The sequence below is a fragment of the Lysinibacillus sp. A4 genome (assembly GCF_024919535.1).
Classification (GTDB): domain Bacteria; phylum Bacillota; class Bacilli; order Bacillales_A; family Planococcaceae; genus Lysinibacillus; species Lysinibacillus capsici.
This window is the reverse complement of the sequence record NZ_JANWTB010000008.1, coordinates 115,343-173,013: the sequence shown is the minus strand read 5'-3', so window position 1 is coordinate 173,013 and position 57,671 is coordinate 115,343. Positions and strand designations below refer to the sequence as shown.

Sequence of the window (57,671 nt, the reverse complement as noted above, 5' to 3'; positions counted from 1 at the left end):
TGTTCTTTCACTTCGTCTGTTTCTTTGTTGTAAAGACGTACTTTCACACGTAATGGAGCTGCGTAAGTAACATCTCGCTCTTTACACTCATCAACATCATATTTAGGCTCACCTAATGAATAATCGATGAATTCTAATGAAAGATTACCTGTAAAGTCCTCGATCGGCGAAATGTCACGGAACATTTCACGTAAACCTTCTTCAAGGAACCACTCGTAAGACGCCGTTTGAATCTCAATCAGATTTGGAAGCTCAAGCACCTCTTTAATACGCGCAAAGCTTCTACGCTGGCGGTGTTGTCCGTACTGAACTAGTTGACCTGTCAACTCATTCACCCCTCAATAAAGCGATATTAGGTCTTTGCAAAATCATACAAATAGTGTATGATTTCGAAAGACAAAAAGAAAACGAGTCTTCAAAAAGATCTCATTTTCGGTTAACTAAACTTATCTTGGCAAGTATACCCATATTAAAACAATTCTATACAAAAAGGGCATACGACCTCAAAATAATATTTTTGCATTGTATCATATTATCATAGCCGATTTGTCAAGTCAATAAATTATACATATTTCATTTATTTTTTTGCGCGTACTATCCAGTACCCTTTTTTCTTTTCTACTACATCGACTTCTGAAAACTTTTCTTCTAAGTAACTTACTGTCGATGGCGCTCCTTGTTTCTTCTGAATGACTACCCAGAGTTCACCCGAAGACACTAGCCGATCGTAAGCTCCATCGTAAAAGCGGAAAATCGTTTCCTTCCCCGCACGAATTGGTGGATTCGTTAAGATAGCTGCTGCATCTACATCTTTATCAACCATCGATAGGCCGTCACTCACAAATATTCGCACATTTTGAACACCGTTCACTTGCGCATTTTTTTGCGAAAGCGCAACTGCACGTTCATTAATATCCATCATAAAAACGGTACGGTCTGGATTAGTTTTGGCAATCGATAACCCTATCGGCCCGTATCCACAACCTACATCAAAAATCGCACCATCAATATCAGGCATTTGAAAAGCGTCTATTAAAACACGGGATCCAAAATCTACTTCGCTTTTACTAAATACACCTGCATCCGTTTCGAATGAAAACGTATGCCCTAGTAACTTGAATGTCCAGTGACGTGGTTTACTTTCAGTTTGAGGCTTACTTGTATAATAGTGATCTGACATTTTCACGCCTCCTCAGAATGAAGAAAAAAGCTCGCCAAAATGACGAGCTTTCCTTTTGTTAAAAAGTAACGCGAGATTACTTAACTTCTACAGATGCGCCAACTTCTTCAAGTTTAGCTTTGATTTCTTCAGCTTCATCTTTAGAAACGCCTTCTTTAAGAGCTTTAGGAGCGTTATCTACTACTTCTTTAGCTTCTTTAAGACCTAAACCAGTGATTTCACGAACCACTTTGATTACTTTGATTTTTTCTGCACCAGCAGATGCTAATACTACGTCAAATTCTGTTTTTTCTTCAGCTGCAGCAGCACCACCAGCAACTACTGCTACTGGAGCAGCAGCTGTTACACCGAATTCTTCTTCGATAGCTTTTACTAAATCGTTTAATTCAAGAACTGTCATAGCTTTGATAGCTTCTAAGATTTGCTCTTTATTCATTATAATTTCCTCCTAATTGGATAATGTTTTATTTTTTGCGATCAGGCCGCAGAAGTATTAGTGCGTACTAAATTACGCGCCTTGTTCTTCTTTTTGTTCTGCAACAGCTTTTGTTGCAAGTGCGAAGTTACGCACTGGAGCTTGAAGTACAGATAAAAGCATAGAAAGTAGACCTTCGCGTGATGGAAGTTCTGCAAGTGCTTTAACATCTTCAACAGAAGAAATAGTACCTTCAATAATACCAGCTTTAATTTCTAAAGCTTCGTTTTTCTTAGCGAACTCGTTGATGATTTTAGCAGGCGCTACAACATCTTCATTTGAGAACGCAATTGCGTTAGGACCAACTAATACGTCGTTGATTCCTTCAAGGCCAGCAGCTTCAGCAGCACGACGAGTTAAAGTGTTTTTGTAAACTTTGAACTCAACGCCAGCTTCACGAAGTTGTTTACGAAGCTCTGTTACTTGTGCAACATTAAGACCACGGTAATCCACAACTACTACAGAAGCAGCGCCTTGGAATTTTTCAGTAATCTCTTGAACTTGTACTTGTTTGTTTTCGATTGCTTTGCTCATGATGACACCTCCTATTAGAATGGGTCATTTATACCGACAAAAGAAAAGCCTCCGAGTCAAATAGACACAGAGGCTGAAAGTCATCATCTTTAAATAAGAATCTGAATTCCGATGTCCTCGGTAGGAACATTAAGTGACAAGTCACTCCTACTGTCTACGGTACAAATGGATAATTCACAACAGCAACTATAGTATCACGTATAGCCACTATCGTCAATACATATATATAAATTATTTTACTACTACGTTAGAAGCGTCAATTTTAACCGCTGGACCCATTGTAGTTGTAACATTTACAGATTTCATGTAAGTACCTTTAGCTGCAGCAGGTTTTGCTTTTTGAACTACATCAAAAACAGCTAAGAAGTTTTCTACTAATTTTTCTGCTGAGAAAGAAACTTTACCGATAGGAGCGTGGATAATACCAGCTTTATCAGCACGGTATTCTACTTTACCAGCTTTGATTTCTTCGATAGCTTTTGTTACATCGAAAGTAACTGTACCAGTTTTAGGGTTTGGCATTAAACCTTTAGGCCCTAATACACGACCAAGTTTACCAACTTCACCCATCATGTCAGGAGTTGCTACGATTACATCGAAGTCAAACCAACCTTGTTGGATTTTTTGGATGTATTCTGCATCGCCTACATAGTCAGCACCAGCTGCTTCAGCTTCTTTAAGTTTTTCACCTTTTGCAAATACTAATACGCGTTGAGTTTTACCAGTACCGTTTGGTAGTACTACTGCACCACGGATTTGTTGGTCGTTCTTACGAGTATCAATACCTAAGCGGAAAGCAACTTCTACAGTAGCGTCGAAGTTTACTGTGCTAGTTTTTTGAGCAAGTTCGATTGCTTCTTGTGCAGTGTAAAGTGCGTTACGATCAATTAATTTTGCTGCATCTTGCAGTTTTTTACCTTTTTTAGCCATTATATATTTCCTCCTTGATTGTGGTTATAGCGGATTTTACCTCCCACGAATAAAGGTTGCGTGTTCACAAAGAAACTTCGCAACCTTCCAAAAAACAAAACATCAAGTAAATGGGATTAGTCTTCGATAACAATACCCATGCTTCGTGCAGTACCTTCAACCATTAACATAGCAGCTTCTACTGAAGCAGCGTTAAGGTCTGGCATTTTAGTTTCAGCGATTTCGCGAACTTTATCACGTTTAACCGTTGCCACTTTTTTACGGTTTGGTTCACCAGATCCAGATTGGATACCAGCTGCTACTTTAAGTAGAACTGCTGCAGGTGGAGTTTTTGTAATGAAAGTGAAAGAACGATCCTCGAATACTGAAATTTCAACTGGGATAATAAGACCAGCTTGATCAGCAGTACGCGCATTAAATTCTTTACAGAATCCCATGATGTTCACACCCGCTTGACCTAATGCAGGACCAACCGGTGGAGCTGGGTTAGCTTTACCAGCAGGGATTTGAAGTTTAACAACTTTAATAACTTTTTTAGCCACGAGACACACCTCCTTAAGTCCGTGATGTGGTAATTGGGTTGCCCCTCCCACTCAATATCTGTCTGTCAGCTAAGTGCCGATAACATTAAAATTATCATTACAGACGTCAAACAAAAGTATGACAGTCTGACCTATGAAATGATACCACTTTTAATTTTTTTAAGCAAGTAGTAATTAACAAAATCTGCGAAACATCTACCAATTAGCATGTAATGTTCTAATGTTAGAACTATAATTTTTGAACTTGTTCGAAATCTAGCTCCATAATCGTTTCGCGACCAAACATATCAACCGTCACTTTAATTTTACCTTTTTCTGTGTCAATTTCTTCAACACGTCCTTGGAAATGAGCAAACGGCCCTTCTAATACTTCTACTGCTTCACCAACAGAAATGTCCACTTCTACAACTTTATCAGTCATACCCATTTGTTGTAGTAAACGATCTGCTTCTTCAGGTAATAACGGTGTTGGTTTTGCTCCTCCACCAGATGAACCGATAAAGCCCGTAACACCAGGCGTATTTCGAACTACATACCAAGAATCATCTGTCATGATTAACTCTACTAACACATAACCAGGGAAAACTTTACGCATCATTGTACGTTTTTTTCCATCTTTCATTTCTGTTTCTTCATGCTCAGGAACAATCACACGGAAGATTTTATCTTGCATTCCCATTGTTTCTACACGTTTCTCTAGGTTTGCTTTTACACGGTTTTCATACCCTGAATACGTATGAACAACATACCAATTTTTCTCCATAACTACTAGGACTCCTCGTCCGTCCCTCCCTTACAAATAAAAGTGAAAATGAATCGCGATACGCTCAATGCATTTTTACTCTTTTCACAAACATCTCATTAGAAAAATATAGCTTTCGCTAATTACTTGCGAAAGCTCGATGATATATACCGAAACTAGCATAGTCATCTATCGCTACTATCATACTCTCCTAGTAGTATTTATCATAATGAGGAGATTTTACTGCTTTGCGCTTCACTTCACCCATCCCACCGATCCCATTAGATGGGGTTTTCTGCTGAATGAATGAAGATAAAACAAACGAAAAAACCCGTTATTGCAATGGACGGGCTATTTCAAAAATATGCTATTTACTAAATTATAAATCTAAGTACCAGCGGAATAATGATGAAATACCTAAGTCAACTAACACAAAAAATAAAGCCATAATGACAACAGTTGAAATTACAACGACTGTATATTTCGTCAGTTCTTTACTTTTCGGCCAGCTTGTTTTGCGCATTTCTGACATTACATCGCTGAAAAAGCTTTTGATCTTGCCCATTCTAGCTTAACCTCCGAATCAATCAAATCTGTCTATTTACATATCATTTTATAGCGTTTGTTTATGCATTGTATGTTCATTGCAATGCGAGCAAAATTTCTTTAATTCGAGACGTACAGTTGAACCTTCTTTAGCTGGGAACGTGTAATTTCTCGAACCACATTTCTCACAATTTAGCACGACTTTTTTTGCCATATAATCACCTTTTTCGGCACTTTGTCTTTTTAAGACTAACACCTATATTTGTCAATGTCAATAAAGGCCTAAATGGGCTAAGACATTTCCTCAAGGACTAAATGACGTTCTAATTTACGTTTTACCCGCTGCAATGCATTATCGATAGATTTCACATGACGATTTAATTTGGCGGAAATTTCATGATAAGACTGGCCGTCTAGATATAAGGCTAAAACTTGTAGCTCTAATTCACTTAAAATCTCACTCATCTTTTCTTCTAAATATCCAAACTCTTCTCTATGAATCATCAATTCTTCTGGATCATCCATAATAGCACCCGTTAGTACATCCATAAGCGTTCGGTCTGACTCTTCGTCGAATATAGGCTTGTCCAAAGAGATATAGGAATTTAGAGGTATATGCTTTTGCCTAGTTGCTGTTTTAATAGCTGTGATAATCTGTCTTGTAATACATAACTCTGCAAAAGCTCTGAATGATGCAAGCTTATCTCCTTTAAAATCACGAATCGCTTTATATAAGCCTATCATGCCCTCTTGTACAATGTCTTCCTTATCTGCTCCGATTAAAAAATAGGATCTTGCCTTCGCTCTTACTAACAAACGGTATTTTGTAATTAAATAATCCAACGCATCTGTATTACCTTGATGCACCATTTCAATAAGCTCTTCATCATTGAATCGTTCAAAATCTTGTGTCACTTGTACAATGCTATTTTTAAACATGGTATCACCTCAGCCACAACAGATAATTAGAAACAGTATAACGGAATTGGAAAATATGCGTCAATCAATCATTTCAAGCCTCGTCGCCATTTTTCAAAGGCGAGCGCAACATCTGGCTTTAATTCTATACGAGAAGGCGGCTTACTTTCTTGCTTCCGCTTCACATCATGAGTAATTTTATGTTGAATAATACTTGTATCAATTTCTAGCTCTCTAGCCGATTTCCTTAAGGCACCATTCCCAAATATAACACTTTGCTCTGCCATATCTGAAGTTGCTACATGAATTTGTACATTTCTAGCCTTTAATTCATGTGTCATTTTTTCAATACGTTCATCTGCTGTTTCATTTTTTCGTGTATAAATGACTTCTACATCATTTTCTATATAAGATTGCTCTACTCCTGGTACAAGATGGGCGTCAAAAACAATAATTACGCGCCAACCCATTGCTGCTTTATATTCAGCCATGAGTTCTATCAACCTTCTTCGCGCATCCTCAAAATTCGTATCACGCAATGGCCGCAGCTCTTTCCAAGATCCAATCATATTATAGCCATCAACAAGCAAAATGTTTTTCATTGTTATTCAATCGCTTCTTGACGTTTACGATACACTTCGTACATTAATAAAGCCGCTGCTACTGATGCGTTCAGTGATGTGACATGCCCAACCATCGGTAAGTGATATAAAAAATCGCATTTTTCTTTTAATAAACGCCCCATCCCTTTGCCTTCACTACCGATAATGATAGCTAATGGTAATGTTGCATCCATTTTTCGATAATCTGCAGATCCCTTTGCATCCGTCCCTGCAATCCATATACCGCGTTCTTTTAATTCATCTATTGTTTGAGCAAGATTGTTTACACGTACAACTGGAACATGTTCAATCGCTCCTGTAGATGCCTTAGCCACTACCGCTGTTAAACTCACTGATCGGCGCTTAGGAATAATAATACCATGTGCTCCTATAGCATCAGCCGTTCTCATAATAGACCCTAGATTATGAGGATCCTCTAACTCATCTAAGATTAAGAAAAAAGGATCTTCCTGTTTATTAGCTGCGGCTGCAAATAAATCCTCTAGTTCAGCATACTTATAAGCGGCAACAGAAGCAACGATACCTTGATGATTAGCACTTGATAATTGGTCAACTTTCTTTTTTGGGACAAATTGAACTATGACACCACGTTCACGGGCTAAATCTAGCAGTTCATTGACGCCAGATTTTTTTACTCCTTCTGCAATCCATACTTTATTCATATCGCGGCCTGAACGAAGTGCTTCTAACACTGGGTTTTTACCGGCAATAATTTCACCATTCTGTTCTGCCATTATTTAGACACTCCTTTTGATTCCTCGATTATTTGAATAGCATATGCAATGATTTCGTAGACGCGTTCTAGTTCATTCAATAAATATAAACTACCAAGCACCGCCTCAAAGCCTGAGCTATTACGATAGGTTTGGACATCCGTATTTTTTGGTACAGAGCCGGATTTGGCATTGCGTCCACGGCGGAACACAGCCAATTCCTCCTCTGTTAAATAATTTTCATCCATCATGCGATGAACGATCATCGATTGCGCTTTTGCTGAGACGTAGCGAGTTGCCTCTCGATGTAGTGTGTTTGGTTTAACACGACCAGAGCGTAGCAAATATTCTCGGACCTTTTGTTCCAATACGGCATCACCCATATAGGCTAACGCCAGCGCTTTTAATTGTTTAACATCTTCATTGCGAAGTTTATCCAACTTAATTACCCTCGTTTCCATCTAGTTCCTTGTCGTGTATCTTCTAAAATGATACCTTGGGCTTGCAAATGGTCACGGATCTCATCAGAGCGAGCAAAATCACGATTTTTACGTGCCTCGACGCGCTCTTGTAGTAATGCTTCAATTTCTTCGTCTAATAGTTCTTCTTCTTTTGCAAATTCAATACCTAAGACGTCACCTAGTACTTCAAAGGTTTCAATAAAGGTTTCTAATACCTTCTTGCAAGTATTGGCTTCATTTAAGTAAATATTAGCAATACGAGCTACTTCAAATAATACAGAAATAGCGTTGGCTGTATTAAAATCATCATCCATTGCCTCTTCAAAATGCGCTTTCTGTTCCGCAATTTTGTTCAGCCATTCTTCTGAATGATCACCTAAGCTTACAGTAGTCGTAAGGCGATGCTTCACATTGTTGTATGCTGTACGAATGCGCTCTAAACCTGACGCAGCAGCTTCTACTAGGTCCTTCGCAAAGTTAATTGGATGACGATAATGGACAGATAGCATGAAGAAACGCAATATCTGCGGGTCAATTTGTTTACGGATATCATTCACAAGAATAAAATTCCCAAGAGATTTGGACATCTTTTCATTATCAATATTAATATACCCGTTATGCATCCAATAACGCGCAAATGTTTTATCATTGTGTGCCTCTGATTGAGCAATTTCATTTTCGTGGTGAGGGAAAGTTAAATCCTGCCCACCAGCATGAATATCAATAGTATCTCCTAAATGTTCACGAGCCATTACAGAACACTCAATATGCCACCCTGGACGGCCATCTCCCCATGGGCTTTCCCAGAATATCTCACCTGGCTTAGCAGCTTTCCATAGAGCAAAATCTAGCGCATCATCTTTTTTCTCGCCCGCTTCAATACGAGCACCGATTTTTAAATCGTCAACTGATTGGTGTGATAATTTACCGTAGCCATCAAATTTACGAGTACGGTAATACACATCTCCAGCAGACTCATAAGCGTAGCCCTTTTCAATTAGCACTTGAATAAATTGAATGATATCGTCCATATGCTCTGTCACACGTGGATGAACATCTGCCTTTTTGCATCCCAGTGCTGTAACATCTTCAAAATAGGCTGCAATAAAACGCTCTGTTAATTCATGTACTTCTTCACCAAGCTCATTTGCTGCTTTAATAATTTTATCGTCTACATCCGTAAAATTGGAAACAAACTTTACATCATAGCCTTTATACTGAAAATAACGACGTACTGTATCATAAACAATTACAGGACGTGAATTCCCAATATGGATATAGTTATAAACCGTAGGACCGCAGACATACATTTTTACCTTGCCCTCTTCTAGCGGTACAAAGGTTTCCTTTTGTCGTGTTAATGAGTTAAAAATTTGAATACCCATTGTATTTCACTCTCCTTTTCTGTTGAATAAAAAAAGCGCCTCTATCACTCCTAAAAGGAATGACAGAGACGCTCGATTTGCGTGGTTCCACTCTGATTGAAGACAAAAAGCCTTCCACTTTGGACATCCATTAACGGGGATGACTCGATAAAGCCTACTCTCGTTCAGCTTTATGCTCAAAGGTGCATTTCAGTTTTGCCTAGGCTCAGACCACTTTCAGCCGATGATGGTCCTCTCTTAAGAGCATGCGCCACTTACTTCTCCTTATCAACGCTTTTTCAATGTAAATACATTTTACAACGAAAGAATGAATTGTCAATAAATTTATCTTTATTGTGCAAATTTTTCTACACGGTCAATTGCTTTCTCTTTACCAATTAAACAAATGGCGTTCGGCAACTCTGGTCCATGTGTTTCACCTGTTGTCACAACACGGATTGGCATGAACAGATTTTTACCTTTATGACCAGTTGTCTTTTGTACAGCTTTAATCGCAGCTTTTACCGCATCTGGTGTAAACTCTTCTAGCTCTTCCAATTGTGCTTTAAATGCCGCCATTACTTCAGGTACTTGCTCTCCTGCTAAAACCTCTTTTGCTTCTTCATCATATTCAATATGGTCGTTAAAGAATAGGCTAGATAATTCGACAATTTCTGCACCAAAGCTCATTTGGTCATGATAAAGTGCGATTAAATCCGTCGCCCAAGCATGTTGCTCTGCAGTAAGTTCTTCAGGTAATAAGCCTGCTTTTTGTAGATGTGGTAAAGATAAAGCTACAACTTCTTCCAAAGACAACTTTTTAATATATTGATTATTCATCCATGTTAGCTTTTGTTTATCGAACATAGATGGTGATTTTGAAAGACGTTTTTCATCAAAAATTTTGATAAATTCTTCTTTTGAGAAAATCTCTTCTTCTCCCTCTGGAGACCAACCAAGTAGCGCAAAGAAGTTAAACATCGCTTCAGGAAGATAACCTAAATCTTTATATTGCGTAACAAATTGAATAATCGATTCATCACGCTTAGATAGTTTTTTACGGTTTTCGTTAATAATTAATGTCATATGTCCAAAGCGTGGATATTCCCAACCAAATGCATCAAAAATCATCATTTGTTTTGGTGTATTCGATAAATGCTCCTCACCGCGGAAAACGTGAGAGATTTCCATAAAGTGATCATCTAAAACAACTGCATAGTTATATGTTGGAATACCATTAGCTTTTACAAGTACCCAATCACCAATATCTTTAGACTCAAAGGTAACTTGTCCACGAACTAAATCTTCAAATTCGTATGTTACATTTTCAGGTACACGCATACGGATTGTGTATGGCTCACCTGCCGCTTCTTTAGCAGCGATTTCATCTGCTGATAAGTGGCGACATGTACCATCATAAGTAGGAGCAGCTACACCTCTTGCTTTTTGTTCTTCACGAGATGCTTCAAGCTTTTCAGAAGAACAGAAACACTTGTAGGCTACACCTTGCTCTAATAGTTTTTCAGCGTGCTCTTTATAAATATCAAGACGTTCCATTTGACGATAAGGCGCATAAGGTCCACCAATATCAATGGACTCATCATATTCAATACCTAACCATTTTAGGTTATCTAGTTGAGATGCTTCTCCGCCCTCTACATTACGTTCAATATCCGTATCTTCAATACGTACAATGAATTTACCGTTATGATGTTTTGCATATAAATAATTGAATAATGCTGTACGCGCTCCACCGATATGTAAATAACCTGTTGGAGATGGCGCGTAACGAACGCGAACTTCTTTCGTCATAATTAAAAGCCTCCTAAATTTTCGATCAAAAATTGACTTTGTTCATTTTACCACTCTGTTACAGGAAATAAAAGCGGGGTTCATCCACATTTATTTCTTGATCAATAGAATTGTTGCCATTGCCGCAATACCTTCCTCGCGACCTGTAAAACCTAATCGTTCAGTTGTAGTTGCTTTAACATTTACCTGTGAAGGCTCTGCGTGTAATAATTCAGCGATACGTTGTTGCATCTGTCCAATATAGGGGGCCATTTTAGGACGCTGTGCCATAATGGTACAATCGACATTACCTAGAGAATAACCCTTATCCTCAACAATCTTCCAAATGTACTCTAATAATTTTGCTGAGTCCGCGTCCTTAAATGCAGGGTCTGTATCTGGAAAATGACGGCCAATATCCCCTTCTCCAATTGCTCCTAGAGCCGCATCTGTGACAGTGTGTAAGAGAACATCCGCATCTGAATGTCCTACTAGTCCTTTTTCATGCGGAATGGTAATGCCACCAATAATTAATGGACGACCTTCTTCAAATGCATGTACGTCAAAACCTTGTCCAATTCGAAACATATTCATCTTCCTTTAATTAATATTTATCATTATCATATCAAAATTTGCCCTAGGTTGTTTGAAAAGCACTTTAATAATTATCCTCCTATAGCAGTAATGGGCAGTTTAGAAAGCTACACTCTCTAGACTGCCCCACATTCTTTAAATATGATACTCTATATTTTTCATTTGACTGTTGCTAATATTCGGAGATGGCTGTGAATTATAAACACGTGAATAAGGGGGAACAGAGTGTGTTAGCCAAATATTACTTCCTAAAACGGAATCGTGCCCAATCGTCGTCTCGCCCCCTAAGATAGTAGCACCAGCATAAATGACAACATTGTCGGCAATATTCGGATGACGCTTAATGCCCTTAATTGGATTACCATTTTCATCTAATGGGAAGCTTAGTGCACCTAATGTTACACCTTGATAAATTTTTACATTCTTACCGATAGTACAAGTTTCACCGATAACTACACCTGTTCCATGGTCAATAAAGAATGATTCTCCTATTGTAGCCCCTGGATGAATATCGATACCCGTTAATCGGTGCGCATATTCTGACATAATTCGAGGCACAATTTGTACACCCATTTCGTATAACTCATGTGCGATGCGGTGAATATAAACAGCCACAATAGATGGATAGCTTAGCAAAATTTCCTCTGTGGAAAGAGCTGCTGGGTCACCATTATATGCCGCTTGAATATCTGTTTGTAGCACTTGGCGAATGGCAGGAAATCGATTAATCAAATTCATAACAATTTTGTCTGCTTGTTCACGGCAATACTTCTCGCAATTGGCAGGATCACTATCCTCCATATTATAAAATAATACTTTTTCGATAATATCCCGCAAATCTAATGCTGTTTCACGCAGCTTATTACTGCAAACTACGTTCACCCTTGTTTCATCAATAGGTCTTGTCATATAAATGCCAGGAAACAGCACCTCATGGAAATTATCTATTATTTTTATAACCCGATCTCGTCCATCAAAGCCTATTGAGTTGTCAACGTCGATGTACTGTTTATTTATACTAGTTAATGAACCTGTAATTTCTGGAACCTTTTGATTTAACCAATCATTTAATGACACAATAAACACCCCTCACATCTTTTCATCTATTCTATTACCTTATTAATCATATATCCACTATTTCATTTTACACGTAAAACGATCACACATGGATAAAATCCACTTTATTTGAGCATTCCAACTTTTTATTCTCTTCTACGCCTTCGTTTCTAATTCGACTAGCAGTTATGTCATTATTATCATACATATATGGATGAACAGATTACGAAGCAATAAGGCATTCTGACCATATAATTTTTCCCAAACAAAACAAATAAAAAAGACTATCCATCCTTAACAAACTACGAATGAATAGCCTCTATATATAATATTTCTTAATGATTGAATGATCCACGCTTACGCAAAATTGCCTCACCAAATACTAAGTCTTCTTGTGTTGTCATTTTTACATTTTCATAACTACTTTCTACGATGTGTACCTGATGTCCGAGACGCTCCATTAGCATTGCCTCATCTGTCCCAAGAAAACCTACTTTTTCAGCTACGTCCTCCGCTTCCATAATTAATTCAAAACGGAATGCTTGTGGAGTTTGCACCATCCAAAGGCTTTCTCGATCAACCGTTTCCTCTATAATGCCATTCATTGATACTTTTTTCATCGTATCTTTCGCACGAACCCCTGCAATTGCTGCACCATGATGATGCGCGTTCTGTACAAGCTTTGCAATGATATCATGCGTAATAAACGGGCGTGCTGCGTCATGGACAAGCACAATATCTACCTGTTGCATCTCTTTCATGCAAGAATGAACCGAATGCTGTCGCTCAGCACCCCCATCAGGTAAACCCTTCACTTTGGTAATCCTATAGTCCTCTAGCATTTTTTGAATAAATCCACGCTCTTCTGGTTTTACAGCGAGCCAAATACCTGTGCAAGCGGGATCTTGTTGAAACACTTCTAGCGTGTGTACCAGAATAGGTTTCTCTAAAAGCTTTAAAAATAATTTATTTTGCCCTGCACCCATACGCTTCCCACTTCCGGCAGCAGGTAGAACCACTTCATATTGCATTTCCCCACATCCTAATCGTCCTTCGGCTTAGCAAATATCATACGACCTGCTGATGTTTGCAGCACACTAGTAACTGTAACTGTAATTGCCTGTCCGATGTAACTACGACCACCTTCAACCACTATCATCGTACCATCATCTAAATAGGCAACTCCTTGGTTATGCTCTTTGCCATCCTTTATAACCACAACCTGCATATCTTCACCTGGTATAACTACAGGTTTCACTGCATTCGCTAAATCATTGATATTTAACACTTTTACATGATGGAGCTCACAGACTTTATTCAGGTTAAAATCATTGGTAACGATGCATGTATCATTGCCCATTTTTTTTGCAAGACGGACAAGCTTTAAATCTACCTCTTGTACATCTTCAAAATCCTCGTCTGTAATTTCAACTTTTGTCTTACGTTCATCTTGTAATTTTTTTAAAATATCTAAACCACGCCGACCTCTTGTGCGCTTTAAGGTATCAGAAGAATCAGCTATATGCTGAAGCTCTGTGAGCACAAATTGAGGTACAACTAATATACCCTCAATGAAGCCTGTTTCAGAAATATCAGCAATACGACCATCAATAATTACACTTGTATCTAGCAGTTTGTAGCTTCCACGAACCTCTTGAGCTTCAGCACCTTCAGCAGCTTTTTTCTTCGTATTGGTACTACGTAATGTAAAAAGCTGTATGAGCTCATCTCTTTTTCTAAAACCTAGACGGAACCCTAAATACCCTAATACAAATGACAGGATAATTGGAAATACTTCCGAAATAATAGGGAATGGTACACTATCAATGGCAAAGCCTAAAAAGTAAGCGACAATCAACCCAATTATTAAACCAAACGTACCAAATAATAAATCTCCGATAGGAACCTTAAACAGAACTTCTTCCATCCAGCTAATGAGCCTTACAAAGTAATCGGAAAATGCAAAAGATAGTGTAAACAGTAAAAGTGCGCCTAGAGCTACTGATACATAAGGATTATCTAGCCAAGGATTAGATGATAAATGAAGCAATTCGTATAATGGCGGTAAGAAAACAAGGCCCAATGCTCCTCCAATCAGTAAAAACGCAATTTGAACAAATTTTTTCACAAGCTGTCACCTCCTAATTGTTAGTTAAGATTATACATAGTTTACGGTAGAAAATCTTTCATGAGCTCAGTCAAAATCTCATTATTTTTGATGTTGTGAAACAAGGATAAGATAGTTAGACAAAATTTTACAAACTTCTATTTTGTTCGTACTAGATGAAATCCTTTATTCATTCATCAGCTATTATTTAGGACGTTTATTCTTTTATATGAGTTTCCGATATTAGCATTAAAAGTGAAGGAAAATGCATGTCAGAATAATATCCAACATGCACAACCTCCTTTATAACTCTCTAAAGCATGCATTTAGTGCATCTTTTATCGTTTCTACACCAACAATTTCAATTCCCTGCGGAAATTCCCAACCACCAATATTTGAAGAAGGAATGAAAGCTCTTTTAAATCCAAGCTTCGCCGCTTCAATGACTCGCTGTTCTATACGTGATACCCGACGGACCTCACCTGTCAGTCCGACCTCACCAATAAAGCAATCCGTTGCACGCACTGCCTGATCCTTAAAACTAGATACAATGCTTGTCAACACCGCTAAATCTATTGCTGGCTCATCCAGCTTGACACCACCAGCAACTTTAATATATGCATCCTGAGCTTGTAGCATGAGACCCATACGCTTTTCTAGTACAGCCATTAGCAATTGTACTCGATTTTGATCGACACCTGTGGCCATACGTTTAGGATAGTTAAAGCTTGTAGGCGTAACTAAGGATTGAATTTCAACAAGAATTGGCCTTGTCCCCTCCATTGAGGCTACAATAGTTGACCCTGCCGCACCTTGTGAACGCTCCTGTAAAAATAACTCAGAAGGGTTTAGAACTTCCTTTAACCCACCTTGAAGCATTTCAAATATAGCAATTTCATTTGTAGATCCGAAGCGGTTTTTTTGGCTTCGTAAAATACGATGATTATGATGTCTTTCCCCTTCAAAGTATAGTACAGTATCCACCATATGCTCTAAAATACGTGGCCCAGCAATTTGCCCCTCTTTTGTGACATGCCCTACTAGAAAAATAGCAATGCCTTTTGTTTTAGCGATTCGCATCAGCTCGGCTGTACATTCACGAACCTGTGAGACACTACCTGGGGCGCTTGTTACTTCTGGATGAAAAACCGTTTGTATGGAATCGACAATGACAAATTTAGGTTGTACTTCATCAATGGTTTGGTTTAAAAACTCTAGGTTTGTTTCGGAGTATATGTAGAGCTCTTGAGAAATCACTCCTAAACGCTCTGCTCGTAATTTCGTTTGACGAATAGATTCCTCTCCAGAAATATAAAGTACGCGATGCCCTTTATTCGAGAGTAATGCGGAAACCTGTAATAGTAATGTTGATTTCCCTATTCCAGGATCACCCCCAATTAATACTAGAGAACCAGGTACAATGCCACCGCCTAATACACGATTGAGTTCGCCCATTTCTGTTGCTACGCGCGATTCTTCAGTAGCTTCCACTTGGATAATCGGGATTGCCTTTTGAGTAACTGTAGCAGAATGTTGAAATGCTCCACGTGGGCCTTTTGCAACCATTTCTACTTCTTCCACCATTTTATTCCATTCACCACACCCAGGGCATCTTCCCATCCATTTAGCAGATTCATAGCCACAGCCTGAACATACAAATTTCGTTTTTTTCTTTGCCAAATTGCTTTCACCTCGAATATTTGTTCTTATCCTTAATTGTACAGAAAAAAAGACAGCTTGGCACTTAAAGCCTTACTGTCTTTCCTTGAAATTATTTAGAGATGGATACTCCCTCTTTTTTCTTTACAACAAACTCATCGTTTACGTAATCAATGACAACCTGATTACCCTTTTCTACATTACCCTTTAGTAATTCTTCTGATAATCGATCCTCTACTTGTTTTTGTAATGCACGACGTAGTGGACGAGCACCATATTGAGGGTCATAGCCTTCTTCAGCAATTTTTTCAAGTGCTGCATCAGTCAGCTCTAACGAAATGTCTTGCTCTTGCAAGCGTTTTGTTAAAGCATTGCCCATCATCGCAATGATTTCTTTTAAGTGCTCTTTTTCTAATGCGTGGAAGACAATCATTTCATCGATACGGTTTAAGAATTCTGGACGGAATGCTTTTTTCAATTCTTCTAACATCGTACCCTTCATGTCTTTATGCTTAGACTCTGCACCACCTACATTGAAACCAAGGTTCTTTTGGTATTTTAATGCATCCGCACCAACGTTTGAAGTCATAATGACCACTGTATTGCGGAAGTCTACTACACGTCCCTTAGAGTCTGTTAAACGACCATCTTCAAGCACTTGCAATAGAATATTGAATACATCAGGGTGTGCCTTTTCAATTTCATCTAATAAAACGACTGAATATGGCTTACGGCGAACTTTCTCTGTCAGTTGGCCACCATCATCGAAGCCTACATAGCCCGGAGGTGAACCTACTAAACGAGAAGTCGAATGTTTCTCCATGTACTCGGACATGTCAACACGAATCATCGCATCCTCATCGCCAAACATTACCTCAGCAAGTGCTCTTGCAAGCTCTGTTTTACCAACGCCTGTAGGTCCTAAGAAGATAAATGAGCCAATTGGTCGTTTTGGATCTTTTAAGCCTGCTCTTGCACGACGTATGGCACGAGAAATCGCTTCTACTGCTTCTCCTTGCCCTACTACACGTTTGTGTAACTCTTCTTCAAGCTGTAATAACTTCGAAGATTCTTCAGAAGCAATTTTAGCTACTGGGATTCCTGTCCACATTGATACAACTGCTGCTACATCATCCACAGTCACTTTAGATTCGGCTTTACCTTGCTCTTCTTTCCAATTTTTTCGAGTAGCTTCAATTTCATCCTTCAGCTTTTGCTCTGTATCTCTTAGCGCTGCTGCCTTTTCAAATTCTTGACCTGATACGGCTGCATTTTTTTCAGAACGAACATTTTCAAGCTTATCCTCAAGCGCCTTTAAGTTTGGTGGTACTGCGAATGAGCGTAAGCGTACTTTAGAACCTGCTTCATCGATTAAGTCAATCGCTTTATCTGGTAAGAATCGATCAGAAATATATCTATCACTCATTTTTGCCGCTGCTTCAATGGCTTCATCTGTAATTTTCACACGGTGATGCGCTTCATAACGATCGCGTAAGCCTTGAATAATTAGAATAGCCTCTTCCACTGTCGGCTCATCCACTTGGATTGGTTGGAAACGACGCTCTAAGGCCGCATCCTTTTCAATGTACTTGCGGTACTCATCAAGTGTTGTGGCACCAATACATTGAAGCTCCCCACGTGCTAAAGATGGTTTTAAGATATTTGATGCATCAATCGCACCTTCAGCACCACCCGCACCAATTAATGTATGCAATTCGTCAATAAATAAAATGATGTTGCCTGCTTGGCGAATTTCATCCATCACTTTTTTCAAACGATCTTCAAATTCTCCACGATATTTTGTACCTGCAACAACTGTCCCCATATCTAGTGTCATTACACGTTTGTCACGAAGGATTTCTGGCACTTCGTTATTAATAATTTGCTGTGCCAATCCTTCAGCAATCGCTGTTTTACCAACACCTGGCTCACCAATCAATACAGGGTTATTTTTCGTACGACGCGATAAAACTTCAATAACTCGTGTAATTTCCTTGCTTCGGCCAATAACAGGGTCTAAAGTACCTTCACGTGCAATTTGTGTTAAATCACGTGCTAGACTATCTAATGTTGGTGTATTGGCAGCTTGAGCTGCTTGTTGACCAGATTGTGCATTATCATTATTACCTAATAGCAATAATACTTGCTGGCGAGCTTTATTTAAACCGACTCCCGCATTGTTTAAAACGCGAGCTGCCACGCCCTCACCCTCACGTATAAGCGCCAATAATAGATGCTCTGTACCGATATAGGAGTGACCTAGTTTACGTGACTCATCAACAGATAATTCAATTACTTTTTTAGCTCTTGGTGTATAATGAACGATTGGACCGACATCTTCTTTGCCCTTACCAACTAATTCTTCAATGCCAGCTTCAATCATTTGAGGACTAATATCAATGGCTTCTAACGCTTTCGCAGCAATACCGCCGCCTTCACGTATAAGCCCTAATAGAATATGCTCTGTACCGATAGATTCGTGCTTCCAACGAATAGCCTCTTCCTGAGCAAGCTGTAATACTTTTTGCGCGCGTTGTGTAAAACGATTAAACATCATATAAATCCTCTCCTTTTTCCCCATTTATAGGCTTATTCGCATGTTCTTGAGATAATGTCTCACGAAGCATCTCCGCTCGTACACGATCCCGCTCAGCAGGTGGTAATGCCTCACCTGCATAGTGCTGTAAAAAACCTGGTTGCATACTAACAACACATTCATTTAAGGTCGTTGTTTGTATACCATCAATCAATTGTAAATCTACTCCTAAACGAACATTAGATAGGCAAGTAGCAGCTTCCTCACTTGTTAAAATTCTTGCATGTGTAAGGGTACCTAAAGCTCGATATACGCGATCTTCTAGCGCAAGCTCTGCCTTTTCCATTAATTTACCTCTTGCATGCCGCTCTTTTTGAATAATCTTTTCAGCGACGCTTTGTATATCTGCTAAAATATCTTCCTCTGTCTTCCCAAGTGTAATTTGGTTAGACACTTGATAAACATTCCCTAAATTTTCGCTTCCTTCACCATATATACCTCTTACAGTCATTCCTAAGCGTGTCATGGCATTTATAATTTGATTCATTTGCCCAGTTAATGTAAGAGCGGGTAAATGCATCATGACGGATGCTCGTAGACCCGTACCAATATTCGTTGGACAGCTTGTTAAATAACCAAAAGTATCTCGAAAAGCATACGGTAATACTTTCTCTAGGATACGATCAATCTTATTTGCTTGTTCATAAGCACTTTGAAGTTGAAAACTTGCTGTCATACATTGAATGCGTAAATGATCCTCTTCATTCACCATAATGCTAACGGATTCGTCTTCAGAGAGTAGTATAGAGCCCACTTGCTCTTTTTTAGCCAGTTGCGGGCTAATCAAATGCTTTTCTACAAGAATTTGACGCTGTAAAGGGGTTAAATCCTTTATAGCAAAATAAGCATAATCATTTTGAAGAGTTGGGCTATCGCTGACAGCATGTGTAACGGCCTGTTCCACTTGCAGTGCCTCATTTTCTGAAAACGCTAATGGAAAACGATAGCCATCTAAATTTCGTGCAAGGCGGATCCGTGTACTAATGACGATATCTGAGTAATCATCTTTGATATGCATCCAAGTTGGTGTCGCACGCTCTAAAAATGATTCAATCATCATGTCACATCACCACCTTCAAATTGTAGATGCTTCTCTAGCTCTTTAACTTCATCACGTAGCTTCGCCGCTTCTTCAAACTGTTCTTCATCTACGGCGGATTTCATACGCTTGCGGATATCTTCTATTTGCTTTTTAATAACATACACATTACTGCGAGCACCAGGCATTTTTCCAATGTGTTGTGGACCTGCCTGAATACGATTAAAAAGCTTTGGCAAATGATCTCCAAATGTGTCATAACAGCTTGGGCACCCGAATTTTCCTTCTTTTAAAAATTGCTTATACGAAAATCCACATTGTGGGCATGTTTGCTGTTGTGGTTGTACCTGTTGTTTTTCCCCCACCTTTTGCCATGTAGGAGAGCCAAACCAGTTAGACAATAACTGTTGAATAGATACTGGCTCTTGTTTAAACTCTGCATGAAATGGATGGAATTGTGAGGCGCAGACGTCACAATAATGATGCTCTACTTTTTGCCCACTTTGAACTTGTGTTACTGTAACTGTCGCATTACGTTGTTTACAATGTTCGCATATCATTTCCATCACCTCACTATTTTTGTTGTTCATATTTTATTGTTGTCAGCATTGCTCGCAATATTTTTGATCGAATGACATCTCTTAATGGGAGATGCAAGTCGATCGTGGAGCGATCAATTGCTGCTAACATTAATTTCGCTTCTCGCTTGGAAATTACCTGCTCATCAATGAGTCGATAAACCAAATCTTCTGCCATTGTTTGTGATGCCCCACCTTCAATTTGCCTGAGAACATCGTCGATTAGATCAATCTGTGAATTCGCACGGACACGTAAAATTCGAATGTATCCACCACCACCACGTTTGCTCTCAACAAGGTAACCCCGCTCGGCAGTAAATCTTGTATTAATAACATAATTTATTTGTGATGGTACACATTGAAATTTATCAGCGATTTCACTACGTTTAATTTCAATATGCCCTTCCCCACCTAATTCAAGCACTTGCTTTAAGTAACCCTCTATGATGTCTGATATATTACGCATTTTAGGAATACACCTCGCTTGCTTCACTGACTTTGACTATCTTTGACTTTCTTTGAGTATATTATACAAAACGCTTGAAAAAAATTGCAATGATTTCGCCCATAGAAAAGTGGAAAGTCTAGAAAAAGGCTTTTTAAGAGCCGAAAAGAGCCCTTTTTCGATTATTTGTTTACGGTTTAATAATTTCCTTATACACCTAATGTACCCTTATTCGTCATAGAAAAAACGCAAGCATATGCAACTAGCATATACTTGCGTCTATGAAAATTATACCCAGCGACCAACAATTGGATAACGCCAAGGTTCATCAGACAATGCTTTTACGATACCGATGATCGGTACCACAAATACCATAATGCCGAAAATGATTAAAAATGGTAAGCCAATAAGGACAAAGCTTAAACCAACAGAGATAGCAATTAAAACACCCATGACAATTTGGAATAGCAGTGCTTGAATAGAAATTGCCTTTACTTCCTCATCCGAACTAATTAAAAAGAAAATAATGGGCACTAACCATGGCGCAAAAAATGCACTTGCGTGTATGATTACTTTAGACCATTTAGTCTCCATATATATCAACCCTTTCTTTGAACTTTATTCTATGTTTTATGTACTACTATTTACGGAACTATACCCGCAATAGTTTCACATTAAGAAAGATTTTTTAAAATTTTTTTGAAAGGCTGTGAGGAGCGTTGGAATTTAACAACACATTAGCAAATGAATATGAAAAGGGTATTCGCCGTACATTGCCTAGTTATGATGCCATGCTACGTTTAATACAAACTTTTTATCATTCTAGGCTATCAGAAAATGCTAACATGCTAGTCGTGGGAGCAGGAAGTGGCAATGAAATTATACAGCTTGCAGAAGGAAGACCTCACTGGTCATTCACTGGCATTGATCCATCAGAATCCATGCTTACTATAGCTAAAGAGCGTTTACTCACTCTTCCTAATGATATGTCATTCCATCAGGCTACAATACTTGATGCTTCGCTGCCCTCTACTCAGTATGATGCGGCAAGTTGTGTTCTCGTCTTGCATTTTATTCATGATTATAAAGAAAAGCTCGAAACAATAACAGAAATAGCAAGACATTTGAAACCTGGAGCACCATTTGTCCTTGTTTCAAAATATGGTCAGCTAGGCTCTTTAGAAACAGAACTACAATTTGATTTATGGCGTTCTTATTGGCTACAGCATACTAGACTTTCTTTATCCGATGTAGCAGAGATGGAAAAATCCATTCGTTCCCTTTCTTTTATGAGTGAAGAAGAAATTTTAATACTTTTACAAAGTGCGGGTTTTACTAAACCTTCTAGATTTTTTGCCACTACTTTGTTCGGTGGTTGGGTATGCTTTAAAGAGGAGCGCTAACTATTTTGTAGTAAATAATTTGAGGTGAAAACCGTGATAAGCACCATTGGCATTACAAAGCAACAACAATTGTTAAAGGATTTTCCATTAGAAGAGATACATCAGCAAGAATTTGAATGGTATTGGGTTGATTTTAATTGTCCTACAGCCGAGGAGGAATCATTGTTGGATACATTTTTCCACTTTCACCCTCTCGCTATTGAAGATTGCTTAATGAGGTTGCAGCGTCCTAAGCTCGATTTTTATGATGATTTTCATTTCTTTGTCATTCATCGGGTAAACGAAGAGACGTTAGCTGCGGAGGAGGTTAATATTTTTGCCTCCAATAAATTCATCATAACCTTCCATAAAAATTCTGTCCCTGAGATAGAGAAGGTGCAAAAGATGCTGGAAAACCAACCGAAGAATTGGGAGCGAGGTACTGTATACCTAACGTATCAAACTATCGATAAAATTGTTGACAGTTATTTTCCACTCGTTTATAAAATTGAAGATCATCTAAATGCTTTAGAAGGTGAACTTACATACCAAAGTAATGTAAATGCCATGAAAATTGTCTTCGAGTTCCGTAGTGACTTGCTTGACTTAAGACGTACTATTTTACCAATGCGTGATCTCTTATATCGCATTCTCAATTCTTACCGTTTCTCACTAAAAAAATCGGAGAGAGCTTATTTTGGAGATATCTACGACCATCTACTTAAGCTAACAGAGATGGTTGAATCTAATCGAGAGCTTACAGCAGACATGCGGGATAGTTATATGGCTATGAGTTCTAGCAGAATGAATGGCATTATGATGACTTTAACAATTGTATCAACTATCTTTATACCACTTACCTTCATTGCTGGTGTGTATGGGATGAATTTCGATAACATGCCTGAGCTACATGGGCAATACAGCTATTTTATTGTACTTGGGATTATGATAATTATCGTTATCTTTATGTTGGCTGTCTTTAAACATAAAGGCTGGTTTAAACTGTTTAAACCATAAAAAGACTGCTCGTTTTAATGAAAACGAGCAGTTTTTTTAATCTATTAATACGGTCCTCTGTCATCAATCTTATTATCACCCTGCTGTGGAAATAAAAAGTAGGCTAATACCCCTGATCCCAAAGCTGCACATATGGTAATTAATAATTGCTCAATATCTGGTACCTCAGCATGATAGTTTCGTAGCATATAAACAGAACCAATGGCAACAATCACCATGACAGGAATAACAAATTTAAAACGTTTTTTCTCCATACCACCCCTCCTTCCATTTTTTATTTTCGTACGATTTTTAGATTGCTAAACAGTTCGTATTTTACAGGTTTCCTATTTTAAATTCAAATTTACATCGCTTCACCATTTGGACTAACAATAAAGTAAAAAAATAAAGAAATATCCAATTTTTTAACCAAATATTCAGCAAATAATAGTAAAATAGATTTAATCCCATTTATTTATTAAATATACAAACCTAACAAATTTCAAAAGTGCTTATTTACTTACAATTTATTATGGATATTAAGAATGGAGCAAATAATAATGAGTTGGTTTTCAAAAAATAGTAGTTCTAGCTACGCAATTACATTAACACCTGAAAATTTTAAGAGCGGTGTACAGTTAGATGTATTGAACCACCCCAATCTTCAAAAACAATTACAACTTTTAAATTTAACACTTGAGGATTTAGCTATCATTAAGCAGCTACAGCCTTTAGCTAAAGACTTAATTCCTGAAATGGTGGAGAAATTTTATGCAGCCATTAGTTTGAGCCAAGATTTACTTGATATTATTAATAGAACATCACATATTGATCGTTTGAAAATCACGTTACATAAACATTTAAGTGACATTTTTGAAAGTCATATTAATGATGCCTACATTGCTGAGCGAAAAGCCATTGCTGAGGCTCACGTTCGAATTGGCTTGCAGTCAAAGTGGTATATTGCCTCATTCCAGTCACTCACTACTACTTTTGCAAACTTTGTGAACGAGGTGGATATTTCTAAAACAGATGCTATTCGTGCTATAAACGCTTTTTGTAAAATCATTAATTTTGAGCAACAACTCGTGATTGAGGCATATGAAAAAGAGGAAGAACGTATTCGCTCAGCAGCAGATGCAACAAAAAATTCCCTTGTAACGACGATCCAAAGTACTGCAGAAGAGCTTAATGCCATTAGTGAAGAAACAGCCGCATCATTATTAGTGATTTCCTCACAAACAGATGATATTGCTGTAGCAACCAAGCAAGGATTGAACTTCGTAGCAGATACACAAGAAAAATCAAGACGAGGCCAACAGCAATTGAAAGAACAAAATGATTTAATCCAAGTTATTTTGCAAAGTGTCAATGGTCTTGAGGTAACGATGAACCAACTACGTACCTCTTCTCAAAAAATTTCTGAAATCGTTGGGCTAGTTACAGGCATTGCTGATCAAACCAATTTATTAGCATTAAATGCTTCTATTGAGGCTGCACGAGCTGGAGAACATGGGAAAGGTTTTGCAGTAGTGGCTGAGGAAGTTCGTAAACTTGCGGAGGAAACAAAAAATGCCGTCCAAAATGTTTCTCACCTTATTAAGGAAACAGAAAGTAATATTACGACTATGGCTAATTCAGTTACTAATGTTGATCAAAAAATTCAACATAGTGTCAATACACAAGAAAGTTTATCCAAGTCATTTAATGATATTGCTGATGCAGTTTCTGGCATTCAGCAGCAATACGTAAATACATCGAGAGATATTTCAGCTATATCTAATTTAATCACTGAATTATCGCAAGGTGCTACACTAGTCTCTTCTTCTTCCGACTCGCTCATTAATGTTGTCAATGAACTAAATATGTAAAATAAAAAAGGGAACTCATTTGGAGTTCCCTTTTTCCTTAATGCGGCAATGCACGTTTTTGTTTACGGTGCTCTCGTCTTGCTGGCCCAGTTTCAAATAAACGCTTCTCTTCATCTGTTTCAGGATAGATTGAGGGAACTGGTACGGGTTTCCCTTCCTCATTTACTGCAACCATCGTGACAAATGATTCTGTCGTTAATTTTTCCTCGCCAGTCTCAATATTGCGAGAAACAACGCGAACATAAACCTCCATTGAAGAACGTCCTGTAGACGAAACAATACTCTCGATTTCAAGAATATCTCCTACATGTGCAGCGGATAAAAAATCAACCGAGTCAATAGAAGCTGTCACTACAAGGCCTTTCGCATGTTTCATTGCTGTAATAGCAGCAATTTCATCAATATAAGCTAACACTCTTCCACCGAAAATAGAATTGTGATTATTTGTGTCTGGGGGTAATACGAGACGCGATTGAACCGTACGTGATTGGCTCATGGGTACAGCGTTGTTTGGCATAATTCTTGCAACTTCCCTTCTCATGTTGTTCTTTCGTCATCGTATCGCAGAAAAAGAGCTGATGCAAATTTAGAACGATTTTTTCATCGAAATAAATTTCATATCAGTCATTTCTTCTATAGCCCACTTAATTCCTTCACGTCCATAACCACTCATCTTTACTCCACCATATGGCATGTTATCTACTCGGAATGTCGGAATATCATTAATAATGACAGCACCAGCCTGTAATTCATCTGCTGCATATAAAGCATCTGACAATATATTCGTGTAAATACCTGCATTTAGGCCAAGGTCCGACTCATTTACAAGTCGAATTGCGTCGTCTAATGTTTCATATGAAACAATTGAGACGATTGGTGCGAATGTTTCCTGACAAACAATTTTCATATCAGCTGACACATTCTTCATAACTGTTGGCGTTAAAGTACGTTCAGTAAATACGCCTCCAGTTGCAATCATAGCCCCCTGTTCTTGTGCCTCCTCAATCCATTCCCTAATACGTTCCACTTCATTTGGATTTATCATGGCACTAACATCTGTTGTCTTCTCTAATGGATCTCCTACTATAAGCTTTTCTGTTTCTGCAACAAATGCTTTAGTAAATTCATCAATAATGGAGGAATGCACATATATACGTTGTAACGAAATGCATACTTGTCCAGCAAAGTTAAAAGCCCCGCTTACACAACGACTGATAATTTTATTTATTGGCGTAGATGGTTCGACAATTACTGCAGCATTAGAACCCAGCTCTAAAGTTACTTTACGTAAGCCTACTTTTTCTTTAATCTTCAAACCAACCTTACCACTACCAGTAAAGGTTACTTTTTTGACATATGGATGTGTGACAAGCGTATCACTAAGCTCACCCCCACTTCCTGTCACAATTTGTAATGCCCCATCGGGTAATCCTGCATCTCGGAAAATTTCTGCCATAACGATAGCACTTAGTGGCGTTTGTGTTGCTGGCTTTAATACAACTGTATTGCCCACTGCAAACGCTGGGCCTAACTTGTGTGCCACTAAATTGAACGGAAAATTAAATGGCGTAATGGCTGATATTACACCTAAAGGTTCTCTTTTTGTCCAGCCAATTCGATCTCCTGCTCCAGGGGCTGCATCCATTGGAACAGTCTCACCTTTTGCCTGTTTAGCTCCTTCAGCTGCAAATTGATAGGTTGCGATTGTACGGTCAATTTCAGCTAAACCTGCAACAATAGGTTTTCCAGCCTCTAAGGCTAAAATCTCTGCAAGTTCTTCTTTTCTTTGTCGCATTATATCAACAACTTTATATAATATTTCGGCACGTTCGTAGGCTGTTGTCTTTTTAAACGATTGGAATGCCTGCTGCGCACCTTCGATAGCTTTTTCTACATCTTGAATAGATGCTTTAGCTACATGAGCAATAACCTCACCGCTATATGGAGAAGCTAGCTCATAGCTTTCCTCTGCATCATGCCACTGACCATTAATCCAAAGTTTTGTATCCTTCATCCTTCAAATGCACCTCCAAATAATCATGTTCTTCTTTATTCTATCACGAAGAACTTGAACTAGACGCAATGGCAGCTGCACTAACCGCTGCAATCATTGCTGCTTGCTGTGCTTGGATTAATAGCTCAATAGAAGACATAATGGTCATGGACAAAGACTTTTGTACCTTTGCCATATCATAAATAGCAAATTGTACAGCCATAAAGAGCACAAATTCACGATGCCATTTTAATAACTTCATGTCTTTTAATTCATGGTATAAATCAATCAACCCTTGAAGTTGTGCTTTATCCAGGTTAAGTATGGCTAAAAAGCCAAGTAAAGGATAATGCATAGCCTTGACTTTAACGTTTTGCTTTTTGAGCCCATCACGAAGGGTTACAACATCGGGTACTAGCTGACCATCAAATTTGGGTGATAAAAATGTTAATACCTGTGAAAGCCATTGGAGTTCATTGCCAGCATTAAAATTAGATGTTCTTAGTTCTTTATAGTATCGATTCATGGTATCCGCGCGCAATTCAACATCATCAGATGGACTGCTTAATAATATGACATAAGGAATGTCCTCATATGAGGTTAAAAATGGATGATGTTTACGAATAGCATCAAATAAGACTCTTGCCGCCTGTGCATGCGTCTTTTTATCCTGTTCATCTTCCGTCAAGAATTGTGCTCCAATATAGCTAAAATTGCCGCTTCTGAATTTCGCTTCCTTTAAGATGCTCACATTTGTAAGTAAATTCTTCACTGCCTTTTCTGCATCATCTTGCTCCATGAGGTTGGCAGCAATACTATATCCAACGGTTGTCCGTAAAGGAGACAGCCATGAAGATTGCTTCTTCATCTCTTGTAAAACATTTTTATACTTCGTTGCATCAAAAGTTTTTCCTGAGGCTACAAATGTACTAGCAATAGCTAATACAATTTTACGGTCCACCGTCCAGCCTGCAGCCTTTGATACCTCCTCTACTGTATTGGCAAATTCATTTTCAATCATCACATAATCCATATTTATCACACTCCTTTACCCGTTTTACGTAACATAATGTGAGAAAGATTCACCCTCTTTGTAACAATTAACATAAAAAGTAAACATAATTTAATGTATGTTACTTACTTTATTTGATTTAATAGAAAATATTAACAACCTATAAAGGAGGTATGGCCGATGTTAGCAAAAACCACAAAGAAACTATTATTTACCATGACCTTAAAGGATCGATTAAATCTATTCCTTTTCCTAAAAAATTCATCCAATAATATCGCTTTACATACTCTTTTCCATAAAAATTAATATCAAAACACTTGAACGACCAAAATCAATATTCATCATTCCTATAAGAAAAGAGTCATGTGTCCTAAAGCCTCCCTTTCCATACAATAACTTTTCTACTTCCAGATAAAAAAACAGCGGCAGAAAAACTTTGCCGCTGTACAGATAACTTGTTAAATTAACCCTAGCTCTTGCAGTTCTTCAGAGTTGAAGGCTCTTGACCTTGTTAGGAAACGTTTTCCTTCTACGCCCTCGAGTGAAAACATGCCGCCTCTGCCGTCCACCACATCCAATATGATTTGTGTATGCTTCCAGTAATCATATTGATTTTTGTGCATATAGAAAGGGGCACCACCCACTACACCAAGGCACACATCCTGATCTCCTATTAGCAAATCCCCTTCTGGATAACACATTGGTGAGGAGCCATCACAGCATCCGCCTGATTGATGAAACATAACGGGCCCATGTTTCTCTTTTAATAGATCGATTAGTGCTAGCGCTTCTTCCGTAGCTAATACACGTTCAACCACGCTAATGCACCTCCCTACGAATTAGAAGAAACCAAGTTTGTTTTCGCTATAGCTAACTAATAAGTTTTTCGTTTGTTGGTAATGCGCTAACATCATTTTATGATTTTCACGACCAACACCCGACATTTTGTAGCCACCGAATGCAGCATGTGCAGGATATGCGTGGTAACAGTTTGTCCAAACACGACCAGCTTGAATTTCACGACCGAAGCGATATGCCGTATTTATATCTCTCGTCCAAACACCTGATCCTAAACCATATAATGTATCATTCGCAATTTCCAATGCTTCCTCTTTCGTTTTAAATGTCGTGACAGCAACTACTGGTCCAAAAATTTCTTCTTGGAATATACGCATTTTATTATGTCCTTTGAAAACAGTTGGTTTAATGTAGTAGCCATTTTCGAAGCCTTCACCTACATTATTTTTGTCTCCTCCAATTAGACATTCTGCACCTTCTTGCTTACCAATATCTAAATAAGAAAGAATTTTTTCCATTTGCTCACTAGATGCCTGTGCACCCATCATTGTGTTTGGATCAAGTGGGTTGCCAACTTTAATGGCTTCTACTCGCTGTAATACGCGCTCCATAAATTTATCGTAAATTGATTCCTGAATCAGTGCACGGGAAGGACAAGTACATACTTCCCCTTGATTTAGAGCGAATAGCACAAAGCCTTCAACAGCTTTATCTAAAAAGGCATCATCTTTATCCATAATATCTTCAAAGAAAATGTTTGGCGACTTACCACCCAGTTCTAATGTTACTGGAATAAGGTTTTGAGAAGCATATTGCATAATTAAACGCCCTGTTGTTGTCTCACCTGTAAAGGCAATCTTACCAATGCGTGGATTTGATGCAAGCGGTTTCCCTGCTTCTAAGCCAAATCCATTCACAACATTAATGACACCTGGTGGTAGTAAATCTTCTATTAATTCTAAAAGCACCATAATAGATGCTGGTGTTTGTTCTGCAGGTTTTAATACGACACAGTTTCCAGCTGCAAGTGCTGGCGCAAGCTTCCATACAGCCATTAATAACGGGAAGTTCCAAGGTATAATTTGGCCAACTACGCCAATTGGCTCGTGGAAATGATAAGCAACTGTATCGTTATCTATTTGGCTTACTGAGCCCTCTTGAGCACGTAATACCCCAGCAAAATAACGAAAATGATCAATTGCAAGAGGGATGTCTGCATTTAATGTTTCGCGTACCGCTTTACCGTTATCCCATGTTTCAGCAACGGCTAGCTTTTCTAAATTTTGCTCGATACGGTCCGCAATTTTAAGTAAAATGTTTGCGCGTTCTGTTGGTGATGTTTTACCCCATGCATCCTTAGCAGCATGTGCCGCATCTAATGCATGTTCAATATCCTCAGCTGTGGAACGTGCTATTTGTGTAAAAACTTGTCCAGTAACAGGAGTAACGTTATCAAAGTATTGACCCTTCACTGGGGGTGTCCATTCGCCACCGATATAATTATCATATTTCTCTTTGAATTGAACTACCGATCCTTCAGTGTTTGGAAATGCATAAACCATTTTACTTCTCCCCTTTACACAATTTAATGAGAACTATCTACAAAAAACGTTATTTTATATCGGAATAACAATATTTTCATAGAAACCCTCTCACCTAATATATTGTCAGAAACATAAAATAATTTCAACTTTTTCAAAAACTTTTCCAACTAATTTATTTTTGCTAGAAAAGCTTCTAGCATTCACTGTATGTGCGACGTTAAGGTATACTTAAAAATAATATAAAATATAGGAGAACAATATGCGTATTAATAAATATTTAAGTGAAACAGGCATCATATCTCGTCGTGGTGCTGATAAATGGATAGCAGAAGGAAAGGTAACAATTAACGGAGAACTGGCAACAGTTGGTAGTCAAGTTGAAACAGGAGACATTGTTTGCGTGAATGGAAAAGAGGTAAAGAAAGAACAACAGCTTGTTTACATTGCTCTAAATAAACCTGTCGGCATTACAAGTACGACAGAGCGTCATATAAAAGGCAATGTTGTTGATTTTGTCAATCATCCTCTACGTATTTTTCATATCGGGCGTCTTGATAAGGAATCAGAGGGGCTATTATTATTAACGAATGATGGTGATATCGTCAATAAAATTCTACGTGCTGAAAATCATCATGAAAAAGAATACATTGTTCAAGTTGATAAGCCTATAACTGCGCAATTCATCCAAAAAATGGGTGAAGGTGTCGATATTTTAGATACAACAACCTTACCATGCCATGTGGAAAAGATTTCAGATAAAGTATTTAAAATCATTTTAGAGCAAGGCTTAAACCGCCAAATTCGCCGAATGTGCTCAGCACTAGGGTATTCCGTTAAGCGTCTACAACGCATTCGTATTATGAATATTAAGCTTGGTAATTTAAAGGTAGGGCAATGGCGTGATTTAACGGAGAAGGAACGAACAGAACTATTCAAACTACTCAATTACACACCAAAATAGATACATCCAAAGGGAGGGACGAGGACTATGATATCCATTCAAAGCACAGAACAACTAACAGGGGTACGAATTAGCGCGGATTATTGGGATTTAGATGAACTAATTAATGCTATTTATAAAGTAACTGGTGACGAAAATAAATACTATGATTATCAGGGTCCTCGACTACGTATTTTAAGCGTTTGCTATAAACTAAGACATGCTATGCTTGGTGAGCATCACCTAGAGTTTGTTAGTAATGGACTTAATAAGAGTGTTCTAACACAACATGAACTCATCTTTCCAAATAAGAATGTCTATTTTTCAACAGAAATTCTTTGGCCAGAAATTATCTTTAGTGCAATCGCATTAAATGATTTTATTGAACTGCACCAAAAATTAAACAATGCTTCTATATGGAATCATGAGATAGCTATTATACGCAAATTTCAAGCGGCTATTGCTGAATGTTTAGAGCAGGAGATAAGTGACGAAGATTATGGTGTGTTTTTAAAAATGTTACATGCTAAAAATCCCTTAACTTTCCGTTTTGCAACTCAATACGTGGATATTCTAAATCTAGAATATATTGAATTAAGTAAAGAGGAACGTCAGGCACATTTAGCTGCATTTGCTGTGCGATTACTGGTAGAGGACCATGAATATGTAGCATTAAAATCCCATCTAATGGAAGCAGCTATTGCAACGAAACAAGCATTACATGATATTCAAATTCAACTTAATTATCCTGAAGAAATATTGTGGTGAACGAATCATGCCGTCTCAAAATAATCGAGACGGCTGTTATTCTATTCAATTGTTTTGTAGGCCATTTTATAAATAACTTCCTGGTGCTGAGGATAATCTGCTAAAAGCTCTTCCTGTGTGAACAATTCAAAGTCCTCAAAGTCAAAGCCTGGCGCCACCATACATCCGACTAAACTAAACGTTTCAGATTCCTCCACCGACGAGCCGAAAATTGTATGCTTTGGTACTGCAAGCTGAGGGACTTCACCCGCTTCTATATTCAAGCCAAGCTTCTTCGCTTCATATGTCCCATCTGGGAAAATCATATGAACGGTTAGAGGGCTTCCTGCGTGATAATACCATAGCTCGTCCGATTGTAGACGATGAAAATGTGAGATATCCTGTGAGCGCAGGAGGAAATATATACTAGTATAAATTGGTCTCTGTACATCTCTCACTGCTATATCGTCCGATGCACGAAACGATGAAATGTAATAGCCCCCTTCAGGATGTTCGGCTAACTTTAAATGTTCAATAAAATATTGTGCTGAATACTTCAAAAAGCATCACTCCTTTTTTCAACCTTACCAAAAAGTAAAGTGGAAATGCTACCTCTGATTTTCTTTCAACATACAAGCCAAAAAGGACATCTCAGCATGAGATGTCCTACCATTTTTATAATCCGCCTAAATAAGCTGCCTTTACTTGCTCGCTCTCTTGTAGCTCTTTTGCTGAACCAGATAAAACAATACGCCCTGTTTCCAGTACATATGCACGGTTAGCGACAGATAATGCCATATTAGCATTTTGCTCTACAAGTAATACGGTTGTTCCTTCTTTATTAACCTGCTCAATAATATTGAAGATATTTTTCACCATCAACGGTGCAAGACCCATCGAAGGTTCATCCATTAATAACAGTTTTGGTTTTGCCATTAAGGCGCGCCCCATCGCCAGCATCTGCTGTTCCCCACCAGACAATGTACCTGACTGCTGTTTTCGGCGCTCTAATAATCGTGGAAATAACTCGAAAACATGATCCATATCTTTCTTAATACCTGCTTTATCATTACGCAGATACGCACCAAGCTCTAAGTTTTCCTCAACTGACATATTGGCAAAAACACGGCGTCCTTCTGGAACGTGAGAAATCCCTGATTTAACAATAGTCTGTGCCGCTTTCCCAGCTATCGAAAAGCCTTCGTATTCAATAATGCCACCTTTTGGCTTTAATAAACCTGACAATGTCTTTAAGAGCGTGCTTTTTCCAGCACCGTTTGCACCGATTAACGTTACAATTTCACCCTCGTTTACTTCTAAAGAGAGGCCCTTTAATGCTTGGATGTTGCCATAAAAAACATCGATATTTTGTACTTTTAGCATTAGCCGATAACCTCCTCACCAAGGTACGCTTCTATTACCTTTGGATTGTTGCGAATTTCTTCTGGTGTTCCGTCAGCGATTAATTGTCCGTGATCAAGTACGTAAATGCGCTCACAAATACCCATAACTAAGCTCATATCATGCTCAATCAGCAATATTGTTAAGCCGAACTCTTTACGAATAAATGCAATTAGCTCCATTAAATCATGGGTTTCTTGTGGGTTCATCCCTGCTGCTGGTTCATCCAATAAAAGCAGTTTGGGATTTGCCGCTAACGCACGAGCAATCTCTAAACGACGTTGCATCCCGTATGGCAAATTCTTAGCTAGCTCGTCTTTATAGACATCTAAGCCAAAGATTTTTAAGAACTCAATGGACTGTTGCTCCATTTCGGCCTCACCTTTGAAATGCATAGGTAAACGAAAAATAGAAGCCCACATAGAATGCTTTGCAAGTGAATGATTGGCTACCTTTACATTGTCAAGAACAGATAGCTCTTTAAATAATCGAATATTTTGGAACGTACGGCTGATCCCTTTCTGTGTAACCTGATAGGGTGCAAGTCCATTCAATTTCAGACCATTAAAAGTAATTGTACCTTCCGTAGGTGTATATACCCCTGTTAACATATTAAAGCTAGTTGTTTTCCCAGCTCCGTTTGGCCCAATAAGTCCTACCAACTCGCCTTGGTTAAGGTACATATTAACACCCTGTACTGCCTTTAAACCACCAAATTGAATACCCATATTTTCAACATTGATAAGAAGGTTTCCAGTCATTATTTCGTACCTCCCTTTTTACCAAACTTAAATAATTGTGTTATCTCTTTCGTTCCCATTAAGCCTGTTGGACGATAAAGCATCACGATAATTAATACTAAACTGTAAATAATCATACGCGTTTCTGGGAAGTTTGCTAGATAAGTAGACACGACTGTTAGGAAAATCGCTGCAATCACTGAACCAGAAAGACTTCCTAAACCACCAAGTACAACGTAAATTAAAATATCAAATGATTTTAAGAAACCGAATGTTGTCGGTTGGATAATGTAAAAGTTATGTGCAAAAATGGCTCCCGCTAGACCTGCGAAGAAAGACCCAATAGCGAATGCAACAACTTTATAGTAAGTTGTGTTAATACCCATCGCATCTGCTGCTATTTCATCTTCTCGAATGGAAATACACGCACGCCCATGACGAGAATTTGTAAAGTTTGAGATCACTAGAATCGTTAACACTACGCCAAAGAATGCGTATGTCCAGTTCGATAAATATTTAACCTGCATCCCTGCGGCGCCACCAACATAATCCGTATTTAAAAAGATAATACGAATAATCTCTGCAAATCCAAGTGTAGCAATCGCTAAGTAATCCCCTTTTAAACGAAGCGTTGGAATCCCTACGATTAAACCAGCAACTGCTGCTGCTACAGCCCCTAATAGGATGGCCAATGGGAATGGTAACATTAACTTTGTTGTAATAATAGCTGATACATATGCTCCCACTGCAAGGAATCCAGCATGCCCAATTGAAAACTGTCCAGTAACACCAATAACAATATGCAAGCTGACAGCCAACATGATGTTAATACACATTGTGATCAACATATTTTTATAGTACAAATCAATTACTTCTGTTGTAATCAACAATTGTACAACTGCATAGATGACTAGCGCTATTACGGCATAGCCCCAGAAAACTTTAGACTTTTTCATAAAACCGCTCACCTACACTTTCTCACGGGCGTTTTTACCAAAGATACCCGATGGTCTGAAGATTAAGATTAAAATTAAAATAACGAATGCCGCTGCATCACGCCATAACGAGAAGCCAAGTGCACTTACTAAGGACTCTACAACACCTAGTAACATACCACCAACCATAGCGCCTGGGATGATACCAATACCACCAAGAACAGCTGCGATAAATGCTTTAACCCCAGGAATAACACCCATTAACGGGTCAATTTTTGTATAATAAACCCCAAAGATAACACCTGCTGCGCCAGCTAAAGCTGAACCAATCGCAAACGTTGCAGAGATTGTATTGTCAACGTTAATACCCATTAAGCGAGCTGCATCTGCATCGTGGGAAACAGCACGCATCGCTTTACCGATTTTCGTTTTATGTACGATGAATTGTAAAAGAATCATCAGTACAACTGCGACTGATAAAATTAAGATGGAAGTACTACTGATTTGAACGCCAAAAATATCGAATGATTTATTTTTGAAAACTTCAGGATATGCTGCTGGTTGAGCACCTCTGAAGAAAATCGTTGTATATTCAATTAATAGCGATACACCTATCGCTGTAATTAAAGCTGCAATACGTGTCGCATTTCGTAAACGTTTATAGGCAATACGTTCAATTAATACACCAAAAATTGCACAAACTAACATCGCCAATAATAATGCTGGGAAGAAACCAAGCTCCCATTTAGCAATAGCGTAAAAGCCAATAAATGACCCAATCATGAAGACATCACCATGAGCAAAGTTAATCAGCTTGATAATACCGTATACCATCGTATACCCTAACGCTATTAACGCGTAGATACTTCCAAGTGAAATACCGTTCACAAGTTGCTGTATCCATTCCATGCGCATTCACTCCTTTAAATTTTCTGAAAATTGAAAAATAAGTACATAGATCGATACTAAAAGTTATGTTTTGCTCTACGATTCTAGTTATCTAACACACAAAAAAGGAAGGCGTGTTTACCCGCCTCCCCCTTGCTTACAAAACATTAAGGATTAACTTTAGAGTTGAACACTTGTTTACCGTCTTTAAATTCAAGAACTGTTGCTGTTTTAATTGGGTTATGATTTTCGTCAACTGAGAAAGTACCTGTTACTAAAGAAAGATCTTTTGTTGCAGCTAATTCATTTTTAATTGCTTCCCCATCTGTAGAGCCTGCACGTTTAATTGCATCAGCAATGTAGTAAATTGTGTCATAACCAAGTGCGTTGAATGCATCAGGCGCTTTGTCACCATTTGCCGCTTTAAATGCCTTTACGAAATCTTGAATTTTTTGATCTGGATCTTCAGCAGAATAGTGGTTTGTGATGAATGTGTTATTCAATGCATCCGCGCCAGCTAATTCAATTAAAGTTGGAGAATCCCAACCATCAGCACCCATCAGAGGTACATCAATGCCCATTTCGCGTGCTTGTTTAACAATCAAACCTACTTCTTCATAATATCCAGGGATAAAGATAAAGTCTGGATTTGCCGCTTTAATATTTGTTAATTGTGTACGGAAATCTGTATCCTTCGCTACATAAGCTTCTTCTTTTACAACTTTTCCGCCACTCTTCGTAATCGTTTCTTTAAAGGATTTTGCTAAGCCTTTTGCATAGTCTGATGCATTGTCTGCAAAAATAGCTACATTTTTCGCATCTAGCTCACCTGAAGCAAAATTAGCTGCTACAATCCCCTGGAATGGGTCAATAAAGCATGTACGGAAAGCATATTCATTAACACTGCCATCCTCGTTTACCGTGATATTCGGTGCTGTACCAGAACCCGTAACAATAGGAATTTTATTATCATTTGCAATTTGAACAGTTGCTACTGTATTACCTGAAGTTGCAGGTGCTAGCATTGCTACTACTTTATCCTGCGTTGCTAGTTTAATAGCAGCTGAAGTTGCTTCAGAGTTCTCTGATTTATTATCTACTTTAATCAGTTCAATTTTCTTACCATCAATACCGCCAGCATCATTAATTTCTTTTACAGCCAGTTCTGCACCTAGCCCAATAGAGGAACCATAAGATGCTACATTCCCTGAAAGCTCTAAGTTGGCACCGATTTTAATTGTATCGCCATCAGATGAACCTCCGCCTGATGATGAGCCTCCGCCAGAACTTGAATCGTCTCCGTTACCGCAACCAGCAAGAACACCAGCAAGTAATGAAGATGCTACTAAAAGTGAACCGAACTTCTTAAGCTTTTTGCTCTCTCTCATAATTAAATTCCCCCTGAAAATTTCTCAAATATTAGATATTTCTGATAATTATAAACAATTAAATTCATTTACTCAATAGCCAAAATAATTATTTATAACTATCTAAAAACAAAAGAAAATATTATTCATATAAGCCTTTTTCATTGTAAAACATTCTTTATATTTAGTCTAGAGTGATTTTTCAGTATAATTAGTTATTTGTGAATTATCTTTTAATTCAAACTATAGACTAGTACAAAACTATCAGATGAAATTGTTTTTTCAACATAAAGTCTGCATAATTTATAGAACCTCTTCCTCTATTACAATTATTTCCCTGAAAATAATCAAAAGAATACGAATAACTAATTGCTTATATCTGTACTGCTAACAGGAAAAAGCTTAGAGTGGGTTTCCCCTTACTCTAAGCTTTTTTTAATTCAAAGACACAAAGGCGCTCATTAATATTTGTTTCATTTTCTAACTGCACTTCATGAAGCAACTCAAATGGTGTTCCATGATGTAAAAATTGTAAATAATCGTAAGGCGGATAATATAAAATTATATGAATATCTCTCATTCGTTGCTCATAGGATTTCCAAATATTATGAATGACTGCGCGAAAAATATGGATGGAAAAGGGATTAAAAAAGAAAAACACATTATCACGTGACTTTATTTCATATGATTCGGCTATTGTATGAATAAACTTAATAGGGGCATGTGCTCTCATTTTTTGAAGATAACTACGTTTATTTTCTTCAGCCTCCGTATAAAACCCTGCATCCATTTCTATCCCAATGGTTGGTATATGGAACTTATGATGCACATAAATAGGAACTCGCCCTTTTCCGCACCCCATATCAATAAATACTGGATTGTCAGGCATCTGATACGCAGCGAATAATTGCTCCAATCCACTGTAGGGTGTAGGCTCATAACGATGATAGTGTGCAAGCTTAGGAAAGCCATATTGCTCTCCCACTGTGTTTATATGCAAATGTTTATCAAATTGCTGTTCATTCATATGAAAGGACTCCTCAGAAAAGAATGATTTATTTTAACACGATAAAAAGCAAAAACCATACCCAAAGATATTGGATATGGTTATTTTCTAACGGCCTCTACGTTTAAATTTAACAACAAAGAGAAGTGCAAGAAGGAGTAGCACTAGGCATGTAATGGCTGTAAACATTGTATTTTTATCAATAACAGGCTCGTGATTCGCAGCTTCACTATTCGCACCAGGCATTCCCATTAGGGCTCCATTTCCATCAGGAGGTTGCATTTGTTCTCCATTTTGTCCATTTCTCGGACCCTCGCCCTCTCTATTAAAAGGTGGGCTCTTTGATGGATCAAAGTCCTCTGGTAGCTGACTTGGATCAAAATCATCTGGCATCCAATCCATTTCACCATTTTCACTTGGTATTGGCATACCCATATTGCCCTGAGAAGACGTAGATGCTTCCACAACAAGCTCCCCAGACAGTTGCTTTAATATAGATTCTGAGCGCTGATTGGCAAATTCCGGCAAGCTATTTTCACCTTCAACTGCTTCTAAAAACTGCTCCGTAGTAGAGAATTTGGTTGGATCCGCCTCCACATAAGTAGTTAATAAGACAGCTAACTTTTTAGTAATGGATTGCACATACTCTTCTGTTAAATAAGTTGTCGCTAGTTCTTCTAAATAACCTTCATATTTGTCACGATATTCATCATTCGAAAGCAATGCCTTCAAGAGTGGCCGCTCCTCTAATGTTGTGCCAGAAACAGGCGTTGTCACACTAAAATTAATAGCACTATCATTTAATAGATTGCCCGACATGCCCATTCCCATGTCAACGCCGCCACCTCGTTGTTGCTGCATACCCCTATCACCAGTTTGATCGGGTTGTTCATTGTTTTGTGCCACTGGTTTTTCCATATTAGTAGTAGCGTCAGCTTGATTGTCACCGTTTCCTCCTGCTATTCTACCGCCTCCAGCCCCAAAGCCACCAAAGGACATGTTGTAATCCCAAGGAATAATAGAAAACACACCGTTCTGTTCATATAAATAATAGTTATGTTTCATATTCCCTTGATAACTATCTAAATTCACAAGTGCTGTGTTGACGGCAAAATAACGTAACATTTCATCCACATCGATATACTTTTCTATGTCTCCACCATTATTAATTGCGTCTAGCATTTCAACTAATTTGGATTGATTAATAGTACCTTCATTTGTTTTTAATCCGATACCTGTATAGTCTTCGATATCGTCGCTTATATATTTTAAATCGCTGCCTGTCCCATCTGGCTTAAATAAAAAACCATCATTAGAGCCGTAATTATTAGCCAGGAATGTCTCATCCACAGCTTCTACCCCTAAGAACAAACCCCGCTCCTCACCATTCACTGTGACATACATATAGGAGTGTGCTGGTGTTGGTAAACCCATTTGCTCCATCAGTTCATAGGAGATATACTCTCTCATTAATGTAGCGTCACTATAATTATTATTTAAATTTAATTTTTTTAAGCCATACAAGCTTTGTGTATCATCATAATAATCAAAATCGATTTTTAAGCTATAGCGATCTGAGTCACTATTGACAACCGATCGTAATGATAGATTGCCCTTTGTACGAATAGCAACATTCTCAACTTTCTTGCCGTTTACTGTAATATCTGCTTGTTTTAATTCTTCAGCAGAAGCATTTTCGAGCATGTCAGCCCAATCTTCCTCAGCAATTTCAATATCAACTCTTGTTACTTTATTTTTATTAAATACTATATTCTCATAGGAGAACTCAGAATTTTTCGTTTCAATGCCTACATTCGGAAGTACAGCATATATCACGACAAAGAGAAGGAGTAAAATCACCATGCATAGATAGACAATTCGTGTTTTAATCATAGCCGTCACCTCTCATCGTAGTTCTATTTGTTAATGAGGTCATTACGCTGTGAAATTCCCATCATAGCTCAGCATAATAGCTGATTTTACACCAGCTACCTTTGTTAGTTCATCCATCAATTTTGCATCATTTTGTTTTACACGAATTTCATAAGTTGTTTCGATTTCATTCTGTTGCATAATGGATTTCGATTTGAGAGCGAATTTTTTCGTTTGCGCAGCAATAATTCGCTCAATTTCAGCATTAGCCAATTCCTCTTCAAACTTTACAATCAGTAAATACGGATTTTCTACCGTTATTTTATTAACGAATATTAGCAATACAAGTCCGATTAAAACAGCACCAATAATCACTAATGGAATAAAGCCAGCACCACATAAAATACCTGAAACAATTGCCCAGAAAATATAGACTAAATCCATGGGATCCTTAATAGGTGTACGGAAACGTACAATAGATAAGGCACCAACCATACCAAGTGACAGCAGAACATTTGAACTGATTCCCATAATCACTAGTGCTGTTGCCATTGTCATTATAAGCAGTGAGATATTGAAGGAATGTGAGTAAATGACTCCATTAAAGGTCTTCTTATAAACAGCATAAATGAAAAGCCCAATAAAAAACGCGACTACTAAACCAATAATTGAATCGATTAATGAAAACGAGGTTGTTTTTTCTAAAAAGTTAGATTTAAAAATATCACTAAATTTAATTGTATCCATTGTTCATTCTCCTTTATTATTAGCCATACATACGACTAAGTTGATATTTTGAATAGGCCTCCGCACGAGTATCCACTGACTGTAGTAAATATTTGATGATGTCTGGTAGATATTCATCGTACTTTACCTCTAAAATTACAAGATTAGGCTCCAGCACATCGACCATAGGCAAGTTTTGATTAAACATATCCGTGTTGCGTAGACTCGATTGCACCTTACTATCAAATGTCACACGCACATTGCCAAACGGATAGATATAGGCTTCTCGCTCGTAATCCACTACCGTAGTAGGTCGCAACTGGTTGTAATTCATCTCATGATATAAATCTCGAATTAGCGCTCGGTCATCATTCTCCATCCATGCTATCTCGCCAATACGTAGTTTTTCATACTCAGCTTGAGATATTGAACATTTTGTTTTAAAGGTCACATTGTTACGCTTACTCTTCCGCTCAAGATTTATAACATCACTAGACTTGCCGTATATGCGTACTCGATATTTATCTCGATTAATAAAGCCTTCTTTTTTCTCATTTAACACTTTATTAGCAAAATTATCGAAGTACGTACTACGAATCAAATATTTACCGTCTAACCCAGCATGATGATCTCGCTGCATAACATGCTGAAGCCTGACTTTTAATAATGCATAATCTGGATAGGAGATCGCTTGTTTTATTTCTTGGCGACCATTTGGATTAAATGAAGTAACTATTGGCATTTCATCACTCTCCCTACTTGTATTAGTGTCAGACTGACGAACCTTTAATGCTGCTCGTCCCTTTGTTCATTTCCCGTCTCCATCGTTTACTATAAAGGGCTTTTGTGTCAGGCAGATGTCAGCTTTACAAATTCTTCAACTCTCTTTTACAAAACAAAGCAGATTTCTGGGAGACGGATTAAACCAACACTAAGAAGGCTACTACGCTCTTATAGCGTAGTAGCCTTTTGCAACACTAATTCAAAATGTGTTCCAGAGGGATTGCTTTCAATTAATCGCAAATCGCCCTCAAGAGATTGGGCCATCATTTTACTAAGTGGTAATCCTAAACCCAAGCCGCGAACAGTATATTTTTTATTTTCCCCTCTATAAAAGCGCTCAAAAATAAATGACTGATCCTCTAGAGGGATTCCATGTCCTGTGTCCTTCACCATCACTGACAGAGCCTCGCCATGATCTATCAACCTCAAGGTTATTGTTCCTTTGTCCATCGCCTGTTTAGCATTGGTTAATAGGTTTGTAATGATCTGTTGGATACGAACAATATCTATCTGTACAAGCACAGGTTTTTCCAACAAATGTAAACTAACTTTTACATGTTCATCTTCCTGCATGACTTCCCACTGTGCCACCGCCTCTCGTAGTAGCTGATTAACATCTACTGACTCTATCTGCACAGGAATAGCATCGACAGCAAAATGGTTAAAGGCAAGTAAGTCACCAACCATTGTTTTCATTTTTGTCGTTTCGACCATAGCCATTTCAATGAATTCCATAGCATCCTGTCCCGTTACAACACCATCTCTTACAGCCTGTAATAAACCACTTATAGAGGTGACAGGTGTTTTCAATTCATGGGTGACACCTGCTAGTAATTCCGTTCGAGTTTTCTCCAGCTGTTCTAATTTATTTGCCATATTTTTGAAGGAGGAAACAAGCTCATAGATCTCCTTTTCCTTACTATATTGAGGCAAATCAATTGCATAATTGCCTTCCTGTACATGCTTGGCAGCCTCAGCTACTTGTTTAATGGGATGGGCCAAACGCTTTGACAGAAAGTAAATAGCGATCCAGCCTAATAATGCTAGTGCTCCAATTAATATGGCAAGCTGTCCATATGCTTGGTTAACTCTTGTTAAATTCTCCTTCTTCTCCATCACCAGGGCCCAGCCCAATAACTCATGATTATTTTCTATCTTTCTTTTCACTATATATTCAGGTTCAAGTCCATCCTTTATTTCCTTAGTACCTTCTTTTCCATCTAACATTTCAGCTACATTTTTAGCACTACCAGGGGGTACAGGACGGTTGCTAGTCAGTATATTTCCCTCTGTATCTACAACATACAAAATCGGATCGATCTCTTTCATATTAAAACGCTGACGATCCCCTATGAAACCTGGAATACCATTTATAGGTCCATTATTAGGATTTGTTGTATCCGTTAAACGATAGACCGTCTCGTCTGCTAAAAACTCCATTAATTCTAATCGATTTTCAAATGTTGTATGTCGAATCCACGCTGCTGAGATTAAAGATATAATAGCTAAGCCTATAAAAAGTGTCAGTAAATATCGGCTCGTCCAATATTGAAGTAAGGATATTCGCTTATTTTTTTTGAACACTTAGCTGATACCCCAATCCACGTAGTGTCTTTATTTCTCCTTCCGCTTCATCCCATTCTTTTAAAGCCTTCCTAAGCCTCTTTATAGCTAAATCTACAGCACGATCACTACCCTCATACTCCCATCCCCAAACTTGATCTATAAGCTGATCCCGGGTAAACGTTTGATTGGGGTGGTCAGCTAAAAACATGAGCACTGATAAATCTCTTGGCGTTAATACAATCTCTTCTCCACCCAAAAGCACTTTATGCGCTTTACAATCAATCACTAGAGACCCATACTGCTTACTAGTAGCTGAATCAGAACTACCTACAGCACGTCTTAAAACAGCCCTCACTCTTGCAACAACTTCATCTGCGATAAAAGGCTTGGCAATATAATCATCTGCCCCATGATCAAACCCCTCTAGACGGTAATTAACCTCGCCTAATGCTGTTAACATGATAACTGGGCAAGTACTTCGTTCTCTTATTTCTTTTAAAATGGACCAACCATTTTTTTCTGGTAACATAATATCTAGCAACACTAGATCTGGCTGTGTTTCACGAAACATGACCAAGGCTTGACCACCATTGAAACATTGTGTCACACTATAACCCACTTTTTGTAAATACACCTTTAAAACCTGGCTTATTGGATATTCGTCTTCTATTACTAGAATGTTTGCCAAAGTCAATCACCTCGCTACTAGTTCACTCTTATATTCATTATAGCACTGGATTATGTCAGTTAAATGTCAGCCTATCCATTACCCATAAACTACTAGCACAGATTATATAGAGGACATCTATTGACAATGTCTTCCTCAGCCACTTATCATTGAGTGCGAATGATAATCAATGATAATTCATTCAACAACCTAGTAAATGAAATTAAGGGGGGTAAAAGCATGATTATTGTAACGAATCGTATTCAAGTAAAACCCGGTTTTGCTGCGAGAATGGCACCAAATTTTACAAAGCCAGGTCCTCTGCAACAGTTTGAAGGCTTTCATAAAGTAGAGGTATTAATTTCAACTGATGATCCTACTTATGATGAAATGAGTGTTAATATGTATTGGGAATCTAAGGAGCATTTCCAAGCATGGCGTAATAGCGATGCATTCGCTGCAGCCCATCAACGCCCAAATTCGGGCTCTGAGGGAGAAAAGGCTGACAGTCCAATTATCGGCAGCAAAATAGTGGTGGCGGAATTAGCTTCTTCTATTGAAGCCTTAAATTAATAAACGACGATTAAATTACTTATACATTATCTTCTGATTCTATCTAAAAAGCCCTGCATGTTGAACGATCATGCAGGGTCTTTTTTTTGATATAAGAAACATTGATTAAATCAATATAAAAGAATGACTAGTATATAGCCCAACACGGATAGACAGACCGAGCCAATTAAACCTGCAATAAATGCCTTTACACCTAGCTCCTTAAATGTTTTCATCTCAACATTTAGCCCTAGACCAGCCATTGCCATCGCAATTAAGATATAAGCAATATTTACAAATGCTTGCGATACATTTGTCGGTATAATCCCTAAAGAGTTGATAGCACTCATCGCTAAAAATCCTAAAATAAACCACGGTATGATGGATAAAGAAAATGCCTTTTTCTCTTCACTTTTGTCCATTCTTCGATAGAAAATACCAATAACAATTGCTACAGGTACAAGTAGGGCCACTCGTGTTAATTTCACGATGACGGCTATATCAATTGCTTCATTTCCACCAGCAGATGCAGCTGCAATTACATGCGCAATTTCATGTAATGTCCCCCCTGCGAAAATACCATACGCAGTAGGTGTTAAATCGATGATGGAATAAAGTACCGTATAAATAAGTGTAAAAATAGTCCCCAATAACGCAACTATCGCTGCCCCTACCGCCGTTTCCTTTTCATTTGCTTTAATTTGAGGTGCAATTGCCACTACTGCAGCAGCTCCGCAAATGGCAGTCCCGCAAGCCGTTAATATCCCTAGCTTTTGATCGACTTTAAATATTTTTGTTAGGCCGTACACAACCATTAAGGCAAATAGCAAATTAATGACTGCAATTAAAAAAACGTTAGCACCCGCATGATAAATATCTGCCAAATTTAAGCGCATACCCAATAAAATAATACCAAAGCGTAATAGCTTCTTGCTGGAAAATGAAATACCTACTTGCCAAGAATCTTGTACTTTAAATGTTGCTCGCCAGGTCATCCCTAATATAATGGCAATAACCAACTGTCCCAATATTGAAAAGAAAGGAAATGTGGCAATATATTTCGCTACTAAAGCAATAAGAAGCGTTAACAATATCCCCTTCAAGAAATTTGGATTAAGAGTAGATTTTAATTTATGCTGTCTATTAACCATGATGTTCACTTCTTTCTCCCTTGTTGATTATTACTTTAATAAAGAGTGCACTATTAGTAAAATACATATATATAATTATTATTATTAATATTTCTAATAATAGGGGTGAAGATATGCAATTGGATGCTTTAAAAACGTTTATCACACTGGTTGAGGTCAATAATTTTACAAAGACCTCTGAAATACTTCATATTTCACAACCAAGTGTTAGCTTACACATTAAGAATCTAGAGCAAGAATTACAAACAACCTTATTTATTCGCTCCCCAAAATCGGTGCAAATTACACCAACTGGTGAAATTCTTTATAAACGAGCAAAGCAAATCATGGCGATAGCTGAAGCTGCAAAAGAAGATATCGCTGCCTATCATCAAGAGGTACAAGGTACGCTAGTCATTGGGGCAAGCTTTACAATTGGCGAATATATTTTACCTCCAATTATTGCAAGCTTACAGCAACAATTCCCACAACTTGAACTTCAAATTATTATTGGCAATACAAAAGAAATCATTCAATATACAAAATTACTGCAAGTCGATATAGGTCTAATTGAAGGACAGGCTCATGATAATGAACTAGTCATTAAGCCATTTATGCAAGATGAGTTATTTATTGTTAGCGACAGTAAACATCCTCTTACAAAGCAACAACCTCTGACTGCTGATAAACTCCAGCAGCAAAGCTGGGTTGCGCGTGAAGAAGGCTCTGGAACACGTTATTATCTGGATCATTTATTCAGAGCAAATGGTTTACAGATTCATTCGCTTTTGACTATTAGCAGTAATCAGGGCGTGAAGGAGAGTGTAATGCAGGGACTTGGTCTTTCTTTATTGTCTGCCTGTGTGATAGAACGTGAATTAAAAAATGGAGATATGACTATTCTGCGCCTTGAAGGACAGCACTTTATGCGAACATTTTCTTATCTTTGCTCACCTACCATGAAAAATAAGCGCAATGTCGACATACTGATTGATATCTTAATAAAAAAAGCATAGCGATTTTTTTCTCGTCGCTAAGCTCTTTTTATGGTTCTTCTCGTATTAAAATGTTTACTTTCAATGATTTCAACAAATTTCATTGCTGCTCTAGAAAGGGGTACTGACTTCAAATAACACATACCAATACTTCTCGTAGGAATACTTTCCCTTAAAGTTAATTCATAAAGAAGTCCACGTTGAAGATGGTCCTTTGAAAATTCCTTTGTTACACATGCAATGCCAAGGTTACTACGCGCAAATTCGAGTACCAAATCATGTGAGCCTAGCTCAAACTCTGGCTCTATGTGAACGCCTCTTGCAAAAAGATAATCTTCCACATACTTCCTTGAATTCGATTTTTTCTCTAGAAAGATAAGTGGAAATTTTAAAAGGTCCTCATAGCTTAAACTTTTAGATGAAAGTGTTTTATATTTTTCCCCACAGACAAAAATATCCTGAATATCTGTACATACCGTTAACTGTAATGTTGAATCTTCAATTGGAAAATTACAAAACCCTATATCTACTTCACCCGATTTAATAAAATTACAAATTTCAGAGGTTGTGCCATTTAGCATTTGCAATTTAATATTCGGATACATTGTATGGAATGCTTCTAAATAAGGCATTAAAAAGAAGCGTGAGATCGTATCACCTACACCTATTTTTAATTGCCCTGTTGTTAAATTTTTGAATTCAAGTAACTTTTCTTCACCAGCATCTAAAAGCCCTAAAGCAGAATTAGTATATTCAAAAAGTAAGCTACCCTCTGTTGTTAATGTCACACCTTTAGGAGTTCGATTAAAAAGACGTGTGCCAAGCTCATTTTCTAATTGCATCATCGCCTGACTTACAGCTGGCTGTGTCATATATAAATCTTTTGCCGCACTAGAAAAGCTATTATTTTTTGCTACAACACTAAAAACACGATATAAATCTAATTTCCCTATCATATAAGCACCTCTTATAGCTATTATATGAACTATTAATTTTACTTATATCATTAACGAGCCTTATAGTAAAATCATATGGTTTTTATATCACTTTACGCTAGATAGAATGAGGAGAGATTAAATTGGAACGTGTAATCGGTACAGTTGTAAGAGGTCTTCGTGGTCCTATTATTAATGAAGGCGATAATATTGAACAAATTGTTGTAGATACAGTGTTAAATGCTGCACATATTGAAGGATATACAATAGAGGATCGTGATATTGTGACAGTAACTGAATCTGTCGTGGCACGTGCACAAGGAAACTATGCTACGATTGATGATATTGCCATAGATGTAGCTGCTAAGTTTGGAGATGATACGGTAGGCGTTATTTTCCCCATCTTAAGTCGAAACCGCTTCGCCAATTGTTTACGAGGCATCGCTAAAGGTGTAAAAAAGGTAGTATTAATGCTAAGCTACCCATCTGATGAAGTGGGTAATCATCTTGTAGATATTGATGAGCTCGATGTAAAAGGCATTAACCCATGGACGGATACGCTCAATGAGGTTGAATTCCGCGAGCATTTTGGCTATAAAAAACACACATTTACTGGTGTAGATTATATTGAATACTATAAAGAGTTAATCGAAGCAGAAGGGGCTACGTGTGAGGTCATCTTCTCAAATAATCCAAAAACAATTTTAAATTACACAAAGAGTATCTTAACGTGTGATATTCATTCACGCTTCCGCACAAAACGTATTCTAACAGCGAACGGTGCAGAAAAAGTTTACAGCCTTGATAATATTTTAGCTGAATCAATTAATGGCTCTGGTTTCAATGCTGAGTATGGTCTACTTGGCTCGAACAAAGCAACAGAGGATAGTGTTAAATTATTCCCACATACTTGCCAACCCATTGTTGATGGAATCCAAGCAAAAATTAAAGAAGCAACAGGAAAAACAGTAGAAGTTATGATTTATGGTGACGGCGCATTCAAAGATCCTGTGGGTAAAATTTGGGAGCTTGCAGATCCTGTTGTATCCCCAGCATTCACCGCTGGATTACATGGAACACCGAACGAGGTTAAATTAAAATATTTAGCGGACAATGATTTTGCAGACCTTCGAGGCGAAGAACTAAAGGCTGCTATTTCTGAATACATCCAAAATAAAGATGAAGATTTAACAGGTCAAATGGCTGCACAAGGAACAACACCGCGTCGTTTAACAGACCTTATCGGTTCCCTATCTGACCTTACATCTGGTTCGGGTGACAAAGGAACACCAATGATTTACATTCAAGGCTACTTCGATAATTACACTAAATAAACAAACAAAAATGAACTCTCGTCCTAATAAAGAGAGTTCATTTTTTTATGGCGAGGATAACAGGAATCGAACCCGTACTCCCATTGGAAAGGGATATGCACTCCTTGCACCTACCTCGTAATAGATGATTATTGAATGCTTGCTATAGTATTACATTGTGCTCAGTCCCTTCTCTTCTTAATTGGTTAGGATTTTAATTTATTTGGAATAATTTCTTCTTGTAGCCAATGCTCACTTGTTTGAACATGTTGCGGTCTCACAAATTTCCCTAAATTATAGCGGAAATCTTCGTAATGGAATGAGCTAGTATTTCTAATGACATACCCCTCTTGTTCCCCTTCAAAGAATGATTTTCCAGTGAATGTACGTTTTATCTGTTCTTCGTCAAAAATCCCTCGGTATAAAACGGGCACTGTTTCTATACCTAACTCTGCTGCGAAGGCCACGGTTTCATCCCAGCTCAAACAAATATTTTCTTCATTCCAAATGCTAAACAAATAGAAATAGCTTGTTAATCCTTGATAATAAATAGAATGCTTGGCATAAACATTTTCACCACATAAGCGCCAGTCCTTTGGAATCCGATACGCAAAGTTCGCGTGAAATGTTTTTACCCAATGTCTAGAAGGATGGTTGGCTGAATGAATACTTCTAGCATGCATATAGTCTCTGTAAAGTGTTGTCCCTTCTCCATCTAACTTTTCAGTGACAACAACCTCCTTTCCAATAAAATGATTCACATTTCTAGCAACTTTATCATCATCGGTATAACCCCTGCTCCATGGTAAATGAAAACTTCTTGGGTATTTCATTAATTTCGTCATATTTTCACCTTCCTTTCCTAAAGTTTACTTGGCAAATTGATCTGCCTCACGGAAAAAATAAAGCCTTGTTAATAAATCACCATCTAATAAATGATAAATTTGGCTTCCACCTCTATCTCCCCCATACTGGATTAACATATGAAATTGCACTAAATGAACAACCTTTAATACAAATTCCTTTTCAAAGCCCAACTCTAATAGAAAATGGCAAACCAGTTGAGCCGAGACATTTTCATGCCCAAAATAACCATAACGCTGTTGCAAAGGTTTATATTTTTTACAAGCTGGTTTACCGACATCATGAAACAATGCAGCTATTTGTAGAGCTAGTTTATCGCTTTCTAAGTAGTACTCATTGATATACGCGTACACAAAATACGTATGCTGACATAGTAAAAATTGATGGAATGGGTTTTCTTGATCGAATTGATAAATTTCTTTGAAAAGTGGGACTGCTTGAAGTGTTTGAAAAAGCTCTTCATAGGTGGGGTGGCCTTGTATGAGTGAAACAAATTGTTGTCGAGAAAGATCATAGGGACTTGATTCATGAATAATATGCAATTCATTAAACCCTTCTCCTACTGTCGGGAACTCTAAATGCTTTCTCATTTTTTCCATCACGATTAATGGTACATGTCTTTTCCTTTGCTGGTTTCTAGCTACACAGATTGAATAAGGTGTATCAAAGTAATAACATACCTTCTGCACATTACTTGGTATTTTACGAAGTGCAAACATCCTGCGCTCTCGTTCAATATTGGTTGCATCCACAATGACAGAAAACCCTTTTGCCACTAAGTCATTAAGACGTTCATATAATGTACGAAAGACTATACGTGATTTTTGCCTTGTTGAATCCCCAAATAACTCCTGACGTATAGCGTCGCTTGATAGGACAATTGCATTTTCATTTTTAGCTAACTGTTTCACAAATGTACTTTTCCCACTACCAGGCAACCCCACTGTAAAGATTACCTTCATTCTTTTCACCTCCCTTCAAGTTTCTTTATCGTATGGCATGCCACATTCTTTAGTGTCTCAATAGCATTTCATCCATTATTTTTAATAACAATTTATGATAATCAGTCATAATATGAAGCAATATTACATATAAAAAAGACGGCTCCACCTTTTTGTAGAGCTGTCTCTGTTTATCAATATCTTATTACCTTACACATTTATTGTATCATAAATTTACAATAATTTCTAGACTATACTTCTTTCCGAAGTAGATGTATGATAAATTTCCTGCTTCAATCCCCCCATATCATGTGCATTTGGATACTTTCACTATATTCAAATTTGTGGTTGGACAAACAGTTAAAAAAGCAGCACAATTACCCTCTTCTCACCATCTATTGAGGTGAGGGTTACTGTCAAAGGAAGCAAATAACTATGGAGAGGAATGTGAGTAAACGTTGGAAAATCAAAAAGAATGGCTAGAAGAAAAGCATCACCTTGAGGATTCTTTAAACATTATTGTTCATAAAATAAAAGAGTTAGAGCATAAAGAAAAAGGTTTTAAAGAAAATGCTGTTGCCTTAAAGAAATCCTTTTGGAACGATGTGAGAGTCAATCTAGATACCGCTGAGGATGTAGACGAAACCTTTTTTGCAATTAAGCAGCAGGCAGAGCTTTTATCTGACTCAGAGCTAGCACAGGAACGTGCAATTCGTAATGTAAAGGTATATGAACGTTTACAACAGTCACCCTATTTTGCTCGTATTGACTTTGTACAAGATGGTCAACAAGACCCTTTAAAAATTTATATTGGTGTAGCCACATTATTGGATGAACAGGATGAAAATATCATCATTTTTGATTGGCGAGCGCCTATATCAAGTATGTATTATGATTACACACCTGGTGATGCATCCTACGAAACATTAGGTGAAGAAATTCATGGAGAAATGCTGTTAAAACGGCAATTTATTATTAAAAATGGTCAACTACAATCCATGTTTAATACGGGCCTTACAATTGGTGATGACCTACTGCTCGATATCCTTGCGCAAAATGCAAATGAGCATATTCGTAGTATTGTTGCGACAATCCAAGCAGAGCAAAATAAAATTATTCGCCATGTAAATTCACGCTATCTTATTGTTGAAGGTGTGGCAGGTAGTGGCAAAACAGCTGTAGCCTTACAGCGGGTAGCTTATCTACTTTATCGTTATCGTGATGAAATGACTGCCGATCAAATTCTGCTAATTACACCTAACCAACTTTTTAATCAATATGTTCATTCTGTCTTACCTGATTTAGGGGAAGACAATATGCAGCAGTTAACGTTTATAGAATATGCTGAAAAACGATTAGGTAAACAGTTTCAATTAGAGTATCCTTATGAGCAGCTTGAAGAACTGTTAACAGAAAAGGATGATGCTCAGTATCAAACAAAATTAAGCATCATTTCTTTTAAAGCGAGTCTCGCTTATAAACATTTAATCGATCAATATGCGAGTTATTTATCCGATAAAGGCTTGTTATTTAAAAATATCGTTTTTCGTGGAGAACGGATTATTACTGCACAGGAAATTACCGAATACTTCTATTCTTTCCCTTCTACTATGTCGATACCAGATCGCCTACAATTAGTAAAAGAATGGTTATTGCAGCAACTAACGAAATTGGAAAAGGCTGAGCGTACAAAGGAATGGGTAGAAGAAGCTACTGAGCTATTAGATAAAGAAGATTACTCCAAATCTTATAGTGAACTTTTATATGAGGGTCGCTATACTGAAAACTCATTTGACGATTTTGATCAAGAACGCTATAAATTAGCGAGACAAATTGTCAAAAAACACTTTAAACCATTACGTAACTCTGTGAACAAGTTAAAGTTTGTCCATATGTTGGGTACATATCGACAGCTCTTTGATTTGAATAGTTCTATTAACAGGGATTTACAACACCTTATGCCAGACAATTGGGAGGACATTTGTCTACAAACACTCCCTAATTTAGCAAAGCGTTTGATTGCCTATGAGGATACTGCACCATTTTTATATTTACAGGACAAAATTGAAGGACAACAGACCAATAGGATGATCCGTCATGTGTTAATAGATGAAGCACAGGATTATTCGCCATTTCAACTTACTGTATTACAGCAGTTATTTCCAAAAGCACGTATGACCATTTTAGGTGATGGCCACCAAACGATTCATCCACATACCTTTAATAATCCTTCTCTACTCGACACTCAATTATATGGTGAGCAGGCAGAAAAAATGATATTAACCAAAAGCTATCGTTCGACAAAGCAAATCATACAACTCACTGCCAAAATATTGAATGATGGTAGTGAAGTAGAAGCATTTAACCGAAATGGCCCTGAACCATCGATTACTATTGTGCCAAATGAATTGGAATTAATGGATCAAATTATTCAAAATATCGACCATTTATCTATTGAATTCGAAACAATTGCTGTCATCTGTAAAACCGCAGCCGAATGCTCTGCCGTTTATAAGCAATTAAACAATCGAGTAGATATTCAATTAATCAACCATAATTCAAAGCAGTTTAAGAAGGGTATTTTATTACTTCCAGCTTACATGGCGAAAGGGATCGAATTTGATGCGGTAATCATCTATAATGCATCTGCTGCTAATTACTCAAGAGAAAGCGAACGGTACTATTTCTATACGGCGTGTACAAGAGCTATGCATGAGCTGCACATTTATTCTATTAACAAATTAACGTATTTCCTTCAATAATAGGTAACAGGAGAATCTGTAAATAACAGATTCTCCTGTTCTCTTGCTGTTTTATATATAGAACGTATAGTCTTCTGGAATAACACGTTTTAAAAATTTCTTCGTTCGCTCCTCTTTTGGGCTGACGAAAATATCATGAGGGCTACCTTCCTCTACAACCACTCCTCCATCCATGAAAATTACGCGATTGGCAACATCTTTGGCAAAGCCCATTTCGTGTGTTACTACAAGCATTGTTGTACCCTCCGCCGCAATATTTTTCATGACCTGTAGAACCTCACCTACCAATTCAGGGTCAAGTGCGGACGTTGGTTCATCAAATAAAATAATATCAGGATTCAAAGCTACTGCTCGTGCAATACCAACACGTTGCTGTTGACCTCCTGACAACTGACTTGGATAGGCATCATATTTGTCTGATAAACCTACTTTATCAAGTGCCTTTTTACCAATTTCCACAGCCTGTGCTTTAGGAATTTTACGTCCAATGATTAATCCTTCCGTTACATTTTCTAATGCTGTTTTATTAGTAAATAGATTATAGTTTTGAAAGACAAATGCGACACGCTGGCGAATTGCATGCACGTCTTTTTTCTTTACATGTTGAAAATCAACCTGAATATCTCCAAATGTCGCATGGCCTTGATCAGCCTTCTCTAAAAAATTGATACAACGCAATAATGTTGTTTTTCCTGAACCACTGGGACCTAAAATAACAACAACGTCCCCTTTATCAATGGCTAAATCAACACCCTTTAAGATTTCATTGCCACCAAATGATTTATGAATATTTTTAATTTCTAACATGCTAATTCACCCCTTAGACATTTGCCATTTTGTATTTGCTTAAATATTTCTCATAACGCTTAAACAAGTATTCAACCGTACTACATAAAATTAAGTACACAATAAAGATATCCAAATAGGCCTCTACATAATTGTAGCCAACGTTTGCCGCTACTTTTGCCTTCAGTGTAATTTCAGGAAGCGACATTGCGTAGCCTAGCGATGTAGCTTTAATAAGATTAACTGTAGCTGTGCAAATATTCGGCAATGCCACTACTAATGCCTGTGGAATGATGATGCGAGTATATGCTTGGAATGTTGACAAACCTACTGAGTGTGCAGCCTCTAGTTGCCCCTTTTCAATGGTACTTAACGCCGATCGAAAGACCTCAATCAAAATGGCTGTTGAGCTGAATGCAAATACAATAAACGCATACCAAATTGGATTGATTTTATAAATATCATACGCAATATGATATTTTTCAAAAATAATTTTTAACATTAAAGGTATACTGCTATAGATAATAAAAATTTGTATAATAATCGGCGTTCCTCGAACAAAAGAAACATAAATCTTCGCGAGGTGATGAATAACTGGAATTTTATTGATCCTAGTTAGTGCTAGCAAAAAACCTAGTGGCAAAGCTATCACCAAAGCAACAACTGTGACTAGGAGCGCTATAGGAACACCAGACAAAGCTACGAAAAATGTTTCAAGTAAAAATTGATAATTCACCCTCACGCCTCCTTAAGTTGTTTCTAGGGTCTTCTTACCCTTGCCAAATACCTTTTCTAATATAGTAAATATTTTCTCTATAATAATAGATAACACCCAATAGATAATAGCCAATGCAATATAAATTTCTAAGGCATGAGCATTGATGTTACTTGCAATAATTAGATTTGCCTTACCTACAATATCAATTAGACCAATTGTATAAGCGAGTGCACCTTCCTGTAATAGAGCAATCATGCCATTGCCAAAGTTCGGTAAAGCGACGACCAGCGCCTGCGGAAAAATAATTCGACGGTAGGCTTGGAATGGTGTTAACCCGACACTAACGGCTGCTTCAAACTGCCCTTTTGGAATGGCTAAGTAGGCAGACCGTATCACCTCAGACATTATTGCCGTGAATTGTAAGGTGAATGTTACGACAACAAATATGGCCGTTTCAATTGAATGGAGATTAAGACCAACATTTTCCGCTAATGCTGGGACACCATAGTAGACAAGAAATAACAAAACAATGGAGGGTGTACAACGCATAATCGTTGTATACAGATTGGCGAATTTAATTAGCCACTTGACTGAAGATAGCTTAGCAGCCGCCAGCAATAAGCCGAATAGGGTACCTAAGATAATGGAGGACCCTGCAACTAAGAACGTGATTTTTAAAAATGGCAATAACACTGGGATTGCGTTCCAAATGTAGGTTGCGTCAAAATATTTATCCATTTCCTCACCAACTTTTGTTTTTATGAATAAAGACTGCTGAGCATTACTGACTCAACAGCCTTACTATTCGTTCCGTTTTAAACTAACGATTTACGTTTTCCAGTACTTCAAATAAATCACGGCCATAGAATTTTGTACTTAATTCATTTGTTTTCTTTTGTTCTTTAACCTGTGCTATTGCTTTATCATAAGCGTCAGCAAATTCCTGCTCTTTTTTATTGAACAGTGGCCATGTTTTTATAACAGCAAATTCGTTATAGACAACGTCATCTTTTAGGTTATAATATGGTCCATCTTCTGCAAGTACTTGTTGTTTAAATGGGCCTTCAATCATGACACCACCATCAACACGGCCCTCATTTACCCACTGCACTACATCGACAGTAAAGGCGTCACCGGCCTCAAGTTTTACTTTATTATCTGGATTTGCCGTATTATACTCATCGATAATTGTATATTGAGCATTATTTGCAGCAATTGGTGCTAAAGAATAGCCCTTTTTCGCAAAATCTGCTAATGTTTTCACGCCTTCATCCTCTTTACGCAAAACTAAACCTGCGCTACTTAAACCTAAGAATTCCTTCGGGAAAATAAATTTCTCTGTTCGTTCCTGAGTAAAGAATGCGTTTTTAACCCCTACTTGATATTTCCCTTGCTCCACACCAATTAATAAATCATCACTTGTTGTACCTACATACTCAAATTGATAGTCAGGTAGCAATTCATCTACTAATTTCATTACTTCTACATCATAACCAGTTGGATTTCCATTATCGTCAATGTAACTAATAGGCTTTGACGCTTGATCGTAGGCTACTTTTACTGTACGTACCTTTTCACCATCACCAGAATCTTTATCTGCAGACTCTCCTGAATTACAACCTGCTAATAATGCTATAGAGGCCAAACCAATTGCAGCAAATTGAAAAATCTTATTCTTCTTCATATGTCATTTCTCCTTATTGTTCACATGATTTAATGATTGATTTTCATATAATTTCTGCTGTTCAATAGCGGCAGTCGCTAATTTAATTATCGTCATATCATCCATCGGTGGATTATGAAGCCCTGCACGAACATTGCGGTAAAAACGCTGTAATGGATTGGATAGTTGTAAGCTTTTCGCCCCTACTACACGCATCGCTTTATCGACTATATCTATTGCCATGTTTGTTACTGTGTGTTTAGCAACAGCCATTTCATTTGTTATTAGTCCACGTCTAGCAGGATCATCGTAAGCCTCAGCCACTCCGTATAAGACAAAACGTGCTTGATGGAGCTTTAATTCAATATCCCCTAAAAGCTGTTGTACGTTTGGCAACGTACTAATTGGCGCATTCAGGCTATTCGGTTGATGGTGATTAGCAAAATGAATAGCATAATCACGGGCTGCTTGTGCAATACCTAAGTAAGTTGCTGGGATATGGAGTATCCAGCCATTTATTTTGCCACCACTCGGATGACTTGGTAACTCTACTAAATACTCTGTTGCAACAAGCACATCCTTTAACACAAGGTCGTGGCTGCTTGTGCCTCGCATTGCAGACATCTCCCAATTCTCCTCAATGGATAGACCTGCTGCATCCTTATGAATGAGGAAGAAGCCAACTTGCTGCTTTTCTTCAATCCAAGCGGAGGTAAGGAAATAATCGAGCACTGGAGATGCAGTCGTAAAAATCTTGCGCCCATTTATTAGCCAGCCACCTTTAGTAGAAATGGCATTTGTCCCTGGCCGCCCTCCTCGCGTTGGGCTACCTGTTGCAGCCTCACTAACAGCTCTATTAATCATGGCCCCTCTCTTTATTTCTTC

Annotated in this window: 61 protein-coding genes, 1 pseudogene and 2 other annotated features (2 of these 64 running past the window's edge); of the genes and pseudogenes, 10 read left to right on the top strand and 52 right to left on the bottom strand. The window is 37.9% G+C overall.

Going from position 1 to position 57,671, the window contains the following annotated elements:
• The 25 genes from rpoB to NY607_RS17135 form a co-directional block, all read right to left on the bottom strand.
• Nucleotides 1–335, bottom strand: the beginning of a protein-coding gene (rpoB, locus tag NY607_RS17255; protein ID WP_175400790.1) for a DNA-directed RNA polymerase subunit beta. 3,241 nt of this gene lie to the left of the window's left edge; the window shows 335 of its 3,576 coding nt (coding positions 1–335); it begins with the start codon at nt 333–335; its stop codon lies beyond the left edge, outside the window.
• Between the two features lie 242 nt (nt 336–577).
• Nucleotides 578–1,180 carry a class I SAM-dependent methyltransferase gene (locus tag NY607_RS17250; protein ID WP_036077767.1) on the bottom strand — a complete coding sequence of 201 codons (603 nt, stop codon included), beginning with the start codon at nt 1,178–1,180 and terminating at the stop codon, nt 578–580.
• Between the two features lie 76 nt (nt 1,181–1,256).
• Complete coding sequence (rplL, locus tag NY607_RS17245) at nt 1,257–1,616, bottom strand: 50S ribosomal protein L7/L12 (RefSeq protein WP_004233598.1); 360 nt, start codon at nt 1,614–1,616, stop codon at nt 1,257–1,259.
• 72 nt (nt 1,617–1,688) lie between these two features.
• Nucleotides 1,689–2,189: a 50S ribosomal protein L10 gene (rplJ, locus tag NY607_RS17240; RefSeq protein WP_004233596.1), complete on the bottom strand. Its 501-nt coding sequence runs from the start codon at nt 2,187–2,189 to the stop codon at nt 1,689–1,691.
• 32 nt (nt 2,190–2,221) lie between these two features.
• Nucleotides 2,222–2,367 (bottom strand) — a sequence feature (ribosomal protein L10 leader region).
• Nucleotides 2,368–2,420: 53 nt separating this feature from the next.
• Nucleotides 2,421–3,119, bottom strand: coding sequence for a 50S ribosomal protein L1 (rplA, locus tag NY607_RS17235; protein ID WP_004233594.1), 699 nt, complete (start codon nt 3,117–3,119; stop codon nt 2,421–2,423).
• 116 nt (nt 3,120–3,235) lie between these two features.
• The gene (gene rplK / locus NY607_RS17230; protein ID WP_004233593.1) at nt 3,236–3,661 is read right to left on the bottom strand and encodes a 50S ribosomal protein L11; all 426 of its coding nucleotides are present in this window, start codon (nt 3,659–3,661) and stop codon (nt 3,236–3,238) included.
• Between the two features lie 229 nt (nt 3,662–3,890).
• Nucleotides 3,891–4,424: a transcription termination/antitermination protein NusG gene (nusG, locus tag NY607_RS17225; protein ID WP_048395557.1), complete on the bottom strand. Its 534-nt coding sequence runs from the start codon at nt 4,422–4,424 to the stop codon at nt 3,891–3,893.
• Nucleotides 4,425–4,782: 358 nt separating this feature from the next.
• On the bottom strand, nt 4,783–4,968 hold the full coding sequence (secE, locus tag NY607_RS17220; protein WP_004233589.1) for a preprotein translocase subunit SecE: 186 nt from the start codon (nt 4,966–4,968) through the stop codon (nt 4,783–4,785).
• A gap of 48 nt (nt 4,969–5,016) precedes the next feature.
• A complete protein-coding gene (gene rpmG, locus NY607_RS17215) occupies nt 5,017–5,163 on the bottom strand; it encodes a 50S ribosomal protein L33 (RefSeq protein WP_004233588.1) in 147 nt (48 codons plus the stop codon).
• A gap of 77 nt (nt 5,164–5,240) precedes the next feature.
• Nucleotides 5,241–5,888, bottom strand: a complete 648-nt coding sequence (gene sigH / locus NY607_RS17210; protein WP_004233587.1) for an RNA polymerase sporulation sigma factor SigH — start codon at nt 5,886–5,888, stop codon at nt 5,241–5,243.
• Between the two features lie 68 nt (nt 5,889–5,956).
• Complete coding sequence (locus NY607_RS17205; protein WP_054548958.1) at nt 5,957–6,469, bottom strand: NYN domain-containing protein; 513 nt, start codon at nt 6,467–6,469, stop codon at nt 5,957–5,959.
• Between the two features lie 2 nt (nt 6,470–6,471).
• Nucleotides 6,472–7,224 carry a 23S rRNA (guanosine(2251)-2'-O)-methyltransferase RlmB gene (rlmB, locus tag NY607_RS17200; RefSeq protein ID WP_004233585.1) on the bottom strand — a complete coding sequence of 251 codons (753 nt, stop codon included), beginning with the start codon at nt 7,222–7,224 and terminating at the stop codon, nt 6,472–6,474.
• Nucleotides 7,224–7,664: a Mini-ribonuclease 3 gene (locus NY607_RS17195; protein WP_175400791.1), complete on the bottom strand. Its 441-nt coding sequence runs from the start codon at nt 7,662–7,664 to the stop codon at nt 7,224–7,226. Before NY607_RS17195 ends, rlmB begins: the two co-directional genes overlap by 1 nt.
• The gene (gene cysS, locus NY607_RS17190; protein WP_048395551.1) at nt 7,649–9,049 is read right to left on the bottom strand and encodes a cysteine--tRNA ligase; all 1,401 of its coding nucleotides are present in this window, start codon (nt 9,047–9,049) and stop codon (nt 7,649–7,651) included. The genes NY607_RS17195 and cysS overlap by 16 nt, the downstream gene beginning before the upstream one ends.
• 61 nt (nt 9,050–9,110) lie before the next feature.
• Nucleotides 9,111–9,329, bottom strand: a binding site (T-box leader).
• A 50-nt stretch (nt 9,330–9,379) separates the two neighbouring features.
• Nucleotides 9,380–10,840 carry a glutamate--tRNA ligase gene (gene gltX / locus NY607_RS17185; RefSeq protein ID WP_066038313.1) on the bottom strand — a complete coding sequence of 487 codons (1,461 nt, stop codon included), beginning with the start codon at nt 10,838–10,840 and terminating at the stop codon, nt 9,380–9,382.
• 90 nt (nt 10,841–10,930) lie between these two features.
• Complete coding sequence (gene ispF / locus NY607_RS17180) at nt 10,931–11,407, bottom strand: 2-C-methyl-D-erythritol 2,4-cyclodiphosphate synthase (protein WP_004233581.1); 477 nt, start codon at nt 11,405–11,407, stop codon at nt 10,931–10,933.
• A gap of 141 nt (nt 11,408–11,548) precedes the next feature.
• A complete protein-coding gene (gene epsC / locus NY607_RS17175; protein ID WP_004233580.1) occupies nt 11,549–12,490 on the bottom strand; it encodes a serine O-acetyltransferase EpsC in 942 nt (313 codons plus the stop codon).
• Between the two features lie 314 nt (nt 12,491–12,804).
• On the bottom strand, nt 12,805–13,500 hold the full coding sequence (ispD, locus tag NY607_RS17170) for a 2-C-methyl-D-erythritol 4-phosphate cytidylyltransferase (RefSeq protein WP_048395541.1): 696 nt from the start codon (nt 13,498–13,500) through the stop codon (nt 12,805–12,807).
• Nucleotides 13,501–13,511: 11 nt separating this feature from the next.
• Nucleotides 13,512–14,597, bottom strand: a complete 1,086-nt coding sequence (locus tag NY607_RS17165; RefSeq protein ID WP_066038315.1) for a PIN/TRAM domain-containing protein — start codon at nt 14,595–14,597, stop codon at nt 13,512–13,514.
• Between the two features lie 282 nt (nt 14,598–14,879).
• Nucleotides 14,880–16,256, bottom strand: coding sequence for a DNA repair protein RadA (radA, locus tag NY607_RS17160; RefSeq protein WP_004233577.1), 1,377 nt, complete (start codon nt 16,254–16,256; stop codon nt 14,880–14,882).
• A 91-nt stretch (nt 16,257–16,347) separates the two neighbouring features.
• Nucleotides 16,348–18,792 (bottom strand): ATP-dependent Clp protease ATP-binding subunit, encoded by a 2,445-nt coding sequence (locus NY607_RS17155; protein ID WP_048395540.1) that lies wholly within the window; start codon nt 18,790–18,792, stop codon nt 16,348–16,350.
• Nucleotides 18,782–19,891 (bottom strand): protein-arginine kinase McsB, encoded by a 1,110-nt coding sequence (gene mcsB / locus NY607_RS17150; protein ID WP_048395539.1) that lies wholly within the window; start codon nt 19,889–19,891, stop codon nt 18,782–18,784. The genes NY607_RS17155 and mcsB overlap by 11 nt, the downstream gene beginning before the upstream one ends.
• Nucleotides 19,888–20,430: a UvrB/UvrC motif-containing protein gene (locus NY607_RS17145; RefSeq protein ID WP_004233574.1), complete on the bottom strand. Its 543-nt coding sequence runs from the start codon at nt 20,428–20,430 to the stop codon at nt 19,888–19,890. The genes mcsB and NY607_RS17145 overlap by 4 nt, the downstream gene beginning before the upstream one ends.
• A 13-nt stretch (nt 20,431–20,443) precedes the next feature.
• The gene (locus NY607_RS17140; RefSeq protein ID WP_004233573.1) at nt 20,444–20,914 is read right to left on the bottom strand and encodes a CtsR family transcriptional regulator; all 471 of its coding nucleotides are present in this window, start codon (nt 20,912–20,914) and stop codon (nt 20,444–20,446) included.
• Between the two features lie 267 nt (nt 20,915–21,181).
• Entirely contained in the window at nt 21,182–21,487 is a 306-nt protein-coding gene (locus tag NY607_RS17135; RefSeq protein WP_048395538.1) for a DUF4870 domain-containing protein, read from the bottom strand.
• A gap of 125 nt (nt 21,488–21,612) precedes the next feature.
• Here NY607_RS17135 and NY607_RS17130 point away from each other — a divergent pair, with 125 nt between their 5' ends.
• Complete coding sequence (locus tag NY607_RS17130; RefSeq protein WP_054548954.1) at nt 21,613–22,296, top strand: class I SAM-dependent methyltransferase; 684 nt, start codon at nt 21,613–21,615, stop codon at nt 22,294–22,296.
• A gap of 33 nt (nt 22,297–22,329) precedes the next feature.
• Nucleotides 22,330–23,292: a magnesium/cobalt transporter CorA gene (gene corA, locus NY607_RS17125; protein WP_259420053.1), complete on the top strand. Its 963-nt coding sequence runs from the start codon at nt 22,330–22,332 to the stop codon at nt 23,290–23,292.
• A 44-nt stretch (nt 23,293–23,336) separates the two neighbouring features.
• Here corA and NY607_RS17120 read toward each other — a convergent pair whose 3' ends face one another.
• A complete protein-coding gene (locus tag NY607_RS17120; RefSeq protein ID WP_066038316.1) occupies nt 23,337–23,546 on the bottom strand; it encodes a hypothetical protein in 210 nt (69 codons plus the stop codon).
• A 270-nt stretch (nt 23,547–23,816) separates the two neighbouring features.
• On the opposite strand from NY607_RS17120, the pseudogene NY607_RS24340 reads away from it, so the two are divergent.
• A pseudogene (locus NY607_RS24340) lies at nt 23,817–24,377 on the top strand (protoglobin domain-containing protein); the annotation flags it as partial.
• Nucleotides 24,360–25,142: a methyl-accepting chemotaxis protein gene (locus tag NY607_RS24335; protein ID WP_231595752.1), complete on the top strand. Its 783-nt coding sequence runs from the start codon at nt 24,360–24,362 to the stop codon at nt 25,140–25,142. The pseudogene NY607_RS24340 and the gene NY607_RS24335, both read left to right, overlap by 18 nt.
• 37 nt (nt 25,143–25,179) lie before the next feature.
• Here the strand turns inward: NY607_RS24335 and NY607_RS17105 are convergent, their stop codons facing one another.
• From NY607_RS17105 to adh, 5 genes are all read right to left on the bottom strand, one after another.
• Entirely contained in the window at nt 25,180–25,659 is a 480-nt protein-coding gene (locus NY607_RS17105) for an acyl-CoA thioesterase (protein WP_004233566.1), read from the bottom strand.
• Nucleotides 25,660–25,728: 69 nt separating this feature from the next.
• Nucleotides 25,729–27,156, bottom strand: a complete 1,428-nt coding sequence (locus NY607_RS17100; RefSeq protein ID WP_259420052.1) for an aldehyde dehydrogenase family protein — start codon at nt 27,154–27,156, stop codon at nt 25,729–25,731.
• Between the two features lie 43 nt (nt 27,157–27,199).
• Complete coding sequence (locus tag NY607_RS17095) at nt 27,200–28,168, bottom strand: DUF4003 domain-containing protein (protein WP_259420051.1); 969 nt, start codon at nt 28,166–28,168, stop codon at nt 27,200–27,202.
• 437 nt (nt 28,169–28,605) lie between these two features.
• Nucleotides 28,606–28,965: a DUF779 domain-containing protein gene (locus tag NY607_RS17090; RefSeq protein WP_048395522.1), complete on the bottom strand. Its 360-nt coding sequence runs from the start codon at nt 28,963–28,965 to the stop codon at nt 28,606–28,608.
• A 21-nt stretch (nt 28,966–28,986) separates the two neighbouring features.
• Complete coding sequence (gene adh, locus NY607_RS17085; RefSeq protein WP_004233561.1) at nt 28,987–30,507, bottom strand: aldehyde dehydrogenase; 1,521 nt, start codon at nt 30,505–30,507, stop codon at nt 28,987–28,989.
• Nucleotides 30,508–30,748: 241 nt separating this feature from the next.
• On the opposite strand from adh, the gene rluF reads away from it, so the two are divergent.
• Nucleotides 30,749–31,450, top strand: coding sequence for a 23S rRNA pseudouridine(2604) synthase RluF (gene rluF, locus NY607_RS17080; RefSeq protein WP_259420050.1), 702 nt, complete (start codon nt 30,749–30,751; stop codon nt 31,448–31,450).
• 27 nt (nt 31,451–31,477) lie between these two features.
• Nucleotides 31,478–32,197, top strand: a complete 720-nt coding sequence (locus tag NY607_RS17075) for a DUF6904 family protein (protein WP_259420049.1) — start codon at nt 31,478–31,480, stop codon at nt 32,195–32,197.
• A 41-nt stretch (nt 32,198–32,238) separates the two neighbouring features.
• Here NY607_RS17075 and NY607_RS17070 read toward each other — a convergent pair whose 3' ends face one another.
• The 12 genes from NY607_RS17070 to NY607_RS17015 all read right to left on the bottom strand — a co-directional run bounded on the left by NY607_RS17070 (nt 32,239) and on the right by NY607_RS17015 (nt 44,148).
• Nucleotides 32,239–32,736, bottom strand: a complete 498-nt coding sequence (locus tag NY607_RS17070) for a cupin domain-containing protein (protein ID WP_131521797.1) — start codon at nt 32,734–32,736, stop codon at nt 32,239–32,241.
• A gap of 115 nt (nt 32,737–32,851) precedes the next feature.
• Nucleotides 32,852–33,559 (bottom strand): ABC transporter ATP-binding protein, encoded by a 708-nt coding sequence (locus NY607_RS17065; RefSeq protein WP_048395515.1) that lies wholly within the window; start codon nt 33,557–33,559, stop codon nt 32,852–32,854.
• Nucleotides 33,559–34,338 carry an ABC transporter ATP-binding protein gene (locus tag NY607_RS17060; protein ID WP_131521796.1) on the bottom strand — a complete coding sequence of 260 codons (780 nt, stop codon included), beginning with the start codon at nt 34,336–34,338 and terminating at the stop codon, nt 33,559–33,561. Before NY607_RS17060 ends, NY607_RS17065 begins: the two co-directional genes overlap by 1 nt.
• Nucleotides 34,338–35,273 carry a branched-chain amino acid ABC transporter permease gene (locus tag NY607_RS17055; protein ID WP_016992163.1) on the bottom strand — a complete coding sequence of 312 codons (936 nt, stop codon included), beginning with the start codon at nt 35,271–35,273 and terminating at the stop codon, nt 34,338–34,340. The genes NY607_RS17060 and NY607_RS17055 overlap by 1 nt, the downstream gene beginning before the upstream one ends.
• Before the next feature lie 12 nt (nt 35,274–35,285).
• The gene (locus tag NY607_RS17050; RefSeq protein WP_131521795.1) at nt 35,286–36,161 is read right to left on the bottom strand and encodes a branched-chain amino acid ABC transporter permease; all 876 of its coding nucleotides are present in this window, start codon (nt 36,159–36,161) and stop codon (nt 35,286–35,288) included.
• Between the two features lie 146 nt (nt 36,162–36,307).
• Nucleotides 36,308–37,528, bottom strand: coding sequence for an ABC transporter substrate-binding protein (locus NY607_RS17045; RefSeq protein WP_016992165.1), 1,221 nt, complete (start codon nt 37,526–37,528; stop codon nt 36,308–36,310).
• A 403-nt stretch (nt 37,529–37,931) separates the two neighbouring features.
• Nucleotides 37,932–38,534 (bottom strand): class I SAM-dependent methyltransferase, encoded by a 603-nt coding sequence (locus NY607_RS17040; protein WP_237898905.1) that lies wholly within the window; start codon nt 38,532–38,534, stop codon nt 37,932–37,934.
• 87 nt (nt 38,535–38,621) lie between these two features.
• Nucleotides 38,622–40,406, bottom strand: coding sequence for a CotH kinase family protein (locus tag NY607_RS17035; protein WP_259420048.1), 1,785 nt, complete (start codon nt 40,404–40,406; stop codon nt 38,622–38,624).
• A 42-nt stretch (nt 40,407–40,448) separates the two neighbouring features.
• A complete protein-coding gene (locus NY607_RS17030; RefSeq protein WP_131521792.1) occupies nt 40,449–41,132 on the bottom strand; it encodes a DUF4956 domain-containing protein in 684 nt (227 codons plus the stop codon).
• Nucleotides 41,133–41,151: 19 nt separating this feature from the next.
• Complete coding sequence (locus NY607_RS17025; protein WP_131521791.1) at nt 41,152–41,853, bottom strand: polyphosphate polymerase domain-containing protein; 702 nt, start codon at nt 41,851–41,853, stop codon at nt 41,152–41,154.
• A 209-nt stretch (nt 41,854–42,062) separates the two neighbouring features.
• Nucleotides 42,063–43,478, bottom strand: coding sequence for a sensor histidine kinase (locus NY607_RS17020; RefSeq protein ID WP_259420047.1), 1,416 nt, complete (start codon nt 43,476–43,478; stop codon nt 42,063–42,065).
• The gene (locus NY607_RS17015) at nt 43,462–44,148 is read right to left on the bottom strand and encodes a response regulator transcription factor (RefSeq protein ID WP_103119010.1); all 687 of its coding nucleotides are present in this window, start codon (nt 44,146–44,148) and stop codon (nt 43,462–43,464) included. The genes NY607_RS17020 and NY607_RS17015 overlap by 17 nt, the downstream gene beginning before the upstream one ends.
• A gap of 219 nt (nt 44,149–44,367) precedes the next feature.
• On the opposite strand from NY607_RS17015, the gene NY607_RS17010 reads away from it, so the two are divergent.
• On the top strand, nt 44,368–44,700 hold the full coding sequence (locus NY607_RS17010; protein ID WP_048395499.1) for a heme oxygenase: 333 nt from the start codon (nt 44,368–44,370) through the stop codon (nt 44,698–44,700).
• Nucleotides 44,701–44,810: 110 nt separating this feature from the next.
• Here the strand turns inward: NY607_RS17010 and NY607_RS17005 are convergent, their stop codons facing one another.
• On the bottom strand, nt 44,811–45,830 hold the full coding sequence (locus NY607_RS17005; protein WP_131521789.1) for a YeiH family protein: 1,020 nt from the start codon (nt 45,828–45,830) through the stop codon (nt 44,811–44,813).
• A gap of 113 nt (nt 45,831–45,943) precedes the next feature.
• Between NY607_RS17005 and NY607_RS17000 the strand changes: the two genes are divergently transcribed.
• The gene (locus NY607_RS17000; protein WP_054548523.1) at nt 45,944–46,825 is read left to right on the top strand and encodes a LysR family transcriptional regulator; all 882 of its coding nucleotides are present in this window, start codon (nt 45,944–45,946) and stop codon (nt 46,823–46,825) included.
• Nucleotides 46,826–46,842: 17 nt separating this feature from the next.
• Here NY607_RS17000 and NY607_RS16995 read toward each other — a convergent pair whose 3' ends face one another.
• Nucleotides 46,843–47,760, bottom strand: coding sequence for a LysR family transcriptional regulator (locus NY607_RS16995; RefSeq protein ID WP_259420046.1), 918 nt, complete (start codon nt 47,758–47,760; stop codon nt 46,843–46,845).
• A 122-nt stretch (nt 47,761–47,882) separates the two neighbouring features.
• Here NY607_RS16995 and NY607_RS16990 point away from each other — a divergent pair, with 122 nt between their 5' ends.
• On the top strand, nt 47,883–49,073 hold the full coding sequence (locus tag NY607_RS16990) for a coenzyme F420-0:L-glutamate ligase (protein WP_054548521.1): 1,191 nt from the start codon (nt 47,883–47,885) through the stop codon (nt 49,071–49,073).
• 185 nt (nt 49,074–49,258) lie between these two features.
• Here NY607_RS16990 and NY607_RS16985 read toward each other — a convergent pair whose 3' ends face one another.
• Together NY607_RS16985 and NY607_RS16980 are read right to left on the bottom strand one after the other, a co-directional pair.
• The gene (locus tag NY607_RS16985; protein WP_048395489.1) at nt 49,259–49,897 is read right to left on the bottom strand and encodes an RNA ligase family protein; all 639 of its coding nucleotides are present in this window, start codon (nt 49,895–49,897) and stop codon (nt 49,259–49,261) included.
• Nucleotides 49,898–49,921: 24 nt separating this feature from the next.
• A complete protein-coding gene (locus NY607_RS16980) occupies nt 49,922–50,878 on the bottom strand; it encodes an AAA family ATPase (RefSeq protein WP_054548519.1) in 957 nt (318 codons plus the stop codon).
• A 437-nt stretch (nt 50,879–51,315) separates the two neighbouring features.
• Here NY607_RS16980 and helD point away from each other — a divergent pair, with 437 nt between their 5' ends.
• On the top strand, nt 51,316–53,619 hold the full coding sequence (helD, locus tag NY607_RS16975) for an RNA polymerase recycling motor HelD (protein ID WP_259420045.1): 2,304 nt from the start codon (nt 51,316–51,318) through the stop codon (nt 53,617–53,619).
• A gap of 51 nt (nt 53,620–53,670) precedes the next feature.
• Here the strand turns inward: helD and NY607_RS16970 are convergent, their stop codons facing one another.
• The 5 genes from NY607_RS16970 to NY607_RS16950 form a co-directional block, all read right to left on the bottom strand.
• Nucleotides 53,671–54,426: an amino acid ABC transporter ATP-binding protein gene (locus tag NY607_RS16970; protein ID WP_048395482.1), complete on the bottom strand. Its 756-nt coding sequence runs from the start codon at nt 54,424–54,426 to the stop codon at nt 53,671–53,673.
• Between the two features lie 13 nt (nt 54,427–54,439).
• Nucleotides 54,440–55,141, bottom strand: a complete 702-nt coding sequence (locus tag NY607_RS16965; protein WP_004233514.1) for an amino acid ABC transporter permease — start codon at nt 55,139–55,141, stop codon at nt 54,440–54,442.
• A 12-nt stretch (nt 55,142–55,153) separates the two neighbouring features.
• Nucleotides 55,154–55,861 carry an amino acid ABC transporter permease gene (locus NY607_RS16960; RefSeq protein ID WP_259420044.1) on the bottom strand — a complete coding sequence of 236 codons (708 nt, stop codon included), beginning with the start codon at nt 55,859–55,861 and terminating at the stop codon, nt 55,154–55,156.
• A gap of 82 nt (nt 55,862–55,943) precedes the next feature.
• On the bottom strand, nt 55,944–56,807 hold the full coding sequence (locus NY607_RS16955; protein WP_048395478.1) for a transporter substrate-binding domain-containing protein: 864 nt from the start codon (nt 56,805–56,807) through the stop codon (nt 55,944–55,946).
• Nucleotides 56,808–56,810: 3 nt separating this feature from the next.
• Nucleotides 56,811–57,671: the 3' portion of an acyl-CoA dehydrogenase family protein gene (locus NY607_RS16950; RefSeq protein WP_259420043.1), read on the bottom strand. Its footprint extends 339 nt past the window's final position; 861 of the gene's 1,200 nt are visible here — the last part of the coding sequence; the start codon falls outside the window, past its right edge; it ends in the stop codon at nt 56,811–56,813.

Bases quoted from the DNA above. Each gene is read 5' to 3' on its own strand.
- NY607_RS17120 (WP_066038316.1), bottom strand. From the start codon at position 23,546: ATGGAGAAAAAACGTTTTAAATTTGTTATTCCTGTCATGGTGATTGTT.
- rluF (WP_259420050.1), top strand. From the start codon at position 30,749: ATGCGTATTAATAAATATTTAAGTGAAACAGGCATCATATCTCGTCGT.
- NY607_RS17060 (WP_131521796.1), bottom strand. From the start codon at position 34,338: ATGACTGGAAACCTTCTTATCAATGTTGAAAATATGGGTATTCAATTT.
- NY607_RS16955 (WP_048395478.1), bottom strand. From the start codon at position 56,807: ATGAAGAAGAATAAGATTTTTCAATTTGCTGCAATTGGTTTGGCCTCT.
- NY607_RS17055 (WP_016992163.1), bottom strand. From the start codon at position 35,273: ATGAAAAAGTCTAAAGTTTTCTGGGGCTATGCCGTAATAGCGCTAGTC.
- mcsB (WP_048395539.1), bottom strand. From the start codon at position 19,891: ATGATGATTGAATCATTTTTAGAGCGTGCGACACCAACTTGGATGCAT.
- rplJ (WP_004233596.1), bottom strand. From the start codon at position 2,189: ATGAGCAAAGCAATCGAAAACAAACAAGTACAAGTTCAAGAGATTACT.
- rplA (WP_004233594.1), bottom strand. From the start codon at position 3,119: ATGGCTAAAAAAGGTAAAAAACTGCAAGATGCAGCAAAATTAATTGAT.
- NY607_RS17045 (WP_016992165.1), bottom strand. From the start codon at position 37,528: ATGAGAGAGAGCAAAAAGCTTAAGAAGTTCGGTTCACTTTTAGTAGCA.
- nusG (WP_048395557.1), bottom strand. From the start codon at position 4,424: ATGGAGAAAAATTGGTATGTTGTTCATACGTATTCAGGGTATGAAAAC.
- rlmB (WP_004233585.1), bottom strand. From the start codon at position 7,224: ATGGCAGAACAGAATGGTGAAATTATTGCCGGTAAAAACCCAGTGTTA.
- NY607_RS16995 (WP_259420046.1), bottom strand. From the start codon at position 47,760: ATGATAGGGAAATTAGATTTATATCGTGTTTTTAGTGTTGTAGCAAAA.
- NY607_RS17145 (WP_004233574.1), bottom strand. From the start codon at position 20,430: ATGATATGCGAACATTGTAAACAACGTAATGCGACAGTTACAGTAACA.
- rplL (WP_004233598.1), bottom strand. From the start codon at position 1,616: ATGAATAAAGAGCAAATCTTAGAAGCTATCAAAGCTATGACAGTTCTT.
- NY607_RS17105 (WP_004233566.1), bottom strand. From the start codon at position 25,659: ATGCCAAACAACGCTGTACCCATGAGCCAATCACGTACGGTTCAATCG.
- NY607_RS17100 (WP_259420052.1), bottom strand. From the start codon at position 27,156: ATGAAGGATACAAAACTTTGGATTAATGGTCAGTGGCATGATGCAGAG.
- sigH (WP_004233587.1), bottom strand. From the start codon at position 5,888: ATGTTTAAAAATAGCATTGTACAAGTGACACAAGATTTTGAACGATTC.
- NY607_RS17050 (WP_131521795.1), bottom strand. From the start codon at position 36,161: ATGGAATGGATACAGCAACTTGTGAACGGTATTTCACTTGGAAGTATC.
- NY607_RS17075 (WP_259420049.1), top strand. From the start codon at position 31,478: ATGATATCCATTCAAAGCACAGAACAACTAACAGGGGTACGAATTAGC.
- NY607_RS17065 (WP_048395515.1), bottom strand. From the start codon at position 33,559: ATGCTAAAAGTACAAAATATCGATGTTTTTTATGGCAACATCCAAGCA.
- NY607_RS17135 (WP_048395538.1), bottom strand. From the start codon at position 21,487: ATGGAGACTAAATGGTCTAAAGTAATCATACACGCAAGTGCATTTTTT.
- ispF (WP_004233581.1), bottom strand. From the start codon at position 11,407: ATGTTTCGAATTGGACAAGGTTTTGACGTACATGCATTTGAAGAAGGT.
- NY607_RS17000 (WP_054548523.1), top strand. From the start codon at position 45,944: ATGCAATTGGATGCTTTAAAAACGTTTATCACACTGGTTGAGGTCAAT.
- NY607_RS17010 (WP_048395499.1), top strand. From the start codon at position 44,368: ATGATTATTGTAACGAATCGTATTCAAGTAAAACCCGGTTTTGCTGCG.
- NY607_RS17250 (WP_036077767.1), bottom strand. From the start codon at position 1,180: ATGTCAGATCACTATTATACAAGTAAGCCTCAAACTGAAAGTAAACCA.
- NY607_RS17005 (WP_131521789.1), bottom strand. From the start codon at position 45,830: ATGGTTAATAGACAGCATAAATTAAAATCTACTCTTAATCCAAATTTC.
- NY607_RS17095 (WP_259420051.1), bottom strand. From the start codon at position 28,168: ATGGATTATGTGATGATTGAAAATGAATTTGCCAATACAGTAGAGGAG.
- NY607_RS17030 (WP_131521792.1), bottom strand. From the start codon at position 41,132: ATGGATACAATTAAATTTAGTGATATTTTTAAATCTAACTTTTTAGAA.
- NY607_RS16960 (WP_259420044.1), bottom strand. From the start codon at position 55,861: ATGGATAAATATTTTGACGCAACCTACATTTGGAACGCAATCCCAGTG.
- NY607_RS17040 (WP_237898905.1), bottom strand. From the start codon at position 38,534: ATGAATGAACAGCAATTTGATAAACATTTGCATATAAACACAGTGGGA.
- adh (WP_004233561.1), bottom strand. From the start codon at position 30,507: ATGGTTTATGCATTTCCAAACACTGAAGGATCGGTAGTTCAATTCAAA.
- NY607_RS17195 (WP_175400791.1), bottom strand. From the start codon at position 7,664: ATGGAAACGAGGGTAATTAAGTTGGATAAACTTCGCAATGAAGATGTT.
- NY607_RS17035 (WP_259420048.1), bottom strand. From the start codon at position 40,406: ATGATTAAAACACGAATTGTCTATCTATGCATGGTGATTTTACTCCTT.
- NY607_RS16980 (WP_054548519.1), bottom strand. From the start codon at position 50,878: ATGAAGGTAATCTTTACAGTGGGGTTGCCTGGTAGTGGGAAAAGTACA.
- NY607_RS17140 (WP_004233573.1), bottom strand. From the start codon at position 20,914: ATGCGTAATATATCAGACATCATAGAGGGTTACTTAAAGCAAGTGCTT.
- NY607_RS17025 (WP_131521791.1), bottom strand. From the start codon at position 41,853: ATGCCAATAGTTACTTCATTTAATCCAAATGGTCGCCAAGAAATAAAA.
- NY607_RS17205 (WP_054548958.1), bottom strand. From the start codon at position 6,469: ATGAAAAACATTTTGCTTGTTGATGGCTATAATATGATTGGATCTTGG.
- ispD (WP_048395541.1), bottom strand. From the start codon at position 13,500: ATGCAATATGAAGTGGTTCTACCTGCTGCCGGAAGTGGGAAGCGTATG.
- rpmG (WP_004233588.1), bottom strand. From the start codon at position 5,163: ATGGCAAAAAAAGTCGTGCTAAATTGTGAGAAATGTGGTTCGAGAAAT.
- NY607_RS16970 (WP_048395482.1), bottom strand. From the start codon at position 54,426: ATGTTAGAAATTAAAAATATTCATAAATCATTTGGTGGCAATGAAATC.
- gltX (WP_066038313.1), bottom strand. From the start codon at position 10,840: ATGACGAAAGAAGTTCGCGTTCGTTACGCGCCATCTCCAACAGGTTAT.
- NY607_RS17155 (WP_048395540.1), bottom strand. From the start codon at position 18,792: ATGATGTTTAATCGTTTTACACAACGCGCGCAAAAAGTATTACAGCTT.
- NY607_RS16985 (WP_048395489.1), bottom strand. From the start codon at position 49,897: ATGACGAAATTAATGAAATACCCAAGAAGTTTTCATTTACCATGGAGC.
- cysS (WP_048395551.1), bottom strand. From the start codon at position 9,049: ATGGGTATTCAAATTTTTAACTCATTAACACGACAAAAGGAAACCTTT.
- secE (WP_004233589.1), bottom strand. From the start codon at position 4,968: ATGGGCAAGATCAAAAGCTTTTTCAGCGATGTAATGTCAGAAATGCGC.